At 46.8% G+C, this 57,386-nt stretch carries 33 protein-coding genes (1 of these 33 cut by a window edge); 18 read left to right on the top strand and 15 right to left on the bottom strand.

Going from position 1 to position 57,386, the window contains the following annotated elements:
* The 6 genes from VIS94_05970 to VIS94_05995 form a co-directional block, all read left to right on the top strand.
* Positions 1-1,030, top strand: partial view of a 7TM diverse intracellular signaling domain-containing protein gene (locus tag VIS94_05970; GenBank protein ID HEY9160612.1) — the final stretch only. 1,883 nt of this gene lie to the left of the window's left edge; 1,030 of the gene's 2,913 nt are visible here — the last part of the coding sequence; its start codon lies beyond the left edge, outside the window; it ends in the stop codon at positions 1,028-1,030.
* A 65-nt stretch (positions 1,031-1,095) separates the two neighbouring features.
* Positions 1,096-1,419: an ATP-dependent Clp protease adaptor ClpS gene (locus VIS94_05975; protein ID HEY9160613.1), complete on the top strand. Its 324-nt coding sequence runs from the start codon at positions 1,096-1,098 to the stop codon at positions 1,417-1,419.
* Between the two features lie 13 nt (positions 1,420-1,432).
* Positions 1,433-3,688 carry an ATP-dependent Clp protease ATP-binding subunit ClpA gene (gene clpA, locus VIS94_05980; protein ID HEY9160614.1) on the top strand — a complete coding sequence of 752 codons (2,256 nt, stop codon included), beginning with the start codon at positions 1,433-1,435 and terminating at the stop codon, positions 3,686-3,688.
* 4 nt (positions 3,689-3,692) lie between these two features.
* On the top strand, positions 3,693-4,343 hold the full coding sequence (aat, locus tag VIS94_05985) for a leucyl/phenylalanyl-tRNA--protein transferase (GenBank protein ID HEY9160615.1): 651 nt from the start codon (positions 3,693-3,695) through the stop codon (positions 4,341-4,343).
* A gap of 112 nt (positions 4,344-4,455) precedes the next feature.
* Positions 4,456-5,376 carry a polyphosphate kinase 2 family protein gene (locus tag VIS94_05990; GenBank protein ID HEY9160616.1) on the top strand — a complete coding sequence of 307 codons (921 nt, stop codon included), beginning with the start codon at positions 4,456-4,458 and terminating at the stop codon, positions 5,374-5,376.
* A gap of 11 nt (positions 5,377-5,387) precedes the next feature.
* On the top strand, positions 5,388-5,555 hold the full coding sequence (locus tag VIS94_05995; protein ID HEY9160617.1) for a MarC family protein: 168 nt from the start codon (positions 5,388-5,390) through the stop codon (positions 5,553-5,555).
* 25 nt (positions 5,556-5,580) lie between these two features.
* Here the strand turns inward: VIS94_05995 and VIS94_06000 are convergent, their stop codons facing one another.
* From VIS94_06000 to VIS94_06020, 5 genes are read right to left on the bottom strand one after another with little or no spacing between them, the layout of a single operon-like run.
* Entirely contained in the window at positions 5,581-5,961 is a 381-nt protein-coding gene (locus tag VIS94_06000) for a hypothetical protein (protein HEY9160618.1), read from the bottom strand.
* The gene (locus VIS94_06005) at positions 5,951-6,439 is read right to left on the bottom strand and encodes a zinc ribbon domain-containing protein (GenBank protein HEY9160619.1); all 489 of its coding nucleotides are present in this window, start codon (positions 6,437-6,439) and stop codon (positions 5,951-5,953) included. Before VIS94_06005 ends, VIS94_06000 begins: the two co-directional genes overlap by 11 nt.
* A gap of 56 nt (positions 6,440-6,495) precedes the next feature.
* Positions 6,496-7,368: a hypothetical protein gene (locus VIS94_06010; GenBank protein ID HEY9160620.1), complete on the bottom strand. Its 873-nt coding sequence runs from the start codon at positions 7,366-7,368 to the stop codon at positions 6,496-6,498.
* A 3-nt stretch (positions 7,369-7,371) separates the two neighbouring features.
* Positions 7,372-8,013 carry an HD domain-containing protein gene (locus VIS94_06015; GenBank protein ID HEY9160621.1) on the bottom strand — a complete coding sequence of 214 codons (642 nt, stop codon included), beginning with the start codon at positions 8,011-8,013 and terminating at the stop codon, positions 7,372-7,374.
* Between the two features lie 56 nt (positions 8,014-8,069).
* Positions 8,070-8,381 (bottom strand): hypothetical protein, encoded by a 312-nt coding sequence (locus tag VIS94_06020; protein HEY9160622.1) that lies wholly within the window; start codon positions 8,379-8,381, stop codon positions 8,070-8,072.
* Positions 8,382-8,579: 198 nt separating this feature from the next.
* On the opposite strand from VIS94_06020, the gene VIS94_06025 reads away from it, so the two are divergent.
* The 3 genes from VIS94_06025 to VIS94_06035 all read left to right on the top strand — a co-directional run bounded on the left by VIS94_06025 (position 8,580) and on the right by VIS94_06035 (position 12,754).
* Positions 8,580-9,773, top strand: a complete 1,194-nt coding sequence (locus tag VIS94_06025; GenBank protein ID HEY9160623.1) for a PLP-dependent aspartate aminotransferase family protein — start codon at positions 8,580-8,582, stop codon at positions 9,771-9,773.
* 192 nt (positions 9,774-9,965) lie between these two features.
* The gene (locus VIS94_06030; protein HEY9160624.1) at positions 9,966-11,363 is read left to right on the top strand and encodes an MFS transporter; all 1,398 of its coding nucleotides are present in this window, start codon (positions 9,966-9,968) and stop codon (positions 11,361-11,363) included.
* Between the two features lie 65 nt (positions 11,364-11,428).
* Positions 11,429-12,754: an MFS transporter gene (locus VIS94_06035; GenBank protein HEY9160625.1), complete on the top strand. Its 1,326-nt coding sequence runs from the start codon at positions 11,429-11,431 to the stop codon at positions 12,752-12,754.
* Between the two features lie 40 nt (positions 12,755-12,794).
* Here the strand turns inward: VIS94_06035 and nth are convergent, their stop codons facing one another.
* A complete protein-coding gene (gene nth, locus VIS94_06040; protein ID HEY9160626.1) occupies positions 12,795-13,448 on the bottom strand; it encodes an endonuclease III in 654 nt (217 codons plus the stop codon).
* Between the two features lie 253 nt (positions 13,449-13,701).
* Between nth and VIS94_06045 the strand changes: the two genes are divergently transcribed.
* Genes VIS94_06045 through VIS94_06070 form a run of 6 tightly spaced genes read left to right on the top strand, consistent with a single transcriptional unit; the run spans position 13,702 to position 43,585 of the window.
* Positions 13,702-25,467: an amino acid adenylation domain-containing protein gene (locus VIS94_06045; protein ID HEY9160627.1), complete on the top strand. Its 11,766-nt coding sequence runs from the start codon at positions 13,702-13,704 to the stop codon at positions 25,465-25,467.
* Positions 25,468-25,477: 10 nt separating this feature from the next.
* Complete coding sequence (locus VIS94_06050; GenBank protein ID HEY9160628.1) at positions 25,478-29,962, top strand: amino acid adenylation domain-containing protein; 4,485 nt, start codon at positions 25,478-25,480, stop codon at positions 29,960-29,962.
* Positions 29,963-29,976: 14 nt separating this feature from the next.
* Positions 29,977-34,488, top strand: coding sequence for an amino acid adenylation domain-containing protein (locus tag VIS94_06055; GenBank protein ID HEY9160629.1), 4,512 nt, complete (start codon positions 29,977-29,979; stop codon positions 34,486-34,488).
* 28 nt (positions 34,489-34,516) lie between these two features.
* Entirely contained in the window at positions 34,517-42,049 is a 7,533-nt protein-coding gene (locus tag VIS94_06060; GenBank protein HEY9160630.1) for an amino acid adenylation domain-containing protein, read from the top strand.
* Positions 42,050-42,069: 20 nt separating this feature from the next.
* The gene (locus VIS94_06065; GenBank protein ID HEY9160631.1) at positions 42,070-42,810 is read left to right on the top strand and encodes an SDR family NAD(P)-dependent oxidoreductase; all 741 of its coding nucleotides are present in this window, start codon (positions 42,070-42,072) and stop codon (positions 42,808-42,810) included.
* Positions 42,811-42,832: 22 nt separating this feature from the next.
* Entirely contained in the window at positions 42,833-43,585 is a 753-nt protein-coding gene (locus VIS94_06070) for an alpha/beta fold hydrolase (protein ID HEY9160632.1), read from the top strand.
* Positions 43,586-43,600: 15 nt separating this feature from the next.
* Here VIS94_06070 and VIS94_06075 read toward each other — a convergent pair whose 3' ends face one another.
* Positions 43,601-45,070 carry an Ig-like domain-containing protein gene (locus VIS94_06075; GenBank protein HEY9160633.1) on the bottom strand — a complete coding sequence of 490 codons (1,470 nt, stop codon included), beginning with the start codon at positions 45,068-45,070 and terminating at the stop codon, positions 43,601-43,603.
* A 147-nt stretch (positions 45,071-45,217) separates the two neighbouring features.
* Complete coding sequence (locus VIS94_06080; GenBank protein HEY9160634.1) at positions 45,218-46,447, bottom strand: PAS domain S-box protein; 1,230 nt, start codon at positions 46,445-46,447, stop codon at positions 45,218-45,220.
* Between the two features lie 169 nt (positions 46,448-46,616).
* On the opposite strand from VIS94_06080, the gene VIS94_06085 reads away from it, so the two are divergent.
* Positions 46,617-46,916, top strand: coding sequence for a helix-turn-helix transcriptional regulator (locus VIS94_06085; protein HEY9160635.1), 300 nt, complete (start codon positions 46,617-46,619; stop codon positions 46,914-46,916).
* A gap of 135 nt (positions 46,917-47,051) precedes the next feature.
* Here the strand turns inward: VIS94_06085 and VIS94_06090 are convergent, their stop codons facing one another.
* The 7 genes from VIS94_06090 to VIS94_06120 all read right to left on the bottom strand — a co-directional run bounded on the left by VIS94_06090 (position 47,052) and on the right by VIS94_06120 (position 55,391).
* Positions 47,052-47,738 (bottom strand): vitamin B12 dependent methionine synthase, encoded by a 687-nt coding sequence (locus VIS94_06090; GenBank protein HEY9160636.1) that lies wholly within the window; start codon positions 47,736-47,738, stop codon positions 47,052-47,054.
* A complete protein-coding gene (locus VIS94_06095) occupies positions 47,739-49,277 on the bottom strand; it encodes an ASKHA domain-containing protein (GenBank protein HEY9160637.1) in 1,539 nt (512 codons plus the stop codon).
* A gap of 105 nt (positions 49,278-49,382) precedes the next feature.
* Complete coding sequence (locus tag VIS94_06100; GenBank protein ID HEY9160638.1) at positions 49,383-51,632, bottom strand: hypothetical protein; 2,250 nt, start codon at positions 51,630-51,632, stop codon at positions 49,383-49,385.
* A gap of 246 nt (positions 51,633-51,878) precedes the next feature.
* Positions 51,879-52,226 (bottom strand): hypothetical protein, encoded by a 348-nt coding sequence (locus VIS94_06105; GenBank protein HEY9160639.1) that lies wholly within the window; start codon positions 52,224-52,226, stop codon positions 51,879-51,881.
* A 186-nt stretch (positions 52,227-52,412) separates the two neighbouring features.
* Positions 52,413-53,036: a cobalamin-dependent protein gene (locus tag VIS94_06110; GenBank protein HEY9160640.1), complete on the bottom strand. Its 624-nt coding sequence runs from the start codon at positions 53,034-53,036 to the stop codon at positions 52,413-52,415.
* Between the two features lie 15 nt (positions 53,037-53,051).
* Positions 53,052-54,215, bottom strand: coding sequence for a uroporphyrinogen decarboxylase family protein (locus VIS94_06115; GenBank protein HEY9160641.1), 1,164 nt, complete (start codon positions 54,213-54,215; stop codon positions 53,052-53,054).
* Positions 54,216-54,221: 6 nt separating this feature from the next.
* Positions 54,222-55,391: a uroporphyrinogen decarboxylase family protein gene (locus VIS94_06120; GenBank protein HEY9160642.1), complete on the bottom strand. Its 1,170-nt coding sequence runs from the start codon at positions 55,389-55,391 to the stop codon at positions 54,222-54,224.
* Between the two features lie 145 nt (positions 55,392-55,536).
* Here VIS94_06120 and VIS94_06125 point away from each other — a divergent pair, with 145 nt between their 5' ends.
* Entirely contained in the window at positions 55,537-56,322 is a 786-nt protein-coding gene (locus VIS94_06125) for an enoyl-CoA hydratase-related protein (protein HEY9160643.1), read from the top strand.
* A gap of 348 nt (positions 56,323-56,670) precedes the next feature.
* Positions 56,671-57,243: a hypothetical protein gene (locus VIS94_06130; GenBank protein ID HEY9160644.1), complete on the top strand. Its 573-nt coding sequence runs from the start codon at positions 56,671-56,673 to the stop codon at positions 57,241-57,243.
* Positions 57,244-57,386: the final 143 nt, after the last annotated feature.

Here is a 57,386-nt window from a genome sequence, read left to right on the forward strand (position 1 = left end):
TCTGGACAAACAGCTTTTGATTATGGAAGAGTCGTCTAACAGGGCAATAGATATGGTGAGAAGGCTTCTGGCAATATCTCGCAAACAGGAGTTTTCCTATGTCCCTGTGGACCTCAACAGTTCAATAAAGCATGTAATAAATATCTGCGAGAGCTCTCTCGACAAAAGAATCGAGATCATGGAAAGCGTCTACAGCGAACCTGCAATCGTATTTGCAGACAAGACACAGATGGAGCAGATGCTTCTGAATCTTTGCATAAATGCCGCTCATGCAATGACAACCATGAGGGGTCCGGAAGAACCTGCCGGAGGGAAACTGAGCGTCGAAATTGAAAAAATATATGCCGACTCCCGTTTTTGTGCCGCTCATCCAGAGGCCGCAATAGGTGATTACTGGATGGTGAGTGTAACCGATACGGGCGTAGGGATACCCGAAGAGCTTTTCTCAAAGATATTTGATCCTTTCTTTACCACAAAGAAGGTTCAGGAGGGAACCGGGCTTGGTCTGGCAATGGTTTATGGTATTGTAAAGGAGCACAAGGGGTTCATTACGGTATATTCGGAACCGGGTATAGGCTCCAGGTTTAATGTTTTCCTGCCTGTATATTTAGGGAAGAAAACAATGGAAACCGAAGCTGAAATTGACGAAAGTGTATTCAAAGGGGAACTTATACTTGTTGTGGATGATGACAGGCTGTCCCTTAAATCGATATGTGAAATGCTTGATTTGATCGGATTAAGAACTATCACGGCATCTGACGGCGAGGAGGCGGTTGATTTGTTCAGAAGGCATTATAAGGATATTGCAGTTGTGATGCTTGATATGAATATGCCGCTCAGATCCGGCAGGGAAACATACCTTGAAATGAAGAAGGTGGATAACGGCGTCAAGGTGATAATCAGCTCAGGTTATGCCAAAGACAATCGTATCGAGGCTCTGATTGCGCTTGGAGTAAGGGCTTTTATTCCGAAACCGTACAGCATCGGCAAGCTTAAAGAGGTGCTGAACGAGATTATAGGCAATATCTGATACCGGCATCAATAATTATGTTGCAGGGATTTTCCTGACGGTGGATAATTTGCACAGGTGAGCATATGCCTGATAAAAATGCCCCGATTGAATATGCCGACGAGAATACGAAGCTGCTTCCCGAGCACGGGATCAAGCTTCCCAGAATGTTCAGGGTAATCATTCACAATGATCATTACACGACAATGGAGTTTGTTGTGGAAGTCCTTGTTTCGGTCTTTCACAAACCGGCGGCGGAAGCCACAATGTTGATGATGGATGTGCATAAGAAAGGCAGAGGTGTCGCAGGTGTTTATACGCTCGATATCGCACTTACCAAAATAATGCAGGTCCACAGCATGGCCAAAGAGCGTGGGTATCCGCTGAAATGCTCATATGAAGAAGCGTAAGAGGGTAAGAACCATGGAAAACAGCGAAAGCCTCAACCTTGTCATCATGGCTGCGTTGAGTGAGGCCAAAAACCGAGGACATGAATATCTGACGCCGGAGCATCTCTTATATGCGATGCTTTTCTCACCCGAAGGCATCGAAATAATCGAAAACTGCGGCGGCGACATTGAAACGCTCAAGAAAAACCTCAACCGTCACTTCGATGAAAGAATCCCTAAAATATTTAACAGGGAACCTGTCATATCCGAACAGTTCCACAGTGTCATGGAGCGTACGTTCATTCACTCGGCATCCGCGCAGAAAGAAATCCTTGATATAGGCGATATAATCGTATCCCTGTTTGATGAAGAGGAATCATTTGCGTCGTATTATCTGTCAAGTCAGGGCATAACCCGGCTTGACATACTGAATTTTATATCCCACGGGATATCTCTTCTTCCCGGCGGTACACAGGAAGAAGGCGCAAGCGAAGAAGCGGAAACCTCTGAAGAAAAAATGGAGGGTAAAGCCAAGAAAAGCTTCCTCGAGATGTTTACGACCGAACTTGTGGAAAAGGCGAAGCTTGGGGAAATGGATCCTCTCATAGGAAGGGAAGACATAATAGAGCGGACAGTGCAGGTTCTTTGCCGCAGGCTCAAGAACAACCCCATCCATGTGGGAGAACCAGGTGTCGGCAAAACTGCAATCACCGAAGGGCTTGCCCAGCGGATTGCGGAAGGCAGGGTTCCAAAACCTCTCGCTGGAGCAAAGATATATTCCCTCGATATGGGTGCGCTCTTGGCGGGCACAAGATACAGGGGCGATTTTGAAGAAAGGCTGAAAAGGGTGCTTGCAGAACTCAACAGCAGGGAGAATGTAATACTCTTTATTGATGAGATTCATACCATTGTCGGCGCAGGGGCGGTTTCCGGAGGTTCAATGGATGCGTCAAATATCCTGAAACCAGCGCTGGCACTGGGGAAGATGCGTTGCATAGGTTCCACGACGTTCGAGGAATACAGAAAACATTTTGACCGCGACCGGGCATTGTCCAGGCGATTTCAGAAGATCGACATCACCGAACCCAGCATTGAAGAAACCAGGACAATACTTGCCGGGCTGAAGGAACGATATGAAAAACACCACGATGTTGTTTACAGTGATGAGGCGATCCTGGCGGCAGCCGAGCTTTCGGCAAAGTACATAAATGACCGCCACCTGCCCGACAAGGCGATAGACGTGATAGACGAGGCGGGCGCATATGCGCGGATGAACAGGCCGGACGGCCTTTCAGGCGCAGTGACAATTACACGCGAGGCCATAGAGAAGGTAGTATCGAAAATAGCCAGGATTCCGGAAAGAAGCGTTTCATCTACGGAGACCTTCAAACTCAAAAATCTGGAAGATGAACTCAAGTCGCAGATATTCGGCCAGGACAAGGCGATAGACACCGTCGTATCTGCCATCAAGCGCTCGCGTGCAGGATTCGGCTCCGCTGACAAGCCTGTGGCGAGCCTGCTCTTTGTCGGGCCCACGGGCGTCGGCAAGACCGAGCTTGCACGCCAGCTTGCTTCAAGCCTGGGCGTGTCACTGCATCGTTTCGATATGAGCGAATATCAGGAAAAGCATACGGTAGCCAGACTGGTGGGCGCTCCTCCCGGTTATGTCGGCTATGAAGAGGGCGGCCTCCTTACCGAAGCGATAAGGAAGACACCTTATGCCGTGCTTCTGCTGGACGAGATTGAAAAGGCCCATCAGGACATCTTCAATACGCTTCTTCAGGTCATGGACTATGCCACGCTTACCGACAATGCAGGCAAGAAGGCGGATTTCAGAAATGTCATCATTATAATGACATCAAATGCGGGGGCCAGGGAACTTGGCAAAAAACAGGTCGGTTTCACACATGATGAACCGCTCAGGACCGATGCCTTAACCGATGCGGTCAACAGGATATTCGCACCGGAATTCAGGAATCGTCTGGATGGTGTCGTTGTTTTCAACGGCCTAGATATAGGCATAACCGAGCAGATCGTCAGAAAGGAGATAGGCATTTTCGCCAGTCAGCTCCTCGAGAAAAAGGTAAACATTGAAGTCTCTGACGATGCATATCTGCACCTTGCGAAAAAAGGGTTTTCAACCGAATTCGGGGCCCGCCAGATTGCAAGGCTTATTCAGGATGAGATAAAGGCATTCTTTGTCGATAAGGTGCTGTTCGGCTCTCTTGCCGGAGGCGGCCGTGTCAGTATTGATGTAAAGGACAACCGCATTTTCATTAAAGTGCTTTGAGATCATGCCCATATTCCTGCTGAATGATGAACTTGTGTTTCCTGATGTGGAGTATGCAACAGATGAAGGGATTGTTGCAATAGGCGGCGACTTGAGGCCCGAGAGACTTTTGCTGGGCTATGCTTCAGGGATATTTCCCTGGTATTCCAATGGTGAACCCATCATATGGTGGTCGCCCGACCCGCGTTTTGTGCTCTTTCCCTCGGAACTTAAGGTTTCCAGGTCAATGCGTAAGATCCTCAGGCAGCGCGTTTTCAGCATCACCTTCGACAAGGCATTCGAGCAGGTAATCGAGCACTGCAGAAGAATAAAAAGAAAAGGCCAGCGCGGCACCTGGATAACGCCTGAAATGCAGAAAGCCTATATCCGTCTTCATAAGATGGGCTTTGCGCATTCTGTCGAGGCATGGAAAGACGGGGAACTTGCCGGAGGCCTTTACGGTGTTTCCCTGGGAAAGGTTTTTTTCGGCGAGTCCATGTTTTCAAGGGTTAGCAATGCATCGAAGGCATGCCTTATTACACTGGTGGAGCATCTTTCAAAACAGGGAATCGAACTGATTGATTCACAGGTGTACACCAGACATGTGGAAACACTCGGCGCTCGTGAAATTCCAAGAAGTGAATATCTTGCACTTCTTAAAAATCTTGTTGTTTGAAGAGCGTTTGTTTGCCGGCGGAAAGAAAGTAAACTATATTATCATTTCAAGTTATATCTTAGTTGTGTCGATTGATGTTTATAATAGATTGTTCTAAGGGAGGTTGAATCACATGGAGATAAAAGGTCCCAAAATAAAAAAGTATATGGAAGAGTTTATTGTCAAGCCGGGCAAAGATATTAAACTAAAAAAGTTCAACACAGGCTGGGCGATAAAAGAGGAGCTCAAGAAATTCGACGACAGCGAGGCCAAGACCAAGGCCCAAGAGATACTGGAGAGGGACAAGGACAGGCTGGCAAAGGCTCAGGAGCTTCTTTATGCAGACAAGAGCTATGCATTGCTGATAGTTCTTCAAGGCATGGATACTGCAGGCAAGGACGGCGCCATCAGACATGTCATGTCAGGAGTCAATCCGCAGGGCTGCTCGGTATCGGGGTTCAAGGTGCCTTCGTCGATGGAGCACTCGCATAATTTTCTATGGAGATATTCAAACTGCCTGCCGCAGCGCGGTATGATAGGCATTTTCAACCGTTCACACTATGAAGATGTCCTGGCGGTCAAGGTCCATCCTGACAGACTGGAAAAGCTTCCAAAAGAACTCGTGAAGACGGAAAATGGTACATTCTGGGACTGGCGGTACAATGACATAAGAAATTTTGAAAAGCATCTGGTCAGAAATGGAACGGTTATCCTCAAATTCTACCTTCACATTTCGAAAAAGGAACAGAAGAAAAGGCTAATGGAGAGGTTCAACAATAAGGATAAATACTGGAAGATTTCACCTTTCGATGTGGAGGAAAGGGCATACTGGAACGATTATGAAAAGGCCTACGAAGAAATGCTTGCCGCCACCAGCACTGATTATGCGCCGTGGTTTGTCATACCTTCCGATTACAAATGGGCTGCCAGGGCGTTTATAGCCGAGGTGATAGTAACCGCCATCGAAGGGCTCAACCTCAAATATCCCGAAGTTACCAAAGAACAGATCGCCAGACTAATGGAGGCTAAAAAGAAACTGGAAAGCGGAAAGTAAACCGCCGGATATTGATTTATCATATATTCAAATACTCAACCAACCTTCTGCATTTTCTAGGCAACCTGGGCATGAGCGCCCTTATCAGGATAATGGGACTCTTTACCCTGGCGATTGGCGTACAGTTTATACTGGACGGGGTATCAAAATTTTTTCCCGGCCTGATGGGAACCATGTAGAATACTGAACCGTAAGCGAAATATATCAGGAGATAACCCCCGCTTCACGGAGGCGGCGTTCCTTCTCAAGTTTCTCAAGATAATCTCTGAGCTCTTTTTCTTTGAAGCGCTTCAGGAATTTAGGTGTCTGCATGTAATGAATGGTGCTGGCGAGGAATGAATCCAGAAGTGATTTTTTCACATCCTCGACAACGCTTTCATGCACGGCCGGACGTTCGATAAGCTTTGTCCTGACAATCTTCTCACCGAAGTACCTGCGCAGTTCCTCGTCGGCATTTTCGAGATGGCAGGTTGTTGTGATTTCCAGTTTGATAAACCAGAGGTCGCCGGAAAGGATTTTGCTTTTGTCCTTTATGCTCAAAACCAGACCGTTATCCAGAACGCGTTCTTTGGTGTCACAGTTCATACAGGGTCTCATCCACTTTCGGTCTTCGTTTCTGCGATCTGATCCCTGCCGGGGATGTCTGCTGAAAGGGGTCTTCACCTTCAAAGATATCTCCCATTTCCTGCTCGATTGTTTCAGGATCTTCCCCGCGCTCAAGCCTGGACAGTGCCTCCTGGAATCCGGGACCAAGGTTCAGGCCTGCAGCATCGGAAAGCTTTCTGAGCAGATTTGCCGCTTGTTTCGGGTCGTCCTCATTTATGGAGCCTGCTTCGCGGCCGAGCATCGCCATTGCCTTTTCTAGACGGCTTTCATCAATGTTCGGCATGCCGTCTTCGGACTCCTTTGCCTTTCCTGACGGGGTGTTGAAAAGTGAGATTTTTTTCTTGAGCTTTATTGTTTTGCATTCGGGGCATTCAGGAATCCGGTCGTTATTGATCCTTCGCGAAAAAAAATTATATACGGTGTTGCACCTTTCGCAATAGAACTCGTAAACAGGCATTTTCAACCTCTCATGAATTCGCTGTTCAGTCTGAATAGTGTCTGCGAATAAATTTGTCAATCAGCTGAAATCATGCGCCATGTTCCGTTATCAAGGATTACCCGTGACGGCTTCCCTTGCATGGACGGGAGCTTCAATTCCGCATTGGAATAGTCCGGGTCATTGGGCAGTCTCACGCCGGCAGTCGATCCTTCGACGAAGCCTTCGGGTATTATTACCGGGATGTCTTTTGTAGATGCATTACTTAAAAGTTCCGAAACCGAGTTGAAAGATAAAAGCTCATTAAGGGTTATCATGGTCGGCGGCAGAAGCATGATTTCGCCCGCCATGTTTTTTTCAAGGGCATCGCAAGGCGTCAGCCAGGCGGCACTTGTAAGCTCTTCGTTGTCATGGACAGCAACCTGTCCATGAGGAAGCCTTGCAAGAAAAAACCATGTATCAAACCGTGTCTTCTGAAAAACGGGAGTGATCCAGTGTGCGAACGGGACAAGCGCTTCGGGCTTATAAACAATGCCTTCAATCTCAGCCAGTTCGACGAGAGTCATTTCCTTGGCATGTATGGCCTTACGGTATTTTCTGAAACGGCTTAAATCAGGCTCTTTTGAAAAATCAAGCGGCTCCCCCGAAACCTTTTGGGCGATAAGGATGAAGGCTTCTTCAAACAGTTCCCTGATTGCAGCGAAAAACAAGCCTGATGAAGCATTCATATCCGGGTCCGGGTTATTAAGTATCTTCCGGGCTATTGCATCATCAAAACCGCCTGAAAAGTCTGCAAGCCCGGTATCGGAATCCGAGTCGTCAACCGCACCTCCCGGGTAGACAGTTGCCTTTGCCATGAAGGAATCATGTGTACTCCTCTGCATAAGAAGGACTTCCACGGGGTCTCTTAATAGTATGACAGTGGATGCTTTTTTTGGCGGTTCATTCATTGTTTATAATTCTCCCTCATGTTCCCTTACAAAGCGCTCAAAAAATTCTTTCATGAAGGCATGCCTGCCTTCCGCCATACGTCTGCCCTCTTTCGTGAGCATCTTCTCATGTATTTTTGAAAGCTTGACGACATATTCCCGGTAGCCCGTGTCGTCTTTTGTGTATGGAATCGTATCATAAGGGTCGGCATGCGGGTTATGGAGCATGGCGCCTATTTCACCGGCAAAGAGAAAATCCCTGGCGATTCCGACGGCGCCGATTGCATCAAGTTTGTCCGCATCGAACAGGACTTTTGCTTCGATTGTAGCGGGTTCATGGCTGTTCCTGTAGCGGTGACAGAGTACGGAGTGGATTATGTTGTCCTTTTTTTCTTTGGCTATATCATATTTATTGAGGATATCCTCTGCAATTGCAGCACCGACTTCAGCGTGGCAGACCTTGCCTTTCGCCATATCCTGTGCAGCTCTGCCGATGTCATGAAGGAAAGCTGCAATTGCTAGAACCTCAAGGTCTGCATTCTCGATTTTCCCTATATGCATACAGAGTTTGTAGACTCGCTCGGTATGGTCCCAATTATGACTGCGCTTGGCTTCTCTGAAAGCATTTTCACAATAATCGCGAATTTCGGCTATGATTTCTTTCATGTTTTTCCCGCTAACATATAAGCAACATATTATCTTCCAAAAATATTGTATGTCTTTTATTCCATTTTTCCATGTTTTTTCTTGTCCGGCACCTTATAATATTTTTCCACATCTTTATGAAACTTTGCCCCGATGGCTTCCCTGTAAATGATCAGCTCATGTTTCCTTGTCAGGGCTTCTTCCCTGACTTTGTTGAATCTGTCAATCAGTGCATCATATTCTTCTGTATTTGATGCAGTCTTCATCTCATTTTCAATGCCGGCAAGTTCATTGAGCTTTTCTTCAAGACGGTATCCGGCAAAACCAAGGGTCCTGGCCTTTTCTTCGAGTATTTCCTTGTCAGTTTTCGAAACAGCGTCTTCCTTCATGCCTGAATTCTATCATGACTGCTCGTAGATGATAAGATATCAAGCTTATGATATGAATCCGGATGTTGTGTAATCTATATTGAGGTTTTAAAGACCGAAAACCTGCCATACCTGTTGCTGACCTTTATTCCCTTGACATGAAAACTATCCATATTATACGCATTCGGCTATTATTCCAGCGTTACCGGAGGATAAAAAATGTGGAGAGATAAGGGTAAAACATTCGGTAAATTGTCAACACGGGCAGTTCATGCCGGAGAGGGAAGGCTTAAATATGCGGATTCCCTGACAACGCCGATTGTCCAGACTTCGACATTCACCTTCAAGGACAGCAAGGAAATACAGGCCTATACGAAAGACAAAAAGGAAAGGTTCGAATACGGCAGATACGGCAATCCAACCGAGAAGATAGCTGAACAAAGACTTGCCGATTTGGAGGGCGCTGAAGACTGCGTCGTGTTCTCATCAGGCATGATGGCGATAACAACCACGATCCTTTCACTTGTACATACCGGAGACCACATCATAATGACTGACGACTGCTATAAGAAGACGCTTGAATTCTGCAACAAGTATCTCAAGCGCTTCGGTGTGGAATGCACGATAGTTCCATTCGGTGATTATGAAATGCTGGAAAAAGCGATAAAGGCCAATACCAGATTCATATTTTCGGAGTCGCCCACTAACCCGTATCTTAACGTGTTCGACCTTGAGAAATTCAGGGACATCTGCAAAAGGCGCAACCTGATTTCCATAATCGACAGTACTTTCGCCACCCCCTACAATCAGAGACCTATAGAATTCGGAATCGATCTCGTTATTCAGAGCGCAACCAAATACCTTGCCGGACATAACGATATATTGGCAGGCGCGGTCCTCGGATCGAAAGAACAGCTAGATAAAATCCGGGCGCTGCACAAATCCATGGGAGGTCTCATCGATCCACACTGCTGCTATCTGCTGCTGAGGGGATTGAAGACGTTTCCTCTGAGAGTCAGGCAGCAGAATGAGAGCGCATTAAAAATCGCCGGGTTCCTTGAATCTCACAACAAGGTACAGAAGGTCTATTATCCATTTCTGCCCAGCCACAGGCATTATTCGATAGCCAAAGCGCAAATGACCGGCGGAGGTGGTGTGGTTTCCTTCGACATAAAAGGCGATCTCGAAACGGCTAAACGCTTCATGGATGCCCTCGAAATGATTTACATAGCACCGAGTCTGGGCGGCGTGGAGACTCTTATCACTCATCCCGCCATAGTCAGCTATTATGACTATTCAAGGGAAGAACGGTATGAACTGGGCATAACCGACACCCTGTTCAGGCTTGCCGTGGGTATCGAAGATACTGACGATATTATACGTGATCTTGATAATGCCCTTGGTAAATTGTAAAGCTTTGAAATAAATACTGCCCGCATAACGGGCAGTCCATGCCTTATATGGGGGACTTCCTGCTCTTATCCTACTTTTTTTAATTAAGCCTTACCTGGACGCTAAAAAACACTTTTATACATGGATATATTAATGTAATGATTTGCAGGATTCTCTTTTCTGTTACTTTAAACAAATTCAGAGGAGTTGGTTATGTCCAAGGCAAAAATGAGTACCCGTGATCTGATTACACTTATAATGCTGTTTGCAATGACAACGATTCTTTATGCAGACCAGAGCATCATGTCAGCAATACTTCCCGAACTTTCAAAGACCTTTAATGTTGATGAAAGCACGCTGGGTTACATTAATTTCGCTTTTGTGGTTGTCGGGGCTATCATGAGCCTGACTTTCGGTTATCTGGCGGACAAGCAATCTCGCAAAATGCTTTTCGTAACTGCAGTTCTGATTGGTGAAATTCCTTGCATCCTGACTGGAGTGGAATTTGTTACACCGGATATTTATTGGTTTGCCGGTTTGAGAATCCTTTCCGGAATCGGACTGGGGGCATTGTTCCCGATTACACATTCAGTCCTGGCTGATTATTTCACCGAAGAACACAGGGCATTTGCCGCTGCCTGGATGGGAGCCGCTTGGGGTATTGGAAGTGCCCTTGGAGTAATGGTTGCCGGTTATCTGACAAATGTGAATCTGTTCGGTCTGGGTTGGCGAATTGCATTTATTATAATCGGTGTTCCCAATATACCTATTGTTCTTGCTTTCTGGGCGTATGCGAAGGAACCTGAACGGGGAAGATCAGAGGAAGCCCTGGAAGAACTCATTCAAGAAGGTGTGGTATATAAACAAACCATTAATATGCAGGACTTTAAGGTCATTGCCGCAAACAAGACAAATCTATATACCATGATACAGGGAATCCCCGGATCTTTGCCATGGGGTGTTTTCGGATTTTTTCTTATCACATACCTGAGAACCGTCAGGGGAGTTTCACTGGAAATGGCTACAACCATCTTTTTCATTCTTGGACTAGGGTCCACAATAGGAGGAGTATTCTGGGCCTATATCGGAGACAGATTATATAAGAAAGACCCGAGGTATATGCCTATGCTTTGTGGTGTGGTAGTGCTTATCGGAATAATTCCAACGGCTTTGATATTGAATATAACGATGAACAACACCATTTACATGGTTTTCGGATTCATAACAGGATTTATAGTATCAGTGGCTGCTGCAAACTATAAAGCCATTCTTATGAATGTAAACAAACCGGAGAACAGGGGAAGCGTTTTTGCAGTTTCGAACATTGTTGCAGACAATATAGGAGCTGGCGTCGGAACACTGGTTGGATCACTGCTGATTTCCAAAGGTTTTGAGTCAATGATGAATTCAGCTACATTACGCATAAATGATATTCTGAATATTCAACTGGTCTATAACGCTAAACAGTTCATGATGAATTTTGCAATTGCATGGTGGATTCCCTGCGGAATACTTTTCCTTATGGCCGCAAAATATATAACCAAGGACAGGGACGCGCTTCAGTCATATCTTGCGGAACAGGCAAAGATAATGGAAAAGGAAACGGCCTGAGAAGTATGGCAGACACTGAATAATGAATTATATTATTTCTTGATGAGAAATAAGAGGAGATTGCGATGGCAAGGATTAAAATGAGCAGGCAGGACAAGTTCACGCTGGTCATGCTTTTCTTCATGACTACTATACTCTACGCCGATCAGCTTATCATCAACGCTATAATCCCTCAGCTTTCGGCTGAATACCACGTGAATGAAAGCAAGGTCGGAATGGTCGGCTCCGCATTCATCATTGTGGGAGTCATCATGAGCCTGACCTTCGGATACTTTGCCGACAAGGCTTCCAGAAAAGCGCTTTTCATCATCGCAATCCTAGTGGGAGAAGTCCCATGCGTCCTGACAGGAATAAAATATTTCACCCCGGACTTCACGAGCTTCGTAGCAATGAGGATATTATCCGGAATAGGCCTGGGAGCGATTTACCCGCTTTCCCATTCGATACTCTCCGATTACTTCAAGGAAGACCATCGAGCGGCTGCATCGGCCTGGATGGGGACGGCCTGGTCGGTCGGAGGGCTTCTCGGGGTAAATATTGCAGGATTTTTTACAAATGCGGAATGGAACACCCTGGGGTGGAGATTGTCGTTCATCATTATTGGTGTGCCGAATATACCGGTTGCACTTTTGTTCTGGGCCTTTGCCAGGGAGCCGGAACGCGGGAGGACGGAAGACGCCCTGGAAGAACTTATCCGTGATGGTAAGGTTTACAAACAGACCATAGGGTTGAAGGATTTCAAGACCATTTTCACGAATAAGACCAATATATTCACTTTGATCCAGGGCATTCCAGGCACTATCCCATGGGGCGTGCTCACTTTCTGGTTCATTGCATATTTCGAGGCATACCGGAAACTTTCCAAGGAATCGGCAACTCTTATGTTCGATGTTCTGGGAGGTGGGACGCTTGTCGGAACAATCGTATTTGCATATATAGGGGAGCGTCTTTACAGAAAGGATCCGAAATATATGCCTATATTGTGTGGAACGGGGATCATCTTCGGGATAATACCATCGGCAATCCTGATCAATATGCCGAACTCCAACATGACCCTTTATATGATCCTTGGGTTTCTGACCGGATTTTTCGTATCTGTGGCAGGGGCCAACTATAAAGCGATCCTCATGAATGTCAACAAACCTGAGAACAGGGGCAGCGTGTTTGCGGTGTCAAACCTTACGGATAACATCGGCATGGGTCTTGGACCTCTGGTGGGAGCTCTGCTTCTGCCTTATGGCTATCAGCTGATGGTCAATTTTGCGATCGTATGGTGGTTGCCATGCGGACTCCTTTTCCTGCTCGTATCGAAGTTCATCGATAAAGACAGGCTTGCCTTAAGGGCTTATCTTGATGAAAAAGCAAGGGCACTTCAAGAAGGAAAAGAATAGTAAACATACAAGTTTGATTTATCTGCAGCAGTGTATGTAATTAGCGAGATCTGCTTACAGAAATCTTTTCACAAAATGAAGCTATCCTGCATTTCGAGCAAAACGGGCTTACTGGCATGCATAGATTCTGGCCATAGGGTACAAGCAGGTTGTTTATTTCCTTCCAGTATTTTCTAGGCAGTTTCTCTCTTAAGGCCATTTCGGTTTCATCGGGATTTTTTGTTTTAACATAGCCCCAACGATTGGTGATTCTGTGGACGTGGGTGTCCACACAAATTCCCATTTTATCGAACCCGAGAATCAATACGAGATTTGCTGTTTTCCTTCCTACGCCAGGCAGTTTCAAGAGTTCGTCAAGGGTATCCGGCACCTTGCCATGATACCTGTCCGTAATTATTCCGGAGGCCTCAATAATGTTTTTTGCTTTTGTATGGTAAAAACCGACCGGGAATATGGCTTTTTCAATTTCTGCGATAGACAACTTGATCATCTTATCCGGTCTGTCGGCAATTAAGAAAAGCTTCCTGCTGGCTGCATCCGTTGTAGAGTCTTTTGTCCTGAGGCTCAGTATCGTCGATATAAGAACTTTGTATGGTTCATGTTCTCTGGCTATTCTGCCGACTATCGGCTCCTGCCATGCCGATACCATTCTTCTGAGAATGTTGAAGGCCTTGCCTATATTAATATTGTCCATAAAAATCTTTTTACAGATATTCCAATTTCTGCTCAATCGATTATATTGTTTCCCGGGTGAAATTAAATTCAGAGACTGAGGAAAAAATTTCCGCATTAATCCTGAATTAAGTTAATTTGAACACCTTTAACCTTAGTAACTATATGATAATATAGTTACATTTTAATATTGATTATAGGCATAGTTCGTGCAAATAAATATTGTTGATGTTATACAATATTTTAAATACTGGGATTCACGGGGGACACGATTGATGGAATACATACATTCAAGAGATTCAATAAGTAGAGGACCGGAACTCAATATCCTTCCTTATTTTGCCAGGACGCTGCCCGAGCTTCTAAGAAATTCCATAGTCGTAGGTCCGGACAGGGGTGTGATCTTTGTTGATGCAGATGGAACTGAAACAAAGCTATCATATAAAAATCTGCTCGAAGACGCATCAAAGGTTTTAACCGGTCTTAGATTGAACGGTTTAGAGCCCGAAGACAAGGTTGTTTTACAGATTGAAAATGACAGGCTCTTCCTGACAGTTTTCTGGGGAGTTGTTCTGGGAGGCGGCATCCCGGTGCCTCTTGCTCTCCCGAACAGTTTTCCAATAAGCGAAGGCTCGGAAAAAGTTGCAAATGTATGTGCTCTTATCGGGGATCCCTTTATTGTAACGGACAAAGCTCCTTCAGAATATAAAGATATTGTTTCAAGGTCCGTATTGCTGGCAGATGAGTTGACGGTAAACATTCCCGCACAGGATTATCATAATCCGGACCCTGATGATATTGCTTATATACAGTTCTCTTCGGGATCAACAGGCGATGCCAAAGGTGTAACCCTTACACACAGGAACATACTTACCAACATATATGCGATACTCGAGGCCTCTACCAACCAGGAGCAGCTCGCTTTACGAGACGAACTCTTAAGCCATCCTTTAAAAGAATATAACATCCCATACAGTGTGTGCAGCTGGTTGCCATATTCGCACGATATGGGGTTGATCGGATTCCATCTTACACCTATGGCAGGAAGCATGCTTCAGATAAAAATGTCGACCACGACCTTTGTAATCAATCCGACATTAAATCTTATCCTGATAGATAAGTACAGAGTAACGCAGATACCGAGCCCTAATTTCGGTCTTCTCTGGATGCTTTACATGATTAAGGACGAAAGCATAAAGGGAATTGACCTGTCGTGTATCGAGGTCCTTTTTAACGGGGCAGAGCCGATATCGCCTCTTGCCGTAAGACTGTTTATCGACCGATTCAGACAATATGGTTTTAATCCGAAAGCCATGTTTCCTGTATACGGTATGGCAGAAGCAGCACTTATGGTTACCGCGCCACCTATGGGCACGGATATTCTGTATCATATGCTGGACAGGGAATCATTTACAAAAGAACATGTTGCGATTGAGGCAAAAGCGGATCTTCCTGTTATTGAATTTGTTGATGAAGGTTATCCTGCTATGGGAATGGAGCTGAGAATTGTCGATAATGAAGATAATGTGGTCAAGGAGGGGACTGTCGGCCATATACAGATCAAGGGGCCGAATGTAACGAGCGGTTATTATAAAAAAGAAGAATTGAATTCGGAGCTCTTCTGCGACGGGTGGCTGAGGACAGGCGATCTCGGTTTTCTGCTTAACGGAAGACTGACTGTTACAGGACGACATAAGGATGTCATATTTGTGAATGGTCAGAATTATTATTCGCATGACATTGAAGAAGAGCTTCAGCAGCTGCCTTTTGTCGGCTTTAAAAACATGGTGGTCTGTGGTGTGACCGATCATTCCAGAGGCACCGAGAGCATTGTGCTTTTCATCAAGACTAAAAAATCCAAAGAAAGCCTTATCGAATTGCTTGGAAAAATTAACAAACATCTTGCGAACAAGATAAGGGTTGGCATTGAATCCATTGTCCCGATGCATGATATACCAAGAACCACAAGCGGCAAGGCCCAGAGATTTATACTCAGGGAGAGATATGAAGCCGGTGACTTCAGGGACAGAGAGGCAAAAAGGCTTGAACCGAACATTTACAATGAAAATGTCCCCAAGGTTGTGCAACCGCCATTAAAAAGAGAAGGGGTATCAGCCAGAAAGAAGGATTTAAACCTAAACGGTTTGATAAATGACCTTCCTTTTGCAATAGCTGAATCAAAAGTCCACCAGTTTCTTCCCCAGGTCGTAAAGAATCTGCCACAGGTATTGAGGATCGCATGCACTATAGCACCGGATTCAGGTATCCTGCATGTCGATGAAAATGGTAATGAGCACCTTCAGACATATGCAAGCCTTATGAACTCGGCCGAGAAAGTTCTACGGGGATTAAGGGCCCATGGATATAAACCTGGAGATCAGGCCATCCTGCAAATCGAGAATTCCGACGAATTTCTTGTAGCCTTCTGGGGAATAATCCTTGCAGGAGTAATACCGGTTCCTTTACCTATCCCTGGGACATTCCCCATCAGTGAGGGTATGGAGAGGATAACAAAAGTTTGCGGCGTACTGGATAAGTTCTGTATAATTTCGGACCAGCCTGAAAGGTCTTACCGCTCTCTTGGAAAAGTCGATTTTCTGAGTATCGAAGAACTGCTTACATATGAACCTGACAAGAATCACCACAATCCGGATACTGACGATGTCGCATATCTCCAGTTCTCTTCAGGCTCTACAGGCGATCCGAAGGGCGTAATGCTGACACATTACAATCTTATATATACTATAGATGCCTCGGCGAAATGCATGTTTGATGTCAGAGGAAACGATATAAGGCCGACTCTCGGATATGGTATCCACATATTGAAGCATAAATTTGGCAGAAACAAAGGTGTCGGCGGTTTTGCAAAACTTCTGAATAAGATATCCATGAGCGGTCTGGGTGAAAAAATAAGCTCATCAAAATATGGCAAATATATTCTTGATACGGCGCTCATATTCAGCGGCATCAAGGTTTCCGCATATACGGATATGCGGATAGATGAGATAAAGATCGTAAACTGGATGCCTTATTCCCATGACATGGGGCTTATCGGCTTCCACCTTGCCCCTACCATGGGAGGAATGGACCAGATTAAGCTTGAACCGAAGACTTTTATTCAGAAACCCGCACTTTTCTTGAAACTGATTGACAAATACAGGGGAACACACGTTCCGTGCCCTAATTTTGCTGCTCAGTGGCTGACAACGCAGGTGGATGACGATGACATAAAGGGTATAGACCTTTCATGCATAAAGTCTCTAACGAATGGTTCCGAACCGATTTCACCGCTGGTTTCAAGGGATTTTATAAAAAAATACGAAAAATTCGGACTGGATTCCAGGTCGATGTTCATGTGCTATGGCATGGCTGAGGCATCACTTCAGGTAACTGCCCCGCCGGTATTTACTGAACCTGTTTTCCATAAAGCGGATAAGGATGTCTTTTTAAAGGATCAGATAATACTTCCAACAGTTTCTGATGAAGACAGTATTGAACTTACAGATGTAGGTGGACCTGTTGCGGGTATGAAAATAAGGATTGTCGATGACAACGATAATCTTGTCCATGAATTCACGATTGGACATATCCAGATTCAGGGCCCGAATGTTGTCAAGGGCTATTACAACAATGAAGCGGCCAATAAGGACCTGTTCTGCGGAGAGTGGCTCCGTACAGGCGACATGGGTTTTATGAAAAACGGCCGGATAACAATAACAGGAAGACGCAAGGATATAATTTTCGTCAACGGTCAGAACCTGTATGCCCATGATATCGAGGAACAGATTAGACGTGTTCCGGGTATGGCATTCCGTGAATTTGCGATTGCAGGCCTCAGAGATCTGGACAGTGACAGCGAAAAGATCATTTTTTTCATCAATACAGCAGAGTCAATAACATCCCTTTCATCTCTTCTCTCCAGAATAAACGAAAATCTTGTATCAACGATCGGTATCAAACTTGATTTCATAGTGCCTGTTCCAGAAATACCCAGGACGCCAAGTGCGAAGGTCAAACGCTACAGTCTCAGGGAACAGTTCGAAAAGGGCATGTATGAAACCGTTGTATCGGTAAATGATATCGGCGAAGTACTCGCTGCTTCAAGAGACGAAAAGGGATTTGAACTTACAGCGGTTGAGCAGCGTATTATCGAGATATGGAGGGATGTCCTTGGTATAGATGCAATATCAAAATTCGATAACTTTTTCGATCTCGGAGGCAATTCCCTTCGTGCTACGAAAGTCACTTCGAGACTTAGAGAGGAATTCAGTATTGAACTCGGATTAAAGGTCATCTTCGAACATCAGACGGTTGAAACGCTTGCAGAAGCAGTTGAATCTTTGACTCGGACGGAGAGGGAGAAGTTTCCCGAGATCAAACGCCTGGAAAAGGCAGAATATTACGAACTGTCTCATGCCCAGAAAAGGCTTTGGCTGCTTGATAAAGTTGTTCCAGACAGCCCCTTCTACAACATTCCCGGAGCGGTCCTGATTGACGGTGTTGAACTTGATTTTGCTGTACTTAGGGATTCGCTTCAGGCCGTCGCTGACCGGCATGAAACGCTGAGAACGGTTTTCGTGACCGTTAATGACGAGCCGGTACAGGTTGTAAATGATTCATTCAAAGTTGAAATGCCGGTGTACGACCTGAGACATGAAGAGGGTAAGGAAGAAAGGCTTCAGGCAATAATATCTGAAGAAAAAGTAAGGCCTTTTGATCTGGAAAAAGGCCCGCTGTTCAGGGTTATGATTATAAGGCTTTCAGAAACGAAGAATGTGTTCATGATAGTAATGAACCATATCATCTCGGACGGATGGTCCATGTCGATACTTGTCCAGGAGGTTATCGGAAATTATCTGGCGCTGAATTCAAAGTCACCGTCACCCTATTCCGAATTGCCCGTACAATACAGGGACTTTGCCTTCTGGCAGAACAGACTGCTGGAGGGTGAGGGCATAAAAGTACAGGAAAAATACTGGCTTGAAAATCTGTCCGGAAAGCTGCCCTTGCTTAATCTGCCCACAGACAGGCCCAGACCCGCCATCCAGACTCAGAATGCGGGTACGGCAAGAATAAAGATTGATCAGAAGACTTTAAACGGCATCAAGGAGCTTGCAAGAAAAGAAGACGTGACAATGTTCATGCTTACCCTGGCCCTTTTCGATGTAATGCTTTCAAAACTTTCAGGCCAGGAGGATATTATAATTGGTGCACCTATTGCCGGCCGCAACAATTCCCAGATCGAACCTCTGATAGGATTCTTTGTGAATGTTCTGCCCATGAGGATTGACCTTTCCGGGAACCCTGATCTTTCAGAGCTTCTGAAACGCGTTAAGAAAACAGCAATTGGCGCCTATGCAAACCAGGAGTACCCGTTTGACAGGCTCGTTGAAGTTCTTAACCCGGTGAGGGATCTCAGCAGGACTCCAATCTTCGATATCACGTTCGAATTCCGCGAGGCATCGGCAAATCCGTTTGCCGGTTCCGGGATATCGGGAATAACAATAAAGGATGTTACGGGAGACGATCCGAATTCGAGGTTCGACATGAGCGTCACCGGTTATGAGGAGCCTGACGGAATAACGATGCGCTTCGAATATAATGCCGATCTGTTCAAAAGAGAGACCATCGAACGCTTCATGGAATACTATAAGCATATAATTGAAGATGTGCTTATGAATCCTGAGAAGCGCATTGCTGACATAGAAATGCTCTCCTCTTCCGAGAAAACACGGATTCTAAAGGAATTCAACGAATCCGCATTTCCCGTACCAGAGGGTGAGACAATGCCTTCGATCATCTCTGCGAAGGTAAGGGAATTCTCTGATCGTCCTGCAATTATTTTTAAAGATGAGGAAATAACATATGCCGGCGTTGATATTTTATCAAACAGGGTTGCGACATTTCTTATAAGCAAAGGTGTTGCACCAGGTGACATGGTGGCCATACTTTCAAACAGATGTCCCGAAATGATCATAGCGTGTCTGGGTATCTGGAAAGCAGGTGCGGCCTATGTGCCCATTGACCCTGATTATCCTTCTGAAAGAATCCGGCTGATGATTGAAGATTCAGGTGCAAAGGTATTGTTCCTGCAGAGAGATCTTTTAAACATGATACCTGAATGCGGTATCGTAACAGCAGCTCTGGACAAGGGATCAGAAGTCTGGCAGTCATCAGGCAACGCCCCCGATATTCATATCAAGCCTGATATGCTTGCTTATATAATCTATACTTCCGGTTCTACGGGCAGACCTAAAGGAACCATGATACCGCATAAGAATGTAATCAATTTTGCATTGTGGTACAGCCGGTTTTTCAATTTCACTGAACATGACAGAGGCACCAATCTTTCCGGTGTTGCATTTGATGCAACCGTTCTTGAAATATGGCCTTGTCTTGCATCCGGTGCCTGTATTGTATCACTGGACCGCCGTCTCGGAGAAATGATGCCGGAAGAGCTTGCACAATGGATGATAGACAAGAAAGTCACCAAGACTTTCATCCCGACAAAGCTTGCAGAAATATTTGTGGGTATGGATTTTGAAGGGCTTTCACTGAATCTTATGACTACCGGCGGAGACAGATTGAGCTTTGTGCCGAGACATCCTTCATATGCCTTATTCAATGTGTATGGTCCGACCGAAACAACGGTTCTGTCGACCTATATGGATATCAGCAGATGGAACAATGAGGACGGCAATCCGCCTATCGGCCGTCCGACAGGCAATACACTGATATACATTCTGGACAAATACCTTAAACCGGTTCCGGTTGGTGTAGTCGGACAGATATACATCGGCGGAGCAGGCGTGGGCAGAGGGTATTTTAACGATCCCGAAAAGACAGCAAAGTCTTTCATCCCTGACCCGTTCAAAGGGGGGGAAGCCAGGATGTATGCATCAGGCGACCTCGGCAGATGGCTGCCGGATGGTAATATAGATTTCATAGGACGTTCTGATTTCCAGATCGAGATAAGGGGCTACAGGGTTGAGATGGGAGAGATAGAAGCGGTCCTGTCATCACATGAGCAAATCAGGGAATGTGTTGTCATCGACAAGAAGGATTCGGAGGACCAGATAAGGCTTGCTGCCTTCTATCTGGCCGAATCTCCTTTGTCCAATGAGGAGTTACATTCATATCTGAAGATTTACCTGCCTCATTATATGATACCTTCTCAGTTCATATACCTGGAAAGCCTCCCGATGACGCCGAACGGAAAACTGGACCGTGAAGCCCTTATCAGAATGGTCACACTTGAAGCAAGCCAGACTGAATATATTGAACCTCGTACAGAGACCGAGCGCCTTCTCGTTGATATCTGGAAGGACATACTGAATGTCGAGCGCATAGGGGTCATGGATAATTTCTTTGACCTAGGCGGCCATTCGTTGAAAGCCACTCGTGTAATGTCGCGCATAAAAAGTTCACTTAATGTCGATGTACCTTTGAGGGTTATGTTTGAACAGCCGACAATCAGAGATCTGGCTCTGGCAATTCAAGGAATGAAATCGGGAGAATCAGTTTCATCGGATATCCCGGTACTTGAAAAAAGGGATTATTACGAGATATCAAATGCACAGAAGCGGTTATGGTTCCTCGACAAACTTATACTTGATCCTTCCTCATACAATGTACATGCGGATGTACTCCTGGAAGGAAAACTTGATACCGATGTCTTAAGAAAAGCTTTTCAGGCGGTTGTTGATCGTCAGGAAGGACTCAGGACTACATTCTCAACGGTTAACGGAAGACCTGTCCAGGTAATAACAGACAGGCTTGAAGTCGAGATGCCCGTTGTTGATATGACAGGTAAAAGCGAGGATGGGCCCGAGGTTAAACTCGTTATTGATCTGGAAGGCGCCTATCATTTCAATCTCGAAAAGGGCCCGCTTTTCAGGATCAAGATGCTGAAGCTGGGTGATGACAAACATATTCTCATGCTCACAATGCACCATATAATTTCTGACGGATGGTCGCTCGGCATACTCCTAAGGGAGGTTGCTGCGGAATATGCGGCTTTCATCAATAATGCCGAATCGGTGCTCCCGCCTCTCAAGATACAGTATCGCGATTTTTCCGCATGGCAGAAAAGCCTGCTGGAAAACGGCTTATTAAAAGACCAGGAAGATTACTGGGTGAAAAAACTGGGAGGGCCGCTGCCTTTCCTTGACCTTCCTGTTGACCGCCCGAGGCCTCCTATACAGACAAACAACGGTGCCGTTCATACGATAAAGCTTGATGAGACACTTACTCAAAATCTCAGAAATTGTGCAAAAACTCAGGATATAACTCTGTTCATGCTTCTTCTTTCATCTTTCGGGGTATTGCTGAGCAAATTGAGTCAGCAGCAGGATATAATAGTCGGTTCGCCGATAGCCGGACGGAATCATCACGATCTGGAAGAGCTTATCGGATTTTTCATCAATACACTGGCGCTTCGCATGGATATGTCCGGCGATCCGGAATTTAACAAACTGCTTGCCCAGGTGAAACAGACCTGCCTTGATGCCTATGCAAACCAGGACTATCCGTTCGACCGTCTTATAGACATCCTTAATCCTACTCGTGATACCAGCGCCACGCCTGTTTTCAACGTCATGTTTGTCCTTGAGAATGCAACTGATGACCTGAGCGAGGCAAGACTGGGAGATCTGAGGTTTAAGAACATTACACATGATCGTGGCGTAGCAAAATTCGATATAACCCTGATTGCTTCAGAAGAAGCAGGTCTGATAAAGATGCAGTTCGAGTACAACACTGACCTGTTCAATAAGGAAACTATCGAGAGATTCGGCAATTTCTATGTCAAACTGCTCAATGAGATATCGGCTGATCCAACAAAGAAACTGAGCGCCCTGGACATTCTTGACGGTGCCGAGCTCAATAAAATCCTTGTGGAATTCAATGCTACTGATTCATTTTATCCGAAAGACAAATGTCCATATGACCTCTTCGAAGAACAGGTAAACAAGACTCCCGATAAGACGGCCGTTGTATTCGAAGGCAAGGAGCTTACCTACCGCGAGCTCAATGAGAAATCAAACATGCTTGCGCGGTATCTGCGTGCCAGGGGTGTGGAGAAAGAAGTAAAGGTGGGTCTTCTTGTCGAACGTTCAGATGACATAATCACGAGCGTTCTTGCCGTTCACAAGGCGGGTGGTGCCTATGTGCCGATGGATCCTGCATATCCTAAGGCCAGACTCGAATATATGCTGGAGGATTCAAAGAGCCCTGTTCTGATTACTCAGAGCCATCTGCTGGAAAGGATTGCCAACTGTCCGGCAACCGCCGTATGCCTTGATACTGACTGGCCGGAAATTTCAACAGAGAGCGGAGATAATCTGGAGCCTGTCGCAGGTCCGGAAAATATTTCGCATCTAATATACACATCCGGTTCAACCGGACTTCCTAAAGGTGTCATGATTGAACACCGCAATGTAACCGCCTTTTTATACTGGTGCCTTGAGGAATTCAGCTTCGATGAATATGAGGAGATGATATTCTCAACCTCGATGTGTTTCGATCTATCTGTCTTTGAAATGCTTCTGCCTTTGATAACAGGGGCAAAGGTCATTGTGCTCAGAAGTTCGCTTGACCTTGATGATTATTTCAGTTCAGGCAATACCGCCACTATGGTTAATACCGTTCCTTCCGCCCTTAAACACCTCTTGAACATAGCAGGAAGAAAGCACAGGATAAAGGCTGTAAATCTTGCAGGAGAGCCTCTCAAGCTTGATCTGGTCAAAGAGGCATATTCCAAACTTGACGTTGATATGGTTCGAAATCTTTACGGACCGACTGAGGACACCACATATTCGACAAATTTCCGTGTTAACAGGAATTTCAACAGGCAGCCGCTCATAGGAAGGCCCATTTCAAACACGAAGGCATATATACTCGATAAGCATATGAAGCCGGTACCCATTGGCGTCAAAGGAGAAATATATCTCTCCGGCCACGACCTTGCCAGGGGGTACTGGAATGCCCCGGAAAAAACCGCGCAACGCTTTATCCCCAATCCATTCAGCAGCGAGTTCTGTCCTTATATCTACAAGACTGGAGACCTGGGAAGCTGGCTGCCTGACGGCAATATTGAATTTCACGGACGTGTAGATTACCAGGTGAAAATCAGAGGCAACCGCATCGAAATGGGTGAGATCGAAACGCGGCTTTCAGAACACCCTTCGATAACCGATGCTGTGGTTATTGACAAGGACGATGCGGAAGGGAACAAGTACCTGGCAGCCTATTATGTGGCTGACGAAGATATATCGGTCACTGATCTGCGCGCCTATCTGAAAGAATCGCTTCCCGACTATATGATTCCTTCACGTTTTATCTTCATGGAGAGTCTGCCGTTGACTCCGAACGGAAAAGTCGACCGTAATGCATTGCCTGAGCCCGAAGGCCTCCGGCCATCGGTCGAATCAGAATATGTTGCGCCAAGGGATGAGATTGAAAAGATACTGGCTGAAATATGGCAGGAGATCCTGGGAATCGAGAAGGTCGGAATCTTTGATAATTTCTTCGAACTCGGCGGCGATTCCATAATAAGCCTCCAGGTGGTCAACCGTCTGAATCAACACGGTTACAGGCTGCATCCGAAGGATATACTTCAAAGACAGACAATAGCTGAACTTTCGAGTGCTGTGGTCGCCATCGAAACCGCTTCTGCCGAGCAAGCGCCAGTAAGCGGTGTTTCACCTCTCACACCTATCCAGCACTGGTTCTTCAATCAGAATCCTGAAAATGAAAACCATTACAATCAGGCCCTGCTATTTGTGTCGAAGGACCGCCTTAACGGGGGCGACATACTCCATAAGGCCCTGCAGGGAATATTGGATCACCATGATGTTCTGCGTTCCCGTTTTATTGATGGTGAACAGAGAATAGAGGGCCTTGGTGAAAAAGTGAACTTTATTACAAAAAAGATTGATTCCGAAGACGTTCTGGATGAAGAGATCGATAAAGTTCAATCTTCACTGAACATCAAAGAGGGCCCTGTATTCCGTGCGGCTCTGTTCCAGGCTCCTGAGAACGATTATCTGCTGCTTGTTGCCCACCATCTTGTTGTAGACGGGGTATCCTGGAGAATATTGCTTGAAGACCTGCTTGACGGTTCGGCAAAGGCCGCTACAGGTCAGGAGATCGTGCTGCCGCCGAAGACCACTTCATTTATGGAATGGGCCAGCCGCCAGTCAAAATATGCCGGTGAGGAAAGGGTCCAGAACGAGCTTGAATTCTGGAATAATGAAATCAGTAAAATAAATCCTGATATTCCGCTTGACCATGACAGTGGTGTAAATAATGTCGAATCCTCCGATTTCGTCCGTTTCGACCTCACGCATGAAGAAACGGATAACCTTTTGAAGCATGCACATCATGCATACAATACCGATGTGAATGATTTGCTTATTACTGCTTTGATGAGGGTAGTGCTGTCATGGACGGGAAAAACGGATATGGCCTTTGATCTGGAAGGTCATGGAAGGGAAGATGTAATATCAGGTGTCGATATTACGAGAACCGTCGGATGGTTCACCACTCTGTTTCCTGTAGTACTGAAGACTCCGGGAAACGAGCTTTCATCTCAGATTAAATATGTCAAAGAGAAGCTCCATACGATTCCTTTCAAGGGTTTCAATTATGGAGTGCTTAAACATCTTTGCGGTAAGGATCTCAATTCCGGCTCGCTTATCAGTTTCAATTATCTCGGACAGATAATTGCGGGAAGCGCAGACGGATCGTTCAAGCTGGCGAGGACAAATGTACCGCATGTGATAGCGGGCAGGAACAAAAGGGCTTTCCTCATCGATATCATTGCGATGGTTATGGACGGAAAATTGAGAATAGACTGGATTTTCAGCAGAAACAAACACCGCCGGGAAACGATTGAAGGGCTTACCCGGATGTTCAGAAATGAAATTGTAAAGGTGGTTGAACACTGCATGAATCCGGACAGTTTTGATATCACACCTTCGGATTTCGGTCTTGCAGGTCTGAATCAGGATGAATTAAACAGACTGTCCGATTTTGAATGAGGAGATTGTAATGTCATATCTGACGAAGCAGAACATAGCAGATATATATCCCTTATCGCCCATGCAGCAGGGCATGCTCTTCCACACGCTGTATGATTCGGAGACTTCCGCTTATTTCGAACAGTTCAGCTGCAGGATTGAAGGGCCTCTGGATCTGCCATGCCTTGAGAAGGCATGGAACCACCTCATCGATGCATATCCGGTTTTCAGGACCGTCTTCAACTGGAAGGACACCTCAAAACCTGTTCAGATCGTTTTGAAGAAGTATCCCATTGTCCTTGGCGTCCACGATATTAAAGACCTTGATGAAAGTTCCCAGAAAGAATGGATCAGGGATTTTCTTGCAAAGGACAAGGCCTCCTCATTCGATCTTGGCAAAGGGCCTCTTATGAGGCTGAATGTAATTGAACTGGGGCATAATGTTTACTATTTTCTCTGGAGTTATCACCATATACTTCTTGACGGCTGGTGTCTTTCTCTTATCATGAGCGATTTTTTCAGCTCTTATACCACTTTGAAATCAGGTCAGCCTTTGTCCCGCATAACACGTCCTCCTTATAAGGAGTATATAGCCTGGCTTTCCAGACAGGACAGGAAAAAGGCCGATCAGTTCTGGGGTGAATATCTGAGGGATTTTGATACTCCGACTGCCCTGCCATGCGACAGACCTCATGAGGGAGGCCTAAACGTAAAAGAAATACAGCTGGAACTCAGTGAAGAGACGACAAACAGGCTTGAGGCATTTGCCAGAGAACAGCGCACAACACTGAGCACCGTTATTCAGGGTATCTGGGCAGTGCAACTGAGCCGCTACAGCGGAACCGATGACTGTGTTTTCGGCATAACCGTTTCAGGACGGCCGCCCCAGCTTAAAGGTTCCGATGCCATGGTCGGCCTGTTCATAAATACCCTTCCGGTAAGGGCCTTGATTGACAGACAGAGCACCTTTTCTTCGTTTCTGAAGAAATTCAAGGAAAGTTCAACGAGCGTAATGGAATACGAATATTCGTTTCTGCCAGATATACGTGCATGCAGTGCGGTTTCACCCGGCATGAACCTGTTTGACAGCATTATAGTCTTCGAAAATTATCCCCTGGACACCTTTGCCGTCGGTTCCGATATGAAGGTATCGGATATCAGCGCTAAAGAGGCGACAAACTATGATATCTGCATTGTATGCGCACCCGGAAAGAAGCTCGTTCTGAAATACCTCTATAACGAGGAAAAACTGTATCCTGAGAGTATGGAGCGTATCAAAGGCCATACCCTGACGCTCATCAGTGAGGTGCTGAACAAGCCTGATACACCGCTTTCAGAGCTGGAGATCATGACACCCGAAGAATATGAGCAGGTCGTCACCGGTTTCAACTCTACCAGAAGACCATTCCCTGAAGATAGGTGTCCATATCAGCTCTTCGAGGAACAGGTTTTGAAGACACCTGATAATATTGCAGTGAGCTTTGAGGGCGACTCCATTAATTATAAAGGGCTCAATGAACGTGCCAACAGACTGGCGCACTATCTAAGGTCGAAAGGTGTCGGGCCGGAATCCAAGGTTGGTCTCATGGTAAGCCGCTCAATCGATATGCTCGTGGCAATCCTCGGGATACATAAGGCAGGCGGGGGTTATGTCCCCATGGATCCCGAATATCCCGGAGCAAGACTTGAGTACATGCTGGAAGATTCCGAGAGTCCCGTGCTTGTCACGCAGAGCTTCCTTCTTGACAGGATAACGAACCGGCCGGGCAACATAGTGCTGCTTGACAATGATTGGGCTGAAATCGAAAAGGAAAGCCCGGACAATCCGGAACCGGTTGCCGGGCCGAAAAACCTGTCCCATCTGATATATACTTCCGGTTCGACCGGTGTCCCGAAAGGTGTCATGATCGAACACCGCAATGTAACGGCATTTCTTTACTGGTGTCTGGACGAGTTCACCTTCGATGAGTATGAAGAAATGATATACTCGACATCTATGTGTTTCGATTTGTCAATATTTGAGATGCTGCTTCCTCTGACAACGGGAGCCAGGGTGATCGTACTGAAGAGTTCACTCGATATCGATGATTACCTTAGCGCCGGAGGAACCGTCACCATGGTCAATACGGTTCCGTCAGCACTGAAGCATCTGGTAAATATTGCCGGGAAAAGGTACAGAATCAAGGCGATATGCCTTGCAGGTGAGCCACTCAAGCTCGATCTGGTAAAAGACGCCTATGCCAGGCTCGATGTGGATGTAATAAGAAACCTCTACGGCCCGACCGAGGATACCACATATTCCACGGGATTCAGAGTCCCAAAGGATTTTGACCGTCAGCCCCTTATCGGAAAGCCTCTGTCCAACGGCCAGGCTTATATACTGGATAAGAACCTGAAGCCTGTTCCCATAGGCGTGCTTGGCGAGATATATCTATCAGGCGCCGGGCTTGCGCGTGGGTACTGGAACGCACCCGAAAAAACCGCTCAGCGGTTTCTTCCGAATCCGTTCAGTACGGGTGAGTATCCTTTTATCTATAAAACCGGAGACCTTGGACGATGGCTTTCAGACGGCAATATAGAGTTTCACGGAAGGGTTGACTATCAGGTAAAGATACGTGGAAACCGTATCGAGATGGGTGAAATCGAGGCCCGTCTGGCTGAACATGAAAAGATTTCCGATATTGTTGTTATTGATAAGGATGACAGGGAAGGGAACAAGTTCCTCGTTGCCTATTATGTAGCCTCAGAAGAGCTGTCAATTTCGGAATTAAGGGCATTTCTCAAAGAAAAACTGCCCGACTATATGGTGCCGTCACGCATGATAAGACTGGAAAGCCTTCCGCTTACACCAAACGGCAAGGTGGACAGAAAGGCGCTTCCCGAGCCTGAAGGCATGCAGCCTCAGGTTGAAACGGAATATGTCGCACCCAGGGACAAGCTTGAACAGCTGATTGCCCAAATCTGGCAGGAGGTCCTTGGTGTTGACCGTATAGGCATTAATGACAACTTCTTCGAACTCGGCGGTGATTCCATCATAAGTTTACAGGTTGTAAGCAGGCTGAAAAAAGATGGCTATGAAATAAGGCCGCGCGACATATTCGAGCACCAGAGTATTGCCGAACTTGTAACGGTTGTCAAACATGCGGCCTCTGCTGTGGCGGACCAGGGTGCGGTTGTCGGCATCGCGCCTTTGACGCCTGTCCAGAGATGGTTTTTCGAACTGCCGCTTGTCAACAGGAATCATTTCAACCAGGCATTGATGTTTAAATCAAACATCAGACTGGATGATGAAAAACTGAAGAAAGCGCTTCAGGCTATCATCGACAATCATGATGTCTTAAGGGCCCGTTTTATGCCCGATAAACAGGAGTTCATGCCTATTGGGGCGGAGGCGAAACTGACGGTTAAATCCGTATCCGATGAGAACATGGACAATGAGATAAAAGCCTTGCAATCATCGCTCGACATAGGAAAGGGGCCTTTAATTGCGGCAGGACTTTATCATGCGCCGGGGTGTGACTATCTTTTGCTTGCGGCACATCATCTTGCAATCGACGGCGTATCATGGAGAATTTTGCTGGAAGATCTTTTTGAAGGATATGCAGCCTTATCAGACGGCAAGGCAATTAAACTTCCGGCCAAAACGACCTCTTTCCTGGAGTGGTCCATAAAGCAGGGCCAATATGCATCAGGCAAGGATGTACAGAAGGAATCCGGCTTCTGGGAAAAGAGCCTGGCAGATTTGAAAGTTGATCTGCCTCTGGATATTGATTCAGGACCCAATATCATGGAAACTGCTGATGTTGTAACAATTGATATTGATGAAGAAACGACAGGATATCTGTTGCGTGATGCTCACAAGGCCTATGGCACCGAGGTGAACGATCTGCTCATAACGGCACTGATGCAGATAATTTGTAAATGGACTGGCTCAAAGAGTATTGCGTTTACGCTTGAGGGGCATGGCCGGGAGGATGTTATCAGCGATGTGGATATATCCCGTACGGTCGGCTGGTTCACCACGATGTATCCGGTGGTTCTAAATTGCCCTGAATCAAACGACCTTGGGGATCATGTGAAATATGTCAAAGAATGCCTGCATACAATACCTTTTAGAGGGTTTAATTTTGGAGTCCTCAAATATCTCTCCGGCAGGGACTGGCCTGTCAATATGGGCATAAGCTTCAATTATCTGGGGCAGCTTGCTGCATCCGGGCTAGGGGGAGTTCTTGATCTTGCCAGGGCCGATGTGCCCTTTACCGTGGACGGGCGAAATCCTCGTGCAAATCTGATTGATATAATCTGTGCGGTAAAAGGATCACAGCTCAGTATCAATATGGTCTTCAGTACAAATAAACATAATAAAGAAACAATCATGAAACTTGCCGAAAAATACCGGGAGGAACTGGTTAAGATTATCAGCCATTGCATGAAACCTGAGAGTTTTGATGTCACACCATCTGATTTCAAACTTGCCAAACTGGATCAGGAGGATCTTGACAACATTTACGAATAGACGGAGGAACTCAAATGACGTTTGTGACCAAGGAAAACACGCAGGATATATATCCCCTGTCTCCGACACAAAAGGGGATGCTGTTTCATACCCTTTACGATGAAACAACTCCTGTGTATTTCGAGCAGGTCGCTTTTACAATCAACGGACAGCTGGATATAGATAAACTAAAAGAGGCATGGACCAGACTGATTGCCATAACCCCGGTATTCAGAACGGTTTTCAAATGGTCAAAGGTCAAAGACCCGCTGCAGATTGTACTCAAGGAACTCCCAGTCATTTTCGAGGTGCATGACATCAAGGGATTGGATGATAAGGAGCAGCAGCGGCGCATCGGGGAATTCCTGAAAAAAGACAAAAGAAATCTTTTCGATATGGAAGAAGGGCCGCTTACAAGACTCAACATCTTTATCCTGGCAGGGAATAAATACAAATTCATATGGAGCTATCACCATATAATTCTGGACGGCTGGTGCCTGCCTATAATTCTTAACGACCTTTTCTCGATATATCTTGCTGTAGCGACGGGCGGTGCAATGCCAAGAATTACCCGGAGGCCATACAAAGACTATATCGCCTGGTACCTGGATCAGGATAAGGAAGAGGCTGTTGATTTCTGGAAAGGGCTTCTCGGGGACTTTCAGGCTGCAACGCCGCTGCCTCTTGACAGAAGGACGGCCGACGGTGCCGTAACATCCATGGGTGAAGAGAAGGTTCTTCTTTCTCCTGAAATGACCGAGGCCCTGCTGGCCCTAAGCAGAAAGGAACATGTTACGCCCAGCACTGTGATGCAATCTGCATGGTCCGTTCTTTTAAGCCGCTACAGCAACAGTGATGATGTCGTTTTCGGTACAACAGTCTCAGGCAGACCTGACAAACTGAAAGGTTCTGATGAAATGGTCGGCCTGTTTATCAATACCCTGCCTGTAAGGGTTCGCTTTGCTCCCGGCATGAAGATTTCCGAGCTGCTCGGCTATTTGCAGAAGCTTTCTCTCTCAATCAGGGAATACGAATACTCTTTCCTTCCGGAAATAAAGGCTTTAACCGCTCTTCCCAAAACGCAGAATCTGTTTGACAGCAATGTGGTGTTCGAGAACTATCCGCTCGCTTCTGCCGGAGGCGGGTCAGGTATGGGCATTACTGATGTGCAGTCCGTAGAAATGACCAATTTTCCCATTACCCTTTTGGTCATACCCGGCGAAAGTATGGAAATGGCGATCCAGTATGACCGTGCAAGATTTGACAGTAAAACAATAAGCCGGATGCTCGGGCATATGCTTCAGGTATTGTCGGCATTTATAAAAGATCCTTTCCAGGAAGTGGGCCGCATTGAAATACTGACTGAACCTGAGAAGGAAATGCTGAACTCATTCAATTCTACTGAGGTACCGTATCCTGATACATTATGTATCCAGGAACTGTTCGATCGCCAGGTTGATATAAGTCCTGACAGGACAGCCATCATTTCTGGCGAGAAAAGCTTGAGTTATATCGAACTCGAAAGAAAATCGAATCAGATTGCACACTTCCTGAGGGATAAGGGCATCAAACCGGATAGTGTAGTGGGTATTTTTATTGAGCGTTCCGTTGAAATGATAACAGGTGTGCTCGGGATAATAAAAGCAGGCGGGGCTTACGTGCCCCTTGATCCTGAATACCCGGCGGCGCGTCTGGAATACATGCTTTCCGACTGCGGTGCGCCGCTTATACTTACGAAATCCGATATGCTTTCCAGGATGCCTGCTTTTTCCGGGGAAGTACTGTGTCTTGATGACGACTGGGACAGGATCGAACAGATGCCGTCCGTAAGGCCCGAACTTGTAAATACGAGCAGGGACCTTGTTTATGTCATCTACACATCAGGATCCACGGGCAATCCGAAGGGGATAGAAATAGAGCACAGAGGTCTTGTCAATTACATTACGTGGGCTGCGGGTGCTTATGATGTTCCGGGCCATGGCTCTTTCCCGCTCTATACATCCATGTCATTTGACCTTACGGTTACCAGCATGTTTCTCCCCCTTGTCTCAGGCGAGTACATATCTATCATGCCGAGCGGCATCGATCCGACAACACTTGTTGAACATGTCCTGACATCTGGTACGGATATCGCAAAATTGACGCCTGCCCACCTGGAGATTGCGGACAATCTTACCGAGAACGGACTGGAGAAATCGGCGTCGCTCAACCGCTTCATCCTGGGTGGGGAAGCCCTTTCAGCAAAGACATCACGATCGTTTCTAATCCGGCATCCGGGTTCGGTAATTTTCAATGAATACGGACCAGCCGAAACAGTTGTCGGCTGTATAGTATATGCATTCTCAGAGATCGATTCAGAGTGCACGAATGTGCCTATCGGGAAACCTATTGCAAACACAAAGATCTACATCATGGACAAAGACCGTAGACTTGTCCCGATAGGCGTACCGGGTGAGATCTATATTGAAAGTCCCGGTGTTGCGCGCGGCTATCTGAATAAGCCCGAAATCTCGGCAAAAAGCTTTGTGCCGAGTCCTTTTGATCCGGCAAAGACCATTTACCGGACTGGTGATCTTGCCAGGTGGTTTGCAGACGGAAATATTGAGTATCTCGGCAGGGTCGATCATCAGGTCAAGATACGGGGCTACAGGATTGAACTCGGTGAGGTTGAGGCGCTTCTGGCAAGCTATAACGGAATACACGATTGTGTTGTTGTTGACAGGGATGACAGGGCGTCGGGGAAATACCTTGTGGGATACTATGTTTCAGAAGATGAGATACCTGTAACAGACATAAAGAACTTCATGAAAGAGAAGCTTCCCGAATACATGGTTCCGGCACGTTTCATGAAACTGGATATGCTGCCGCTTACTCCCAACGGCAAGGTTGACCGTAAAGCCCTTCCGGAAGTTGACAACGTCATCTCCGGTGACGAGAGCTCGTTCGTGGCGCCCCGGACTGAAATCGAGCATGTAATTGCAGATGTATGGTGCCAGGTTCTCAAGCTTAACAAAGTGGGGATACATGATAATTTCTTTGATCTCGGCGGAGATTCCATCATCAGTCTTCAGGTTGCGGGACGTCTAAAAAAACAGGGCTATGAGATCAAGCCCAGGGATATATTCGAAAACCAGACAATTGCGGAACTTGCTCTTGTTGCCGGAAAAGCCCGTTCAGCTCTTGCCGAACAGGGAGATGTGACAGGTGAAGCCCCTTTGACGCCTGTTCAAAAATGGCTGTTCGAACTTGATTTGAATAATATCAATCATTTCAATCAGGCCATTATTTTGAAGACTTCTATGGCTCTTGATGAGGATGCCTTGAAGAAGAGCCTACAGCTTGTTATCAATCACCATGATGTTCTCAGATCACGTTTTAAAGGCGGAATGCAGGTTTATCTGCCGTCCGGCGAAGAGCCTGTCCTGGTGAAAGCTTCTGTGTCAGATGAGGATGAATTGAAGGTGGATATAGATAAACTGCAATCTTCACTTGATATCTGTGCAGGACCGGTGTTTGTTTCGGGTCTGTTTACATTCGGAGAGTACGTATATCTCGCCCTTGTGGCACATCACCTTGTGGTGGATGGTGTTTCATGGCGGATTATTGTCGAAGATATGTTCAGCGCCTACGGCGAGATTTTGCATGGTTCTCAACCGGCAATGCCGGAGAAGACCTCATCGTTCAAGGAGTGGGCGGTAAAAATCAGGAATTACGCAGATCAGATAAAGGATGAAGCCGGTTTCTTAAACGAAATGATAAAGGAAAATCATGCCCTGATAACCGAAGATTTCAAATCAGGGCCAAATGACATGGCATCAGTGGCCGTAGTTCATGAAACGCTTTCGAAAGAGGATACTGACCTTCTTCTGAAGGGTGCCCACGACGCGTTTAATACAGAAATCAACGACATCCTTGTACTTTCGCTGGCTAGAACACTGGCTGCCAAAACCGGCAGCGATCATGTATGTTTTAATATGGAGGGCCACGGAAGAGAGGATATCTTTACGGGAATTGATATATCCCGCACAGTGGGATGGTTCACCACGCTTTTTCCTGTTTCTGTGCAAATAGACCCTGCAGATGAAATGGACGAACAGATAAAAACAGTCAAAGAAACACTAAGGAACATGCCGAACAAGGGACTGGATTATGGTGTCCTAAGGTATCTCAGCCCGAATTCGGGTATTGTCAAGGTGGAACCTCAGGTATGTTTCAATTACCTCGGGCAGTTTGACAATGCGGGAATGGAAGGTGTTTTTGAGCTTGTTACAGGCATACCGTCATCTCCAGGTGACCCCCGGAATGAAAGGCCGTATGCCCTGGATATCAACTGCACCGTGGAAAATTCATGTCTCAACGTATATGTCAATTACAGCCGCAACAGATTCAGCGAAGATACGATAATCGATCTTGCAAAAAAATTCTTGGAAGAAATCAGAAATGTATTAAACTACTGCATGCAAGGTCATGCCGGTTATACACCATCCGATTTTGATTTGGCAGGCATGTCCCAGGATCAATTGGATGACCTTATAGGCGACCTTTGATACATGTGCGAGAAGGAGATAACAAGATATGGTCCAGAAAAAAGCAGAAAAAAAAGTAGAGGACATCTATCCGCTTTCACCTATGCAACAGGGTATGCTTTTTTATGCCCTTCTGGAACCGGACTCTCCTATATATTCCGAACGCTTTACCTATACAATTGAGGGAGACCTCAATGTCGATGCTTTTTTAAAGGCCTGGCAGCACCTCGGTAATGTCCATCCTCTGTTTCGTACGGTATTCAGGTGGGAAGGAGTCAACGAGCCGGTACAGATAGTGCTGAAGGACAGGTCACCTGAAATCGAGCTTCATGACTTCTCCGGAATGTCAGGAGAAGAGGAAAAGCATAACATTAAAAATTTTCTTTCAACAGAAAGCAAACGCAGATTCGATCTGGCAAACGGTCCGCTGGTAAGGCTTCATTTGTTTATTCTCAAAAATCAGAGATTCTTCTTTTCATGGTCCTTCCACCATATACTGACAGACGGTTGGTGCATTCCTCTGATCCTCTCCGACCTATTCGTGACATATCTGTCCATTCTTGAGAACAAGCCCCTTCCATCCATAAAGAGGCCTCAATACAGGAATTACATTGCATGGCTAAAAAAGCAGGACAAAACAAAGGCCGAGAAATACTGGAAAAAAATTCTCGGCAGCTTCGAGGCGCCGACTCCGCTGCCTCAGGATTTTCATCCGAAGGAGCGCGGAATTTCGAATGTAGGAAAGAAGAGTCTTATCCTGGATGAAAAGTTGACTGCGGCGCTGAATGAAACCGCACGGAAACAGCGAATCACTCTGAGTACCCTTGTGCAAACGGCATGGTCGATACTTCTCGGCCGTTACAGCAGACAGGAGGATGTGGTCTTCGGTGTTACTTTATCTGGAAGGCCGGCCGACCTGCCGGGCTCAGACGAAATGATAGGCCTGTTCATCAACACGCTCCCCGTTCGTGCGAACTTTGAGAATGGTATTACAATAGAAGAGCTGATGACTGACCTTCAATCGCAGGCTCTCAAAATAGAGGAATTCGGCTATTCATTCCTGCCCGAGGTAAAGGCCTGTAGTGCCGTGCCTGGAAAGGCCAACCTCTTCAACAACCTCTTCATCTTCGAGAATTACCCTGTGAACATGGGAGAAATGACCGGGGATTCCACAATACGCATTACTGACTCAACGATTGAGGAAATGACGCATTATGACCTTACACTAGTGATTACACCCGGGAAGAAGCTTGATATAAACCTCGGATATGCGCTTGATCTCTTTGCACCTGAAACCATCGATCGCATGCTGTCCCATTTGAAAATAATTCTCGAACAGATAACGATAGACATAAAGCAGCCGGCTTCAACAGTTGACATAATGAGCCCGCAGGAAAAAGAAATGGTCTTGTTCGGGTTTAATTCAACTGCTAGCGAATATTCAAGAGATGCAACAATTGTAGATGTATTTGAAGCCCGGGTGCAGAAGAATCCGGACAGTACAGCTGTTGTTTTCAGAGAGAATTCACTGAGTTTCGAAGAACTGAATATCAGGGCCAACAAACTTGCACGTGCACTCATCTCAAACGGAGTCAAACCGGGAGCACTGGTGGGCATGATGGTAGGCGACCCGCTTGAGACCATACTTTCAATTCTGGGCATATTGAAGGCCGGCGGCGCTTATATGCCGATCGATCCTGACTTTCCTGAAGCACGCATAGATTTCATGCTGGATGACAGCTGTACTCCAGTTGTAATCAGCAGGGAGGAGTTTGCCGACAAGGTTCCCCTCTCTCAAAAGGTGCTGTACCTTGACAGAGACTGGCATGAGATAGAGAAGCAGGACCCTTCCAATCCGGGGATTAAAATCAGTGCAGAAGATATTGCCTATTCAATCTACACGTCGGGCTCCACAGGAAAACCCAAGGGTACGCTTATACCGCACCGCGGGGTAATAAATCTTGTTCATGGTCTTGTAAAGATACTCTATTCCTATTATGAAGGGCATCTGAGGGTTGCGCAGCTGGCTTCATTCAGTTTCGACGCCTCGGTTCAGCAGATATTCGCATCGCTCCTCCTGGGTCATACACTTTATCCCATTCCAGGGAGCATAAAAAAGGACCTGGGACAGCTGATCCCTTACATCCTGAAAAATGAAATCGAGGTAATAGACGGGACGCCTTCGTTGTGGGAACTCCTAGTTGGCAGCGGCATCATGGATGAACCCGAATTGAAACTCAGGCATGTGATCATAGGCGGGGAAGCCCTGCCGGTAGATCTTGTCCGGAGATATCATGACGGGGTTTACGGGAAATCCACAAGATGGACAAATGTTTACGGAGTCACTGAATCGAGCGTCGATTCCACATCGTATCTTGTTGATATCGATGCGCTTAAGAACAGAATATCTGTGCCGATCGGGGCACCCATTGTAAATACATGGATATACATACTTGACGGCAACAGGAATCCTGTGCCTGTAGGTGTACCCGGAGAGCTTTATATAGGCGGTGACGGTCTTGCAAAGGGTTATCTCAACAATCCCGAACGGACGGAACAGAACTTCGTCCCCGATCCCTTCCGTGATGGCGAGCTTATGTACAGGACAGGCGACCTTGGCAAATGGCTTCTGGACGGGAACATAGATTTTCTGGGGCGTATAGATTTCCAGATCAAAATAAGGGGATTCAGAATAGAGCTGGGTGAAATAGAATCCGCAATGTCGTCATATCCCGGTATTGAAGATTGTGTGGTTGTCGACAGAATCGATGCGGCCGGAGACAGGTATCTTATAGGGTTCTATGTGGCCAGCAATGAGATATCAATACCGGACCTGCGCAACAGTCTGGCCGGGGCCCTGCCTGACTATATGGTTCCGGGCAGGTTCATGAGACTTGATGCCCTGCCGCTCAACACAAGCGGCAAGGTGGACAGGAACTCGCTGCCCGAGCCTGAAGACAGCTTCAACGCAAGTGAAACCGAATATGTAGCTCCAAGAAATGATACGGAAAAGGCCCTGGCGCTTATATGGCAGGATGTCCTGGCAATCGATAAGGTGGGAGTGAAAGACAACTTCTTCGATATAGGAGGCCATTCCCTCAAAGCTACGAAGGTCGTTTCCCGTATCAAAAAGGATATGAATATCGAACTGCCGCTGAGGGCCATTTTCGAAGACCCCACAATTGAAGGCCTTGGCAGAGCCATCTCTTCAATGCAGGGGCAGAAGCTGGGCGAGATACCGAAACTGCCGCATAAGGACGCATACGAGCTCTCTCATGCGCAGAAAAGGCTCTGGTTCCTCGAGCAGATGACCCCTGGGTCTTCAACATATAATATCCCCATGGCGCTTATGATAGAAGGGGAGATACAGACAGACCTGATGGAAAAGGCCCTTAACAGTGTAGCACTGCGCCATGAAACACTCAGGACATCATTTTCAAGTGTGGACGGTGAACCTGTTCAAATTATCGAACCTTCGATTCACGTTGATCTTAATTTGACTGACATGACTGATAAAACCGAAGAACAGATTTCCCTGGCAGTCATAAATGAAATTTCCGGTTCATTCGACCTGGCTGCAACGCCGCTCTTCAGGGCGTGTCTTTATAAGCTTGGGGAAAACAAACACCTCTTCGTGTTTACTATTCATCATATCATTTCAGACGGATGGTCAACCGAGGTGCTCCTTAAGGAACTGATCGGGACATATATGTCGCTTATGACCGAGACCAAAGCGGCGCTCCCTGACCTCAAAGTTCAATATAAGGATTATGCATCATGGCAGAACAGACTGATTGAAGAAGGCATGCTCAAGGGTCAGGAGGAATACTGGGTCAAGAAACTTGCAGCTCCTCTCCCGGTGCTCGACCTGCCGACAGACAGACCCAGGCCTCCATTACAGACTTATAATGGAGCGGTTTACAAATTTGAATTCGACGGGGATGTTGCTAAACAATTGAACTCCTTTGCAAAGAAGCAGGGAGCCACAATGTTCATGACCATCCTTAGCGCTTTCACTGTCCTAATCAACAGGCTCAGTAATCAGGAGGATATTATAATAGGAACGCCCATTGCCGGCCGCAATCATCCCGATCTCGAACCTCTGATAGGGTTCTTTGTCAATACTCTTGCATTACGGGTTGATGTGAGCGACAACCCGAGCTTTACTGAGCTTGTAAAAAGGGTGAAATCCGTCTGCATTGAGGCATATGCGAATCAGGACTACCCGTTTGACGGCTTGATAGATGTCCTGAACCCGGTCAGGGATGTAAGCAGAAATGCTATATTCGGCGTAATGTACATACACCAGAACATGACCGATCTTTTCGGTATGAAGACGGGTCTTTCAATCAAACCGGTCGAAGCAGACCTGACTACCACCAAATTTGATCTGACGTTTTCATCAGTTGAGATTGGTGAGCGTCTGCTGGGATATCTTGAATACAATACCGACCTGTTCGACAGGACTACAATCGAGGGCTTTGCAGGGTTTATCAAAAATATCCTTGCAGAGGCGTCTGTGAAGCCTGAAACCAGGGTTTTTGCTTTCGATGTGCTGGGCGAAGAAGAAAGGCATAAGCTTCTGGTTGAATTCAATGATACGGACAAACCCTATGACCTAAGCAGATGTACATACCAGATGTTCGAGGAGCAAGCGGCAAAGACTCCTGACAGGATTGCCGTTACCGCTTATGACGGGCGGAAACTTACTTACCGCGAATTGAACGAAAGGATGAACCAGCTCGCAAGACGGCTTAGAAAGCTAGGTGTAGGCGCAGAGACAATGGTTGCGGTAATGCTTGAGCGTTCGATTGAAATGGAGATCGCTCTTCTTGGCATAAACAAGGCGGGCGGAGCATATGTGCCTATGGGGACGGACTATCCCGAGGCGCGTGTGGATTATATCCTTAAAGATACAAATGCACCGGTGGTTCTGGTACAGGAAAAATATGCGTCGAAGTTCGAAGGCAAGAATATTATCGTGATTTCTCTGGACAGCGGATGGGATGATATTTCATCTGAAGACACCTCAAACCCCGAACCAGTCAGCGGTCCCGAGAACCTGGCCTATGTCCTGTATACTTCAGGTTCCACCGGCGTGCCCAAAGGCGTAGCGTGCATACACATAGGACTTACCAACAGGCTGATATGGATGCAGGAAGCCTACGGACTCAAAGAGGACGACTGCATACTGCAGAAGACGCCATACACTTTCGACGTCTCGGGCTGGGAATTTCACTGGCCGATAATGTACGGAGCGCGTCTGCACTTCCTGATGCCCGACGGACAAAAGGACCCCTCGCACATCATGGAAGTAATTAACGAGCAGAAGGTAACGACTCTTCATTTCGTTCCTTCCATGCTGGGCGGATTTCTACAGGTTGTCGATGATTCCAATAAGGCCAGTCTGGCATCGTTGAGGCGTGTAATCTGTTCAGGCGAGGCCCTTCTTGCAGAGCACCGCGATACGTTCTTCCGTTATATCGACTGCGAACTGCACAACCTTTATGGTCCGACTGAGGCCTCGATAGACGTGACGTATTACGAATTGAGTCCCGATGACAAATCAAACATCGTCCCCATTGGCAAGCCTCTTGCCAATACGAGGATATACATACTCAACAAGCATATGCAGCTTGTCCCTGTAGGCGTGCCCGGCCAGATATTCCTTGCAGGTGTACAGCTCGCTAGAGGCTATGTGAATCAGCCTGAAAAGACAGCGGACGCATTCATCGATTTCAATATTTCCAGGGATAACCGGTTGTACAAAACCGGAGATCTCGGTGCATGGATGCATGACGGGAATATAGAATACCTTGGCCGTATAGACCATCAGGTAAAGATACGTGGTAACCGGGTTGAACTGGGAGAGGTCGAATCCGCTCTGTGCAGGTTCAGCGGGGTCCGTGAATGCGTTGTGGTTGACAAGACTGACCCGTCGGGAAGCAAATATCTTGTGGGCTATTATGCCTCCGATAATGAACTGCCTGTTGATGAACTTCGCAGATTCCTGCATGATTTCCTGCCCGAATATATGATTCCGACGCGCTTCATATGCATGCCGGGCCTACCCCTTAATGCGAACGGCAAGGTGGACAGAAAGCAGCTGCCCGAAATCGAAAGCGTGCGGCCTGAGATGGCCAATGAGTATGTGGCCCCATCCACCGATGTCGAAAAGCTGCTGGCACAAGTCTGGAAGGAAGTTCTGGGAGTGGAAAGAGTGGGAATCAACGACAATTTCTTCGACCTGGGAGGCCATTCACTGCTTATCATGAAGGTAATCGCCAAGGTAAAGATGTCGTTGCCTTTAACCGTTCAGGACTTTTTCGATAACCAGACAATTTCAGGCCTTGCTAAATGCGTTGAGGAGAAGGCGCTTGCCGCACGAAAGACATCGTCTCAAAAAGAATTGATTGAAGAGAAATTCGATGGCTTCAAGGTGGACATACCCGTCTCGGGAAAAACCGAAGAAATGAAGTCGATTCTTATGACCGGTGCAAGCGGCTATCTTGGTTCCCATCTCTTGAGAGACCTGCTGAATGATACTGATGCGGATATCATATGCCTTCTTCCGGGGAAGAATGTTGATGATGCAAGGAAGATGCTTTTTGAAGCAATCGATTTCTATTTCAGGGATGAAGGGCTTGATACCTCGCGTCTGAAAATTTTTGCAAGCGATATCGGCATTGACGGGTTAGGTCTGGACGGTGATGCCCTTGAACTCATAAAGAATACGGACACCGTAATTCATGTGGCGGCTGATGTAAGGCATTTTGGTGATTACAAGCATTTCAGGAATATCAATGTTCTCGGCACCAAACGTGTGCTCTCTCTCGCTGAAACCGGAAAGGCCAAACGTTTCCATCATGTTTCAACACTCAGTGTTGCTGGAGATTTTGTTCCAGGCTTTTCCAAGGTGGTATTCAAGGAGACCGATTATGACCGAGGACAGGAGCTCGGGAATGTATATGCGAAAAGCAAATTCGAAGCCGAAGGTGTTGTCCGTGAAGCAATGGCCAGGGGTGTCAAGTGCACCATATACCGTATCGGCAACCTTGTCGGAGAATCCCGATCAGGCCTTTTCCAGAAAAACATAGACGGAAGTTCCTTTTACGGACTGCTCAAATCGATTATCGAAACAGGGGTGATACCTGACGGCGACGGTGGAATGTTCGACTTTACACCCGTCGACTGCTGCAGCAAGGCGATAGCAACCCTGGCTCGCATTCCCGAAACATCAGGCCGGTGTCTGCACCTCTTTAATCCCGACTTGATTTCACTGAAGGGACTTGTTGAAATCATGAATTCAAACGGTTACCACATAAGAATAGTCAATGTCGAAGAATATGCACTGGCTCTAGGAACAGCCCAGGCCGAAAAGGGCAGCAAGGCTATAGAAGGACTGCTGCCGTATCTGGAGGCAAAATCCGTGACACAATATGTTCTCGACAACAGCTATTCAAGACATTTCCTTGACGGCCTGGGTTTTTCATGGCCTGAAGTTGATGAGGCCTTTATAGGAAAGCTTCTTGGCTACTGCGCAAAGGTCGGATTTATAGGGAAGCCGCAGGTCGGTAAATAAAATTGTAAACAGGGGACGATATGAAGATAGGAATAGTCACAGGGGCCGCATCCGGAATGGGCAGAGAGTTTGCCTGCCAGGTTGTGAATGCATATCCGATGGATGAAATTTGGCTGATAGACAGGGAGGAAAATGGGCTTGAAGAAACCGCAAAACTGATAGGGAATATAAAGGCCGTCACAATAGCCCTTGACCTTTCGAGAGAGGATGACCTGAAAAGACTAAGAGACAAGATAGTCAATGCAGCGCCCGAGATAACGGTGCTGAACAATAACGCCGGTTTCAGTTATATATGCCCGTTTATGGAGGCATCCCTTCCCAGGACGATGAATATGATAGATGTTAATGTCAAAGCAGTCGTGGCCATTGCTCATATGTGCGTGCCTTTTATGAAAAAAGGCTCCGTCATATTTCAGGTGGCGTCGTTGAACGCATTTCTTCCCGCTCCGAACGGGGCTGCATATTCGGGAACCAAGGCGTTTGTGCTGGCTTTCTCCCAGGCCCTTTACCAGGAGCTTAAGAGCAAGGGCATTCATGTAATGAGCATTTCACCGGGGCCTGTCAGGACGAATTTCATGAAGACGGCTTCCGATGGGAATCTTCCGGACTTGAAGAATGCGCTTGAAGCCAAAGATGTGGTTCGTGCCGCGATTAATGATGCAAAGGCCGGCAAACTCAACTCGACATTCGGTTTTGTCAACCGCCTGAATATTTTTCTGACGCGCATATTAAGCAGGAAAACACTTCTGGGAATGTCTTAATCAAAATCAAGGAGAGCGGATTTTGGCGAATGAATGGATAAAACTTTCTAGCGGCGAGGATGCGATAAGGCTATTCTGTTTCCCGTTTTCCGGCGGCACTGCACAGGTATACAGACCTCTGGCAAGACTCCTGCCTAACGGCATCTGCGTATTTGCATATGAGCTTCCCGGACGGGGCAGACGTTTTAACGACCCGGCTTTTGAAAATATATCCGATATGGTCAGTGATGCCATGAAGGCATTGATGCCTTTACTCTCGAATCCGAACTTTGCCTTTTTCGGATATTCTCTGGGGGGTCTTCTTGCATATGAAGCGGCACATGAACTGAGCAGAAAGGGAGTCAACCTGCCCAGGCATATTTTCGTGGCTGCATCGAGGGCCCCTCATCTGTCCCGCAGGGAAGATGAAACCTCCTATTATGATCTTCCCGATGAGAAGTTCATAAGCAAACTGAAGGAAATGGGAGGAACCCCGCAGGAGGTTCTGGAAAATCAGGAAATACTCGAGCTCATGCTTCCGGTCATCAGGAAGGACTTTAAGGCTTATGAGACTTATAAGAACACAAATGATAAGCCGCTTAACTGCCCGATAACGGCATTCGGGGGGGAATTTGACAGGCTTGTGCTTCCCTCGGATGTCCAGGAGTGGTCGAAGCACACCGCGAAGCTGTTCCTGAAACATATGTATGAAGGGGACCATTTCTTCATTCAGACTTATGCGGAGAAGATGGCAGGCGCTATCACCAGGGCCCTTGCCATGCAAAGGCCATGGTAATAAAAACTGGAAATATTAAGGTGCGTACTCGTAAACACCCATGTCAGCGTAAGTAATAAGACCGGTTCCCGTATTTGCAATAGAAAGGATATCCAGCCGGGCCTGCCCGTTTAGATCAAGGGCGGGGGCGGAATCCCCGTCGGCGGCGTCAATGCATGGTGAGTTTGCCTGAAGCCTGTAATCTCCTGGGATCCATTTCTTGCTGATTTTGTCCCTCGAACCTGTTGCAACGAATTGAGGATTCTTCGATATATTTCCTGTCCCGCCTGCTCCACCCTGGATGCAGGAGTAGCTTGTTATAATTGTTGAATAATTGTCCTTGAATATCTCGGTGTCCGTATCACCCCATATTATGCAGTTCCTAGCAGTTGCAGTGCTTGAAAGATTATAAAGTGCGCCTCCCAGCAAGGCGTTATTACCGCTAATTGTACAATTTATGACAGACGGCGATGAGTGGCTGTTCCGTATGGCCCCTCCATAATATGCGTTATTGCCCTCGAAAAGACAATTGGTAATTTGAGCTGAACTCTCAGAGTTAAAGATACCACCTCCATAATAGGCATTGTTATCAGTGAAGCGGCAATTTATGATTCTGGGTGAACTTCCTCCCTGGTTAGTCATACCACCGCCATAGCCCTTTGCATTGTTGTTTAAGAAACAGCAGTTTGAAATGATAAGGCTGTCACTGCAGTTATTGTTGAGCATTCCACCGCCTGTTTCCTCCTCCTTGATAATGATGGTGTTGTCAACAGTTGCGTCACCGTTTTGAATCGTGAATCCGTCTATCCTGGAGGACTGTATACCTTTAACTACATGATATATATTTTCCTGACCGTCGAGAATCGTTACGTTTGTTGAAACATTTCTTTCCGAACGGTATGTTTCAGTCCCTTTAAAACCCCCGTAAATCCTGACTCCTTCCTTCAGGGCAAGGACGGGTATTTCGGGTTTACTGCTGTCAATGGCATAGTATGTACCTTCTGCGACCCATATCTGATCACCTGATGTTGCCTTGTTCATGGCGTCCTGGGGATGCTTCAATGCATCAGACCAGCTCGACCCGCTATTTTCTGTTGAACCTGAAGTGGTGACATAGATGATTTTTCCAACTGTATCGACTGTTATCGTCACTGTTGCAGGGTTGCTTTTGATTGTGCCTTTGCTGAGAGTATAAACCAGTTTGTCGATTCCTGAAAAATCTTCATTCGGGGTATATTTCCAGGTTGCACCGCTTATCTGCTTTAGTGTCCCATGGGAAGGATAATTTTCGATATTGCATGATAAGACAGATATGTCCGTATCAAGGGCATTCATTGTAAATTCTATGGCATCACCTTCTGTCGTGCTTACGGATAAATCAACCGCCTGAATATTTGTTACCTCGGGCTCTGGTGAGCTTGAATTGCCGCCGCCCCCGCCGCCTCCACCGCAGGCGGAGAGGGATATAAACAAAACAAGGAGTGCCAGGATAATTGATTTTTTCATTGTAAAGTTCTCCTTTTGATCCTGATAACAAAGTTAGCAAACAACATGCCATGCGTAATATCATGATTATACGAGTTAAATATCTTACTGATATATTTTTAAATGTATTTGAACCGAATATTTTAGGAACAATATTTCACATGGACATCAATCAGCAAATTTCTGAAAGGGCTGATTCAACCTGAAATGAGTGATGCCAATAAATCCTGTTGGAGTGCCTTTCTGGTCCCTTCTGAGACAAAGAAGCAGATCTCCGAACATCAGTTTCCCATCGCGGGTGTACTGTTCGATGGAGATAACCTTTCTGAATTGACGGCCGGGTTCTTTTGCTGAGTGAAGCCCTGAAATAAAGGCCTTAGCGAGTTTCAGATGGGATGCTTCTGTAAGTGTAAGGCCTGCATTAAGCCGCATTGCTTCTTCTTGGTTGTACCCCAGCAGGTGTTCAACCGAAGGGCTTACATAGGTAAAAAAAAGCTCCATGTCGGTAATCCATATAAGATTGGTGGAATATTTCATAAGTTCATTGTATTCGAGGAGCCTGTCGTCCGTGGCAGTCGTTGACGACATGTTTACGATCAGGAATATGAAGCCGTTCTTTATGCCGTTTTTTATAAATTGTTTGATTCCAATCCTTGCGATCATGCTTATTCCCGATTTCAAGACCATTTTATATACATCGACGTTTCTTTTGCCGTTCTTTGCAAGCTCGAGATTTGCTTTTGCTTTCGCATGGTCTTCAGGATGCACAAATTCCCAGAGCTCTTTACCGATGATCTCATCCTGTATGAACCCGCCCAGTTCCGCTATTCTGCCGCTCACGGCGGTAATCCTGAGTGACTCATCAACTGTAGCTATCCCTTCCGTCACCTCGTTCAGCATAAGAGAGAGCTGTTCATCCGCCTGTTTGAGATCGTTCAGCATCTCCGAGAGGAAGACATTGTTCGAGAGGTCAATGGATTCTTTAAGAAGCAGGGAGAGTTCCTCGCTTTTCCATGCGTGTTTAATTTTTGTTGATATGCAGCAAAGGCATCCCCACAACTCACCCTTGTCCTGAATCGGGATAAAAATGCATGAATGGATGTTGTTTTTCTTAAGGTAATCTGACTGTTTCTGGGGGAGGCTGTCCGGGGAATCAAAAAACATCATCAATGATTTAAGCCTGGAATGAATATCGTGAAGATTTTCGGGTATATTAAAATCCTGCATCAGGACTTGATTGTCCTGACATTCGGTCCAAAAATATCTTAATGCCTGCCCGTTTTTGATAAACTGGAATACGCAAACCAGATCAATGCCGAGAGCTATGCCGAGCCTTGCGAGAAGCGCTTCCGTCCTGATGTTCGTATTAAGAATGAACTCATAAATTGAAGATGGCATTTTCCATACATAGCAACAAGACTTAAGACATACAACAAATAATTCGCATTATGCGAACTATTATTAATGCTGGCTGGCAAAAAAGTTATCATATTGTTGAATGATTTTATTGACATGATTTAAAAGAGCAATCAATATTAGAAAATATTAAGATTGAGCGGGGCTGATTATGGATTTCAGGGCATGGATAAAAAGCTCGGGCATTACACAAAAGAAACTGGCGCAGGATCTGGGCATGTCACAGAGCTATCTTTCCGAAATACTCTCCGGTAAACGCAAGATAAATACCAGGCTTGCGCAGAGGATTGAAGATATTTCCGGGGGTGAAGTTAACCGGATGGAACTGCTGTATCCTGAGGATGGCACGATTTTGAAACAGGAAACACATACTGAAATGCATATGCTTATTGAAAGGGGTTCTCCATTGACTCCTGAGATGCGCGAAAAAGTACTGTCCGGTGAACTCTAGGTTCAATTAGCTGTCTTACTTCTATTGTTTTGATAAAGTAAACTCCAAGTAATTTCCTATACTGCAGTCTGATAATAGAACGAACCTGCAATTTAATGCTGTCACCTTAAAAAGGTGGGGAATGACACTATGTTATCAGTAAGTCTTATAACGTTTTTCGTAAAGCCCGTCGTCAAACGGAGCACGCCTGCCGGGACAGTCCCTTCGAGGGCAGAGTGCACAGTTGTGGAATATTTCGCCCGAAGCATAACTCAGGCCGCTTATCGATTTGAGCGGCATCATGAGGCAGCTCTCATTGAGCCTTACCCCGATTGCGGCTGTTTCATCCTTCATGAGGCTGAACAGTTTTTTCTGCTCTGTTATCGGCCAGTCTTCAAGTGAACCCGGATTCATTGTGGAGACTGTTTCGGTGTCGAGAGTCTTTTTGATTATTCCCTCAGCAGCATTTATGGCGAAACCCAGTGCAAGAAACATAATGGTGTCAGCCCAGTACTGTTCAAGATAACCGTCAAACTGTTTTGACCATTCGTCAAGCTCGGTGCCGCATGTTGCTGCGAAAACCGCCATATTGGGTGAATCCTTCAGATTGACTGAGAGAACCCGGCTGTTAAAAGTAATGTTATGGGCCGTGACCTGGTCTTCCCCCAGATTCGTAATGTCAAGGAGTTTGACGGCAGCCTTGGGTCTTGCCGTGCCCAGGGCCGACTCGACAATCTCCGTCAGTCTTGCAGCCAGAGATGTTCCGGGACGCACCTTCAAACCAGAACGGAGAAGCTCTTCATCGATGGACATTGGAATACTGTCAATAATTATTGAATCCATTCACACCTCTCTTGGCGGGAAATCAACCGATTCGATGAAAACCTTCTGGAATGTCGGGTCTTCGGTAAGCACGATTTCTTCTGTGGTGTCCCTCAGTTTTCTGGCCCTTTCTGCAAACAACTTATCCATGCAGGCATTCTCGGCTGCCTTAAGGCTGGTATTTCCTATGAAATTCCACGCGGCGTTTTTGAACCCGGGGACAAATCCCAAGCTTTTGAATGACTCTATGTCCAGATGTTCACCCAATGCTCCTGCCAGTATAACATTTTCTATATCATCTTCATCAATGCCGGCCTTTTTCAATAGAAGCCTGGAAGCCGCCAGGCTGGCTGCCTTTGCAAGTTGCAGGTTCCTTATATCCATCTGAGTTATTCTTATATCATCCCATAGAAGGATTTCCTTCATTCCGTTGTTTTCGAAGTATCTTCCCGGAATTGGAATATAAGACGACATTATCAGTCCTGATTTACTAATCGCCCCTTTTGAAATCAATGCGGAAACGAGATCGATTATGGCAGTCCCGGTCATGCCTGCAGGCCTGCCTTCACCCTGCATATTATATGTAAGGCCGTAAGCGGTTGGCGTTATATGTGTTATGGCGCCGTCATCGGCGGTCATGCCGCATGACATGTTCATGCCTTCAATGGCCGGGCCCATTGCGCAGGATGTGGCTTTTATTTTTCCTGAACCGTTGGCAACAAAAAGCTCGCCGTTTGTCCCGAGGTCGATGAAGAATGTATTTCTGTCAAGTCCCTTTTCCCTGCACATGGTTATTCCGGCTACCAGATCACTTCCGAGGTAGGCGGCCCGGGCGGGCAGGGTGGATATTACTGCATTATTAAAGACTTTACCGCCCAGTTCGGCGGCTGATTTTTCTTCGAAATCGAGCATGGGGGCTCGGTAGGGCGCATGCCCGATAGGAGTCGGGTCGATCCCGAAAAAGATGCTTATCATGGTTGTATTTCCCGAAAGAATGAATTCCTTTACTTCTGTTGTATTTATACCTGCGGAATCGCACGCATCCTTTGCGTTTATAAAGACTGCCTCCCTTATCAGCGATGACATGCGTGAACGGGTGCGGGTGTCAGCCGAGGCGGCTATCCTCGAAACTACGTCATGACCGAATCTCCGCTGGGGATTCAGAAAGGAGGGCATGTTGTATGAGACACCTGTTGCAGTATCTACAAGCGACATCTTTACAGTGGTAGTTCCAATATCGACTGCGAATGAAAAAGATTTTCCTGCGGTTTCCGCCGGATGAGGCAGGTATGATCCTGCACCGATACCTTTGTACCTTTCATCGGTAAAGACCTCGATGTCTTTATTGAGCAGGGTGTTGCAGGCAAGCATTTCTTCCCTGTTTTCACTGTGGGCGTATCTTAAGACAACCTTGCATTTGCCGCAGGTCCCGCGTCCGCCGCAAGGTGTTTTTATCATGAGTCCCATATCAAGCAGCGCTTCCCATAAAGGGGTTTCTGCGGGGAAGTCCATATGTCTGCCCTCGGGAAGCAGGGTTATTTTAAAAGTTTTCTCAGCCATGAAAAAACCTTATCAGGAAACAGACCCGTTTTCCATAATTATGGGGCTGAAAAGTTTGATTTGTTATCCACCGGCAATGCCGGTGGATAACTGAAGACTGGATTTTTACAGAATGAGGCTGACAATACTGCCTAACCAGCTCGATATGCTCTTAAAGGCCTGTTTTATATAATGCCAATCGGATGCTGAATACGCAGAACTCATAAAGCATAAGCCGCCGCTTCCACTGCTTCCGTTTCCGCTGGTGTCTTCAGTTACATCAAAGGTAACGGAATCGGAACCGGTAAGCCCGAGGCTGTTTGTGGCCGTGACTGTGATGGTCTGTACGCCGACGGGCAGGTCCTTTATGAGAATTTCGGGACCTGTTCCAATCTCTCCCGATATGCTTGAAGTCCATCTTATATTATCCTGCGGGAAAGTTTTGTCCTGAAGATCATATACTTCCACGGAAAGAGTGAGGCCGCAATCTTCATCGAGAAAGTCTTCATCAGGGAGTTCGCCCATATAAACTTCGGGTGCTTTAGGTGGAACTATGAAGTATGCGCTTTGTGCATATTCGCTAAGAACGCCGTCGCTGGCGGCTACCTGTATCTTTGCATGCGACCCGCCCGGCAGCAGGCTGAAATCTTCTTCCCAGGAACTGGTTTGAAGTCCATCAGCGAGTATTATCCAGGGGGATTCAGGGTCTGTTGCATCGGGGTTGTAGGACACGGTATAGGTAAGTGCGGAACCCTCATGGTCATTTGCCGTCCAGGTTATATTGTACAATCCTTCTATGGTTGTTGAAACAAGCGGTGTGACATTTGACACAGTCGGTTCCGAAGCGCTTACTAACACTTCCTTGAGCAATTCGCTTTCCTTGACGATACGGAATTTTGACGTGCCTTCAGGGAAATTCGCCACTCCGTCGAAATGAACCATATCGAGTTCCTTCGGCGGATGGATGCTGAAAAAATGTACTATGATTTCGGAACTGGCGAGCACAGTGTTCGAGTTGTTGAGTGCCTGAAATGTATATGTGCCTGTCGTATCTTCCAATGTGGCGGTGTCCATATAGGTTTCCCAAGGATCAAGTTCAACAACCCCGCTTTTTGTTATGGTACCGGAAAAGTTTATGAAACGGTTTTCCCCGTCGGCCTCACCCAGGAGATTAGATTTTCCCATTGTAACCGGATCTTTCAAAACCAGTTTTCTGTAAAGCCAGTCATAGTTGTCCGGGGTTATCCAGAGCTGTGACTGCAGGGCGCCTCCAGCGCTCATGAAATCGGCCTTTTCTCCGAGATATCCACGGTTCCAGTCATACGGATGAGAAGATGCTGGAACCATGGCGCCGTTAATGAGAGTTGATCCGTCGGCGCCGGCCAGGGTGGAAGCAGGCCGTCCAGCAGTGCAGCCGCCAAAAGCCACAAAATTATTGTCCCAGTTAAGGCCCTTGAATCCGTTAGGGGCCGGATTGACGCTGCACCTGATGGAAGAACCCTGTGCATCGTCATAGGTATCTCCGATGCCGAACTTGTGGGCGATTTCATGTGCAACGGTTCCGGCTGCGTCATTGCTGCCTGCCACAACGACAACGACGGGCAGATCCATCGGCGCCCATCCTTCAAGTCCGCCCACTGTTTCGGGTATCATACCGACAACGTAATCGTAACATCCCGCTGCATTGGGGCTGGTCTTGCATCTGGAGGGTATAAGATTCTGAAGAGCCGCTGTCAGGTTGTCCTGTCCTGCATCGGTTTCGAGATTGTATTTACCGGAAGTAGCGTCAAGATACTGCAGGCGGTTTGTCCATTTCATGTCGTCCTCGGCCAGAGGATAGACTTCCTGGGTGAACTGGCCCAGCTGTTTCCATGTGTTTCCCGTTACTGACTTGATGCCGCCTCTTCCATAGTTGGCAAGAATCGGAACTGCCAGGACACGTAATGGATTGCCCTCTCTGAATACAAACGGGCCGTTCAGGCTGTAGTCGGAACCGTTTACTGACATTTCGAAAGAATAGTTGCCTGCCGCCCAGTTCTGGCAATCTTCAAGAGACTGGCATAAGAAATCCACGCTTGTTGTCAAGCCTTGTGTCACTTTGGGGCTCATGTTAAACAAAAACTGGCCGTCCTTGTATACGCTTACACCGGTGTTATTCTCGTCAATTGTTACCATCTTGTTAAGGAAGGCCCTGATCACAGTATTTTTCCCGGCCACATAATACTGGTGTGAACTCTTCTGTACACCCAGTACTTGATTGACTTCGGCCCCGGTGATCTTAAGGATATTCTGGGCCGGGCCGCTTCCCAACGCCATAAGTATGGAAAATATGAAAATTATGGAAATCAGTGAGTTTCTTACATCTTTTAGTGTCATATTAATATCCCCCCCGATACTTTTTTGCTTATGTGTGTAAGAAAAGCGCAATAATTGCAGGATGAAAATCGAATGCTTGAGGAGTTCCCAGACCGGTCAGGAATCTCACCTGAAAAAACAGCTAATGTCCGGTCTGCCGGATGGCAGAACTTAGCCGCCAGCCGGTCCCGCTTAAGCTTTACAGACATAAGGGAACGAACTTCTGAAGCACTCGAAAAACTTCCCATTTTCCTTCCATAAGCATTTTTAAGCATGTCGTCTCCGGTCGTATACTGGACCCCGGGCGAAATACTGCTTGTGCCTTTCTTTCGGGATCCACACCGGTTTTATGCGGCAGTTGCAGCCAACATGAGCCCGGTTGCTGTTAGCGTAATCCATTGTCAGGAAAAGTTTATTCTCTGCATGTGACCTGCATGCATTACAGGCATCATGTCCTCTGCGTGAAAGCTTGTATGCGACTGCTTTTGAACCGTTGTTGTTGCTGCTGCTGGTGCTTCCGCATCCGTATGATAAGGCTGCAGGGCCTGCAAAACCTGTTATGGCCAGGAGCTTTAAAAAAACCCTTCTTCTTATGGTTAGTTCATTCTCCAGCATTGATCACCTAAGATATAATTTCGGTATGATCATAAAAAACATTAGGTTTAGTAAGAAAAAAAGAGAATGAATTGACCCGTAAATAACTTTTTGGGTGAAGGGAGAAGCCCCGGCAACAGGACTTCTCCCTGTAAACGTTTATTGTTTAAACGCTAAAGAAGGAAGCAATCAATACAGTTCGACCGGTTAAAGCCCTTCAAATATCCTCACCGCCTGTACGGCATTTTCACCATAGGCGTCAGCGCCCATTTCTTCACATAGTTTCTGGGACGTACAGGCCCCTCCTATTGCCACCTTTGCATCGATGCCGGCGCTTTTCAGTCCCTGCACCACCTGCGATATGTTGTTGACCATTGTGCTTAAAAGAACTGAAAGCCCGATCAGCCTTGCACCGGTTTCCTTGGCTGTCCTGACAATCTTTTCCGCATCCACGTCGACGCCCAGGTCGATAACCTCGAACCCGTTCGCGCCCAGCAGCATGCCCACTATGTTTTTGCCTATCTCGTGGATGTCACCTTTGACGGTTGCAAGGATGACCTTGCCTTTCTTGCCCGATTCGCCCGGGTCCATTCTTGCCTTTATAAGAGGCATGGCCTCGTTAACGACTTCTCCAGCCATTACCAGATCAGCCAGGAAATATTCCCCTGATTCGAAGAGCTCTCCCACCCTGGCAAGTCCGGGCGCTATGCCGTCCTGTATGATGGCAAGAGGGCTCAGTCCCTCGGTAAAGCACTGCTCGACAAGGGCAGGGATTCCGTCAATGTCCATTTCCTCGACAGCCTTACTAACCTTTAACAGCGTCTCACTCATATCGTCTCCTTGTTATCAGGCGGTTAAGCCTGAATATTTTCCGAATTTATGTGCGGCCCCGATCATTATCCTGAGCTTGTGCGCCGGGATAGTGTTCAGAGAATGTGCGGGTGACATGATATATCTGCCTCCAGGGGCCAGATTTTCAATAAGCTTTTTCACTTCCGCAGTCACCTCTTCATCTTCAGAGCGGTCGGTCAGAAGATAATCGACGCCGATGTTTCCTATGATCGCAGCCTTGTCTCCGTGCAGTTTTTTCTCTTTATAAATATCTACGTTGGATGTCGGCTCATAGGCGTGGAAACCGTCAAAACCCCATGAAATGAACATGTCGAAGAGAATCGTATTGTCGCCGCAGGAATGCAGGATGATTTTACCTCCGCGGTCATGCACCGCCCTGGTAAGCCTTCTGTAGTGCGCTCCGAAGAGCTCTTCCGAGATTTTCGGGCTGAATGTGGGCCCTGTCTTGTGAGCGAAGTCATCACCCTGCAGCACGATCTTTGATCCCGCATCCATCATTGCCATTGTGCCCGCCAGTTCAATTGATGCTACCCAGTCGACATAGCGTTTGATAATGTCCTTTTCCTTTCTTATCCAGATCGGCGCCTTATCGAAGCCTATTGCACCTGTTATGCTTTCATGCATGCCGAAGGCGGCCTGGCCGATTATGCAGATATCGTCCCCGTAGCGGCTGAAAGCCTTTTTGAAAAACCTGAACACCCTGTCTGCGAAATCGACGGGCTTCTCAAAATGCGGCCATTCCTCGAATGCCTTCCTTGAAGTGAAAACCGGTCCTTTGTACATGTAATCTGCGTTTCCATACGCATCCTCGATCAGTGTATAAAGCATGCCGTTTATGGTGGCTATTGTCTTTGAATTGACAAGCAGCGTTTCGCAGCCGCTAAGGACCCAGATTGCATCAAATCCGAGTTCGACCGCCGCTTTAATTCGGTTGAGATATGAATCCCGGATGATACTTCTCAGCAGCCTGCTGTTAACCTGCCATCCCCTGTCCATTATCCAGTTCATCAGAGGGTTTTTTGCGAAAAATGACGTCGGAATGAGGGGTTTTCCCAGCACCTGCTGAGCTGTGTTGTCTTCCATGCCCGCACACATTACCGGTACGCGGTCGACCGGTTTGCCTTCGAGTGTCCTGATAATGCGCTCGGTTGGGGTCATCAGTATTCAGATACCTGATATGGGATAATTCCCGTATTGTTTGCAGGCGTCTACCATGACCTTCTGCTTGTGAGCCGGCATCGATGAAAGCCCGTGCGCGGCCGAGAGTATGTAACGCCCGCCGGGGGCGAGTTCTCTGATGAGTCTCCTGACCTCTTCAACCACTTCCTCGTCTTTCGAACGCTCGGACAGGATGTAGTCGACGCCTACGCCGCCTACGATGGTCAGCCTGTCGCCTCGTTCGCGTTTCTGTCTGTTTATGTCCACATTCGAGGTGTTCTCATATCCGTGGCAGCCGTCCGCCCCCCACTTGATGAAATAATCGAACAGGAGAGTATTGTCTCCGCATGAGTGATGGATATAGCGGCCGCCCCTGTCGTGGACCGCTTTGATGATGCGCGTGTATGAAGGCCCGAAAAGCTCGTCAATGAGTTTGGGTCTCATCATGGGGCCGGTCTTGAATGCAAAGTCGTCAGTCTGGATGACGACTTTGATCCCGGCGTCCATGATCGCCATGATCGTCTTCATGCAGACCTCTTCGGCCCATGAGATGTATCTGTCAATGAGGTCCTTTTCCCTCTTTATCCACACGGGCATCCTCTCGAAGCCTATGGCCCAGAGCATGCTTTCCTGTATGCCGTATGCCGAGCCCTGTCCGACAAGACAGATATCGTCGCCGTATTTCGCCGCCATTTTTTTCATGAACAGGTAATCCTTGTGGGCAAGGTCATCGATATCCGGCCACCACGGCCATGCCTCGAAATCCTCCCTGCTCTTTATGCCGGGGCCCCGGTACATGTAGATTGCGTTACCGTAGCCGTCCTCCATAAGGTCGAAGATGGAGCCCGAAAAGCGCACCATTGTCTTTGAATCGAGAACCGTGAATGTCCTGTCATGTATCGCCCAGGTTGCATCAAAACCGAGTACAAGGGCTGCCTTTATACGCTTGTCCAGCGTGGAGTCTATGAAAGGCTGGATTACAGGGCCTGTCAGTTTGGGCCCGAAATTATCCAGGAAAAACCGTGAAACAGGGTTCCATAACATCTTGATAGGCTTGATGAGCGGCTGTCCCAGCACCTCGTTGAAGCCCCTGTCCTCCATGAGCGCGCAGAATACGGGCACTCGGTCCACCTGTTTGCCGTCCAGCACATCGATTATCCTTTGGGTTGCATTCATGAACACCTCGCATAAAAATCATGGGTATAACTGCATCAAATAAAAAACATAGTACGGATTTATCGGCATATGGCAAGCAGGTAATTTGTCTTGACGAATTGTTCATTATCAACTTCAATTGAATTAAAATATCCTGGAGGTTTTCATGGCCGATACCATTTATGAAATCAAAGATAACATTGCCCTCATAACACTGAACCGGCCGGACAAGCTGAATTCGGTGACAATGTCCCAGCTTGAGGATTTGATAATTCAGCTCAACCGGTTCGAGCAGGACGATAATGTCAGGGCGATAATAATAACGGCGACCGGCCGCGGATTTTGCACAGGTGCCGACCTCTCAGGCGGCGGCGGCCGACACGATGTGGCCACGCCTGTCGGCATGAAACTCTCCGCGCACATCTACGGCCGCATATGCTTTACAATCGCGTCCATTGAAAAGCCTGTGATTGCGGCGGTCAACGGCATTGCGGCTGGTTCTGGCTGCAATCTGGCTCTGTGCTGCGATATTATCCTTGCGGCAAAATCCTCCAAGTTCATACAGATATTCGTAAAGCGCGGCATGGTGCCGGACTGCGGCGGCACGTACTTCCTCCCGAGGCTTGTGGGCCTTGCCAAGGCCAAGGAGCTCATCATGACAGGCGACCCGGTTCTTCCTGACGAGGCGCTAAGGCTGGGCATGGTTAACCGCGTTGTCGATGATGACAAGCTCATGGAAGAGGCGATGGCACTGGCTGCGAAACTTGCCAAAGGGCCCACCCGCTCGATAGGCATGATAAAGCACCTTGTCAACCGCTCGTACGAAGCTGACCTGATGAGCCAGCTGGATATGGAGGCTGCGTTTCAGGGACTGGCGACAGCGACGGAGGATATGCGCGAGGGGTGGGTGAGCTTTTTCGAAAAGAGGGAGCCGAAGTTCCAGGGTAAGTAGGGGGTGCGGGGCGTGATAACTTCGCATCTCTTTGTCGCTCCTCATCGATTTCATTGCGGCATACGGCAATGTATGCCTCATGAATCGATTTCGTCACTCCTCGACCTGCTTTGTTCTGACGCCCTGCAATTCCTTGGACCACTGAATAATTTTAAATGTAAGCAGGAATATCCAGATTGTTGCTCATTATCAAGGACAAGGGGGGACACTCTGACTAACGGTTTATCAGTGAAGTCATTTTATCATGAGCGTCCCTAAAAGGTCCTCTAAAAGGTCCTATTATGTTTATTTCACTTTGGATCCTTTCGGGGCATGGCACATAGACAGCTTTTAAATAGGAGAGTACCAATGAAACAAACATTTATCAAATATTCAAATTTAATGGTGTTTATGTTGTTGTTTCAAACCCTATGCTTTCTATCAGGCTGCGCAACACTTAAACCTACTGCAACGGTAATCGATGATGAAACTGGCAAACCGATTGAAGGTGCAGTTGCACTTGCTATTTGGAGGGAGAACAGCACTGAGGCTGCAGCATGGTTTGAAGGTGGGAAAGATATCCCTGTAAGAATCGAAGAAGTCCTGACAGATAAAGAAGGAAATATTTTCATAAAAGGATTCTGGAACTGGCATTTAATTGAAAGAGAATATCCTAGGCTTACTGTCTATAAATTCGGTTATGTCTGCTGGGACCAAAAAGCAATATTTGGGCCTGATAGTTGGGGCACTCGCCAAGACTTTAACAAGGAGAACAGAATCGTCAGACTCGTGAAATGGCCTGTAGGGATTTCATCTGAAGAACACTTTAAGTTTATTCGCGATGTAACAAATGGTGATAACTTCAAAGCCAAGGATCAATTATTTAACAATGAACTCTGGCCTAAAAAAAATAGAAATTTGGAGACTACTTGGGGACGTTGATGAAATGTATTAGTTCCGATCAAATCTGACAGTTGGGTAATTGAAAAGGAAGTACCCACGAGCTATTCTTTCTGAGGGGAAATAAAACAAAATCAGAAAGGAGAAAGCTAATGGGTACGGAAGACAAACTTATCAGAAGTAAG

Source organism: Desulfomonilia bacterium (genome assembly GCA_036567785.1).
Taxonomy (GTDB): Bacteria; Desulfobacterota; Desulfomonilia; order UBA1062; family UBA1062; genus DATCTV01.

What these genes read in the sequence shown, in the direction of transcription:
- VIS94_06025 (HEY9160623.1), top strand. Translation starts at nt 8,580, where the DNA reads ATGTGGAGAGATAAGGGTAAAACATTCGGTAAATTGTCAACACGGGCA.
- aat (HEY9160615.1), top strand. Translation starts at nt 3,693, where the DNA reads ATGCCCATATTCCTGCTGAATGATGAACTTGTGTTTCCTGATGTGGAG.
- clpA (HEY9160614.1), top strand. Translation starts at nt 1,433, where the DNA reads ATGGAAAACAGCGAAAGCCTCAACCTTGTCATCATGGCTGCGTTGAGT.
- VIS94_06065 (HEY9160631.1), top strand. Translation starts at nt 42,070, where the DNA reads ATGAAGATAGGAATAGTCACAGGGGCCGCATCCGGAATGGGCAGAGAG.
- VIS94_05975 (HEY9160613.1), top strand. Translation starts at nt 1,096, where the DNA reads ATGCCTGATAAAAATGCCCCGATTGAATATGCCGACGAGAATACGAAG.
- VIS94_06005 (HEY9160619.1), bottom strand. Translation starts at nt 6,439, where the DNA reads ATGCCTGTTTACGAGTTCTATTGCGAAAGGTGCAACACCGTATATAAT.
- VIS94_06055 (HEY9160629.1), top strand. Translation starts at nt 29,977, where the DNA reads ATGACGTTTGTGACCAAGGAAAACACGCAGGATATATATCCCCTGTCT.
- VIS94_06050 (HEY9160628.1), top strand. Translation starts at nt 25,478, where the DNA reads ATGTCATATCTGACGAAGCAGAACATAGCAGATATATATCCCTTATCG.
- VIS94_06115 (HEY9160641.1), bottom strand. Translation starts at nt 54,215, where the DNA reads ATGACCCCAACCGAGCGCATTATCAGGACACTCGAAGGCAAACCGGTC.
- VIS94_06060 (HEY9160630.1), top strand. Translation starts at nt 34,517, where the DNA reads ATGGTCCAGAAAAAAGCAGAAAAAAAAGTAGAGGACATCTATCCGCTT.
- VIS94_06090 (HEY9160636.1), bottom strand. Translation starts at nt 47,738, where the DNA reads ATGGATTCAATAATTATTGACAGTATTCCAATGTCCATCGATGAAGAG.
- VIS94_06010 (HEY9160620.1), bottom strand. Translation starts at nt 7,368, where the DNA reads ATGAATGAACCGCCAAAAAAAGCATCCACTGTCATACTATTAAGAGAC.
- VIS94_06075 (HEY9160633.1), bottom strand. Translation starts at nt 45,070, where the DNA reads ATGAAAAAATCAATTATCCTGGCACTCCTTGTTTTGTTTATATCCCTC.
- VIS94_06100 (HEY9160638.1), bottom strand. Translation starts at nt 51,632, where the DNA reads ATGACACTAAAAGATGTAAGAAACTCACTGATTTCCATAATTTTCATA.
- VIS94_06015 (HEY9160621.1), bottom strand. Translation starts at nt 8,013, where the DNA reads ATGAAAGAAATCATAGCCGAAATTCGCGATTATTGTGAAAATGCTTTC.
- VIS94_06085 (HEY9160635.1), top strand. Translation starts at nt 46,617, where the DNA reads ATGGATTTCAGGGCATGGATAAAAAGCTCGGGCATTACACAAAAGAAA.
- VIS94_06020 (HEY9160622.1), bottom strand. Translation starts at nt 8,381, where the DNA reads ATGAAGGAAGACGCTGTTTCGAAAACTGACAAGGAAATACTCGAAGAA.
- nth (HEY9160626.1), bottom strand. Translation starts at nt 13,448, where the DNA reads ATGGACAATATTAATATAGGCAAGGCCTTCAACATTCTCAGAAGAATG.
- VIS94_06000 (HEY9160618.1), bottom strand. Translation starts at nt 5,961, where the DNA reads ATGAACTGTGACACCAAAGAACGCGTTCTGGATAACGGTCTGGTTTTG.
- VIS94_06105 (HEY9160639.1), bottom strand. Translation starts at nt 52,226, where the DNA reads ATGCTGGAGAATGAACTAACCATAAGAAGAAGGGTTTTTTTAAAGCTC.
- VIS94_06030 (HEY9160624.1), top strand. Translation starts at nt 9,966, where the DNA reads ATGTCCAAGGCAAAAATGAGTACCCGTGATCTGATTACACTTATAATG.
- VIS94_06035 (HEY9160625.1), top strand. Translation starts at nt 11,429, where the DNA reads ATGGCAAGGATTAAAATGAGCAGGCAGGACAAGTTCACGCTGGTCATG.
- VIS94_06125 (HEY9160643.1), top strand. Translation starts at nt 55,537, where the DNA reads ATGGCCGATACCATTTATGAAATCAAAGATAACATTGCCCTCATAACA.
- VIS94_05990 (HEY9160616.1), top strand. Translation starts at nt 4,456, where the DNA reads ATGGAGATAAAAGGTCCCAAAATAAAAAAGTATATGGAAGAGTTTATT.
- VIS94_06120 (HEY9160642.1), bottom strand. Translation starts at nt 55,391, where the DNA reads ATGAATGCAACCCAAAGGATAATCGATGTGCTGGACGGCAAACAGGTG.
- VIS94_06080 (HEY9160634.1), bottom strand. Translation starts at nt 46,447, where the DNA reads ATGCCATCTTCAATTTATGAGTTCATTCTTAATACGAACATCAGGACG.
- VIS94_06110 (HEY9160640.1), bottom strand. Translation starts at nt 53,036, where the DNA reads ATGAGTGAGACGCTGTTAAAGGTTAGTAAGGCTGTCGAGGAAATGGAC.
- VIS94_06095 (HEY9160637.1), bottom strand. Translation starts at nt 49,277, where the DNA reads ATGGCTGAGAAAACTTTTAAAATAACCCTGCTTCCCGAGGGCAGACAT.
- VIS94_06130 (HEY9160644.1), top strand. Translation starts at nt 56,671, where the DNA reads ATGAAACAAACATTTATCAAATATTCAAATTTAATGGTGTTTATGTTG.
- VIS94_06045 (HEY9160627.1), top strand. Translation starts at nt 13,702, where the DNA reads ATGGAATACATACATTCAAGAGATTCAATAAGTAGAGGACCGGAACTC.